Source organism: Guptibacillus hwajinpoensis (assembly GCF_020171785.1).
Classification (GTDB): Bacteria; Bacillota; Bacilli; order Bacillales; family Guptibacillaceae; genus Guptibacillus; species Guptibacillus sedimenti.
On sequence record NZ_JAIVAE010000004.1, the window covers coordinates 1 to 56,607 of the forward strand.

The 56,607-nt window shown below is 42.4% G+C and carries 62 protein-coding genes and 1 pseudogene (1 of these 63 only partly in view); 38 read left to right on the top strand and 25 right to left on the bottom strand.

Annotation, left to right across the window (positions count from 1 at the left end; all coding sequences use genetic code 11):
- The 3 genes from LCL91_RS07155 to LCL91_RS07165 form a co-directional block, all read left to right on the top strand.
- Window positions 1-90 (top strand): IS3 family transposase (locus LCL91_RS07155; protein ID WP_224881734.1); only part of this gene is annotated, 90 nt, incomplete at its 5' end.
- Window positions 91-286: 196 nt separating this feature from the next.
- On the top strand, window positions 287-457 hold the full coding sequence (locus tag LCL91_RS07160) for a hypothetical protein (protein ID WP_224881254.1): 171 nt from the start codon (window positions 287-289) through the stop codon (window positions 455-457).
- Between the two features lie 79 nt (window positions 458-536).
- Window positions 537-1,103: a GNAT family N-acetyltransferase gene (locus LCL91_RS07165; protein ID WP_224881256.1), complete on the top strand. Its 567-nt coding sequence runs from the start codon at window positions 537-539 to the stop codon at window positions 1,101-1,103.
- A 43-nt stretch (window positions 1,104-1,146) separates the two neighbouring features.
- On the opposite strand, the gene LCL91_RS07170 is transcribed toward LCL91_RS07165, so the two are convergent.
- From LCL91_RS07170 to LCL91_RS07180, 3 genes are read right to left on the bottom strand one after another with little or no spacing between them, the layout of a single operon-like run.
- Window positions 1,147-2,526, bottom strand: a complete 1,380-nt coding sequence (locus LCL91_RS07170) for a PTS ascorbate transporter subunit IIC (RefSeq protein ID WP_224881257.1) — start codon at window positions 2,524-2,526, stop codon at window positions 1,147-1,149.
- 3 nt (window positions 2,527-2,529) lie between these two features.
- Complete coding sequence (locus LCL91_RS07175) at window positions 2,530-2,805, bottom strand: PTS sugar transporter subunit IIB (protein WP_224881259.1); 276 nt, start codon at window positions 2,803-2,805, stop codon at window positions 2,530-2,532.
- Window positions 2,806-2,819: 14 nt separating this feature from the next.
- Window positions 2,820-4,925 carry a BglG family transcription antiterminator gene (locus tag LCL91_RS07180; protein WP_224881261.1) on the bottom strand — a complete coding sequence of 702 codons (2,106 nt, stop codon included), beginning with the start codon at window positions 4,923-4,925 and terminating at the stop codon, window positions 2,820-2,822.
- 385 nt (window positions 4,926-5,310) lie between these two features.
- Between LCL91_RS07180 and LCL91_RS07185 the strand changes: the two genes are divergently transcribed.
- Window positions 5,311-6,234: a DUF6612 family protein gene (locus LCL91_RS07185; RefSeq protein ID WP_224881263.1), complete on the top strand. Its 924-nt coding sequence runs from the start codon at window positions 5,311-5,313 to the stop codon at window positions 6,232-6,234.
- A 59-nt stretch (window positions 6,235-6,293) separates the two neighbouring features.
- Window positions 6,294-6,914, top strand: a complete 621-nt coding sequence (locus LCL91_RS07190; RefSeq protein WP_255639953.1) for a class D sortase — start codon at window positions 6,294-6,296, stop codon at window positions 6,912-6,914.
- Between the two features lie 45 nt (window positions 6,915-6,959).
- Here LCL91_RS07190 and LCL91_RS07195 read toward each other — a convergent pair whose 3' ends face one another.
- Window positions 6,960-7,247 (bottom strand): hypothetical protein, encoded by a 288-nt coding sequence (locus LCL91_RS07195; protein ID WP_224881267.1) that lies wholly within the window; start codon window positions 7,245-7,247, stop codon window positions 6,960-6,962.
- Between the two features lie 208 nt (window positions 7,248-7,455).
- Between LCL91_RS07195 and LCL91_RS07200 the strand changes: the two genes are divergently transcribed.
- From LCL91_RS07200 to LCL91_RS07210, 3 genes are all read left to right on the top strand, one after another.
- On the top strand, window positions 7,456-8,688 hold the full coding sequence (locus LCL91_RS07200) for a dicarboxylate/amino acid:cation symporter (protein WP_224881269.1): 1,233 nt from the start codon (window positions 7,456-7,458) through the stop codon (window positions 8,686-8,688).
- A gap of 212 nt (window positions 8,689-8,900) precedes the next feature.
- Window positions 8,901-9,710 carry a DUF3100 domain-containing protein gene (locus LCL91_RS07205; protein ID WP_425589665.1) on the top strand — a complete coding sequence of 270 codons (810 nt, stop codon included), beginning with the start codon at window positions 8,901-8,903 and terminating at the stop codon, window positions 9,708-9,710.
- Between the two features lies 1 nt (window position 9,711).
- Window positions 9,712-10,167, top strand: coding sequence for a hypothetical protein (locus LCL91_RS07210; protein ID WP_224881271.1), 456 nt, complete (start codon window positions 9,712-9,714; stop codon window positions 10,165-10,167).
- 45 nt (window positions 10,168-10,212) lie between these two features.
- On the opposite strand, the gene LCL91_RS07215 is transcribed toward LCL91_RS07210, so the two are convergent.
- A complete protein-coding gene (locus LCL91_RS07215) occupies window positions 10,213-11,310 on the bottom strand; it encodes a DUF2515 family protein (RefSeq protein ID WP_224881273.1) in 1,098 nt (365 codons plus the stop codon).
- A 291-nt stretch (window positions 11,311-11,601) separates the two neighbouring features.
- Here LCL91_RS07215 and LCL91_RS07220 point away from each other — a divergent pair, with 291 nt between their 5' ends.
- Window positions 11,602-12,720: a GAF and HD-GYP domain-containing protein gene (locus LCL91_RS07220; protein WP_224881275.1), complete on the top strand. Its 1,119-nt coding sequence runs from the start codon at window positions 11,602-11,604 to the stop codon at window positions 12,718-12,720.
- 31 nt (window positions 12,721-12,751) lie between these two features.
- On the opposite strand, the gene LCL91_RS07225 is transcribed toward LCL91_RS07220, so the two are convergent.
- Entirely contained in the window at window positions 12,752-13,696 is a 945-nt protein-coding gene (locus LCL91_RS07225; RefSeq protein ID WP_224881278.1) for an ATP-grasp domain-containing protein, read from the bottom strand.
- Window positions 13,697-13,831: 135 nt separating this feature from the next.
- A complete protein-coding gene (locus LCL91_RS07230) occupies window positions 13,832-15,064 on the bottom strand; it encodes an aminopeptidase (protein ID WP_224881280.1) in 1,233 nt (410 codons plus the stop codon).
- Between the two features lie 249 nt (window positions 15,065-15,313).
- Between LCL91_RS07230 and msrB the strand changes: the two genes are divergently transcribed.
- The 3 genes from msrB (at window position 15,314) to LCL91_RS22215 (ending at window position 18,455) form a co-directional block, all read left to right on the top strand.
- On the top strand, window positions 15,314-16,270 hold the full coding sequence (gene msrB, locus LCL91_RS07235) for a peptide-methionine (R)-S-oxide reductase MsrB (RefSeq protein ID WP_224881282.1): 957 nt from the start codon (window positions 15,314-15,316) through the stop codon (window positions 16,268-16,270).
- Complete coding sequence (locus LCL91_RS07240; protein WP_224881284.1) at window positions 16,267-17,262, top strand: NAD(P)/FAD-dependent oxidoreductase; 996 nt, start codon at window positions 16,267-16,269, stop codon at window positions 17,260-17,262. Before msrB ends, LCL91_RS07240 begins: the two co-directional genes overlap by 4 nt.
- 137 nt (window positions 17,263-17,399) lie before the next feature.
- A complete protein-coding gene (locus tag LCL91_RS22215; protein ID WP_224881286.1) occupies window positions 17,400-18,455 on the top strand; it encodes a GGDEF domain-containing protein in 1,056 nt (351 codons plus the stop codon).
- A 21-nt stretch (window positions 18,456-18,476) separates the two neighbouring features.
- On the opposite strand, the gene LCL91_RS07250 is transcribed toward LCL91_RS22215, so the two are convergent.
- Window positions 18,477-19,292, bottom strand: a complete 816-nt coding sequence (locus LCL91_RS07250; RefSeq protein ID WP_224881288.1) for an MBL fold metallo-hydrolase — start codon at window positions 19,290-19,292, stop codon at window positions 18,477-18,479.
- A 315-nt stretch (window positions 19,293-19,607) separates the two neighbouring features.
- On the opposite strand from LCL91_RS07250, the gene LCL91_RS07255 reads away from it, so the two are divergent.
- Both LCL91_RS07255 and LCL91_RS07260 read left to right on the top strand, forming a co-directional pair.
- A complete protein-coding gene (locus LCL91_RS07255) occupies window positions 19,608-20,231 on the top strand; it encodes a hypothetical protein (RefSeq protein ID WP_224881290.1) in 624 nt (207 codons plus the stop codon).
- Window positions 20,232-20,347: 116 nt separating this feature from the next.
- Window positions 20,348-20,977 carry a hypothetical protein gene (locus LCL91_RS07260; protein WP_224881291.1) on the top strand — a complete coding sequence of 210 codons (630 nt, stop codon included), beginning with the start codon at window positions 20,348-20,350 and terminating at the stop codon, window positions 20,975-20,977.
- 446 nt (window positions 20,978-21,423) lie between these two features.
- Here the strand turns inward: LCL91_RS07260 and LCL91_RS07265 are convergent, their stop codons facing one another.
- Complete coding sequence (locus LCL91_RS07265; RefSeq protein ID WP_224881292.1) at window positions 21,424-21,846, bottom strand: organic hydroperoxide resistance protein; 423 nt, start codon at window positions 21,844-21,846, stop codon at window positions 21,424-21,426.
- Window positions 21,847-22,039: 193 nt separating this feature from the next.
- Here LCL91_RS07265 and LCL91_RS07270 point away from each other — a divergent pair, with 193 nt between their 5' ends.
- The 3 genes from LCL91_RS07270 (at window position 22,040) to wrbA (ending at window position 23,778) form a co-directional block, all read left to right on the top strand.
- On the top strand, window positions 22,040-22,486 hold the full coding sequence (locus LCL91_RS07270) for a MarR family winged helix-turn-helix transcriptional regulator (protein WP_224881293.1): 447 nt from the start codon (window positions 22,040-22,042) through the stop codon (window positions 22,484-22,486).
- Window positions 22,487-22,567: 81 nt separating this feature from the next.
- Window positions 22,568-23,017 (top strand): MarR family winged helix-turn-helix transcriptional regulator, encoded by a 450-nt coding sequence (locus LCL91_RS07275; RefSeq protein ID WP_278250258.1) that lies wholly within the window; start codon window positions 22,568-22,570, stop codon window positions 23,015-23,017.
- A 131-nt stretch (window positions 23,018-23,148) separates the two neighbouring features.
- Entirely contained in the window at window positions 23,149-23,778 is a 630-nt protein-coding gene (wrbA, locus tag LCL91_RS07280; protein WP_224881294.1) for an NAD(P)H:quinone oxidoreductase, read from the top strand.
- A 16-nt stretch (window positions 23,779-23,794) separates the two neighbouring features.
- Here wrbA and LCL91_RS07285 read toward each other — a convergent pair whose 3' ends face one another.
- The gene (locus LCL91_RS07285) at window positions 23,795-24,751 is read right to left on the bottom strand and encodes a YndJ family protein (protein ID WP_224881295.1); all 957 of its coding nucleotides are present in this window, start codon (window positions 24,749-24,751) and stop codon (window positions 23,795-23,797) included.
- Window positions 24,752-24,829: 78 nt separating this feature from the next.
- Between LCL91_RS07285 and LCL91_RS07290 the strand changes: the two genes are divergently transcribed.
- Window positions 24,830-25,708, top strand: coding sequence for an NAD(P)-dependent oxidoreductase (locus LCL91_RS07290; RefSeq protein WP_224881296.1), 879 nt, complete (start codon window positions 24,830-24,832; stop codon window positions 25,706-25,708).
- 88 nt (window positions 25,709-25,796) lie between these two features.
- On the opposite strand, the gene LCL91_RS07295 is transcribed toward LCL91_RS07290, so the two are convergent.
- Window positions 25,797-26,105, bottom strand: a complete 309-nt coding sequence (locus LCL91_RS07295) for a hypothetical protein (RefSeq protein WP_224881298.1) — start codon at window positions 26,103-26,105, stop codon at window positions 25,797-25,799.
- 162 nt (window positions 26,106-26,267) lie between these two features.
- On the opposite strand from LCL91_RS07295, the gene LCL91_RS07300 reads away from it, so the two are divergent.
- Entirely contained in the window at window positions 26,268-27,554 is a 1,287-nt protein-coding gene (locus tag LCL91_RS07300; protein WP_224881300.1) for an MFS transporter, read from the top strand.
- Window positions 27,555-27,754: 200 nt separating this feature from the next.
- Here the strand turns inward: LCL91_RS07300 and LCL91_RS07305 are convergent, their stop codons facing one another.
- Window positions 27,755-28,672, bottom strand: coding sequence for a zinc dependent phospholipase C family protein (locus tag LCL91_RS07305; protein ID WP_224881303.1), 918 nt, complete (start codon window positions 28,670-28,672; stop codon window positions 27,755-27,757).
- Window positions 28,673-28,833: 161 nt separating this feature from the next.
- Window positions 28,834-29,790 carry an ABC transporter substrate-binding protein gene (locus LCL91_RS07310; protein ID WP_224881305.1) on the bottom strand — a complete coding sequence of 319 codons (957 nt, stop codon included), beginning with the start codon at window positions 29,788-29,790 and terminating at the stop codon, window positions 28,834-28,836.
- A gap of 166 nt (window positions 29,791-29,956) precedes the next feature.
- Between LCL91_RS07310 and LCL91_RS07315 the strand changes: the two genes are divergently transcribed.
- From LCL91_RS07315 to fhuF, 4 genes are read left to right on the top strand one after another with little or no spacing between them, the layout of a single operon-like run.
- Entirely contained in the window at window positions 29,957-30,967 is a 1,011-nt protein-coding gene (locus LCL91_RS07315; protein WP_224881307.1) for a FecCD family ABC transporter permease, read from the top strand.
- On the top strand, window positions 30,964-32,013 hold the full coding sequence (locus tag LCL91_RS07320) for a FecCD family ABC transporter permease (RefSeq protein WP_207393217.1): 1,050 nt from the start codon (window positions 30,964-30,966) through the stop codon (window positions 32,011-32,013). The genes LCL91_RS07315 and LCL91_RS07320 overlap by 4 nt, the downstream gene beginning before the upstream one ends.
- Window positions 32,014-32,025: 12 nt before the next feature.
- The gene (locus tag LCL91_RS07325) at window positions 32,026-32,841 is read left to right on the top strand and encodes an ABC transporter ATP-binding protein (RefSeq protein WP_207393216.1); all 816 of its coding nucleotides are present in this window, start codon (window positions 32,026-32,028) and stop codon (window positions 32,839-32,841) included.
- Window positions 32,819-33,553 (top strand): siderophore-iron reductase FhuF, encoded by a 735-nt coding sequence (gene fhuF, locus LCL91_RS07330; protein WP_224881310.1) that lies wholly within the window; start codon window positions 32,819-32,821, stop codon window positions 33,551-33,553. Before LCL91_RS07325 ends, fhuF begins: the two co-directional genes overlap by 23 nt.
- A 68-nt stretch (window positions 33,554-33,621) precedes the next feature.
- Here the strand turns inward: fhuF and LCL91_RS07335 are convergent, their stop codons facing one another.
- The 3 genes from LCL91_RS07335 to LCL91_RS07345 all read right to left on the bottom strand — a co-directional run bounded on the left by LCL91_RS07335 (window position 33,622) and on the right by LCL91_RS07345 (window position 37,875).
- Window positions 33,622-34,515, bottom strand: a complete 894-nt coding sequence (locus tag LCL91_RS07335; protein WP_224881312.1) for a DMT family transporter — start codon at window positions 34,513-34,515, stop codon at window positions 33,622-33,624.
- Window positions 34,516-34,539: 24 nt separating this feature from the next.
- Window positions 34,540-35,991: an amidase gene (locus LCL91_RS07340; protein WP_224881314.1), complete on the bottom strand. Its 1,452-nt coding sequence runs from the start codon at window positions 35,989-35,991 to the stop codon at window positions 34,540-34,542.
- Window positions 35,992-36,129: 138 nt separating this feature from the next.
- A complete protein-coding gene (locus LCL91_RS07345; protein WP_224881316.1) occupies window positions 36,130-37,875 on the bottom strand; it encodes a B12-binding domain-containing radical SAM protein in 1,746 nt (581 codons plus the stop codon).
- Between the two features lie 147 nt (window positions 37,876-38,022).
- Between LCL91_RS07345 and LCL91_RS07350 the strand changes: the two genes are divergently transcribed.
- From LCL91_RS07350 to LCL91_RS07360, 3 genes are all read left to right on the top strand, one after another.
- Window positions 38,023-39,069, top strand: coding sequence for a class I SAM-dependent methyltransferase (locus tag LCL91_RS07350; protein WP_224881318.1), 1,047 nt, complete (start codon window positions 38,023-38,025; stop codon window positions 39,067-39,069).
- Between the two features lie 63 nt (window positions 39,070-39,132).
- Complete coding sequence (locus LCL91_RS07355; protein ID WP_224881320.1) at window positions 39,133-39,606, top strand: glutathione peroxidase; 474 nt, start codon at window positions 39,133-39,135, stop codon at window positions 39,604-39,606.
- A 55-nt stretch (window positions 39,607-39,661) separates the two neighbouring features.
- A complete protein-coding gene (locus LCL91_RS07360) occupies window positions 39,662-39,856 on the top strand; it encodes a hypothetical protein (RefSeq protein WP_098445509.1) in 195 nt (64 codons plus the stop codon).
- A 38-nt stretch (window positions 39,857-39,894) separates the two neighbouring features.
- Here LCL91_RS07360 and LCL91_RS07365 read toward each other — a convergent pair whose 3' ends face one another.
- A complete protein-coding gene (locus tag LCL91_RS07365) occupies window positions 39,895-40,518 on the bottom strand; it encodes a DUF429 domain-containing protein (RefSeq protein WP_224881322.1) in 624 nt (207 codons plus the stop codon).
- A gap of 105 nt (window positions 40,519-40,623) precedes the next feature.
- Here LCL91_RS07365 and LCL91_RS07370 point away from each other — a divergent pair, with 105 nt between their 5' ends.
- From LCL91_RS07370 to fumC, 6 genes are all read left to right on the top strand, one after another.
- Complete coding sequence (locus LCL91_RS07370; protein ID WP_224881324.1) at window positions 40,624-41,685, top strand: FUSC family protein; 1,062 nt, start codon at window positions 40,624-40,626, stop codon at window positions 41,683-41,685.
- Window positions 41,669-42,031, top strand: a complete 363-nt coding sequence (locus LCL91_RS07375) for an SLAP domain-containing protein (protein ID WP_224881326.1) — start codon at window positions 41,669-41,671, stop codon at window positions 42,029-42,031. Before LCL91_RS07370 ends, LCL91_RS07375 begins: the two co-directional genes overlap by 17 nt.
- 234 nt (window positions 42,032-42,265) lie before the next feature.
- Entirely contained in the window at window positions 42,266-43,240 is a 975-nt protein-coding gene (locus tag LCL91_RS07380; RefSeq protein WP_098445505.1) for a TAXI family TRAP transporter solute-binding subunit, read from the top strand.
- A gap of 35 nt (window positions 43,241-43,275) precedes the next feature.
- Complete coding sequence (locus tag LCL91_RS07385) at window positions 43,276-43,830, top strand: DUF1850 domain-containing protein (RefSeq protein WP_224881328.1); 555 nt, start codon at window positions 43,276-43,278, stop codon at window positions 43,828-43,830.
- 40 nt (window positions 43,831-43,870) lie between these two features.
- Window positions 43,871-45,820: a TRAP transporter permease gene (locus tag LCL91_RS07390; protein ID WP_224881738.1), complete on the top strand. Its 1,950-nt coding sequence runs from the start codon at window positions 43,871-43,873 to the stop codon at window positions 45,818-45,820.
- Between the two features lie 184 nt (window positions 45,821-46,004).
- Entirely contained in the window at window positions 46,005-47,393 is a 1,389-nt protein-coding gene (gene fumC, locus LCL91_RS07395; RefSeq protein ID WP_224881330.1) for a class II fumarate hydratase, read from the top strand.
- A gap of 58 nt (window positions 47,394-47,451) precedes the next feature.
- Here fumC and LCL91_RS07400 read toward each other — a convergent pair whose 3' ends face one another.
- Window positions 47,452-47,643, bottom strand: coding sequence for a hypothetical protein (locus LCL91_RS07400; protein WP_098445502.1), 192 nt, complete (start codon window positions 47,641-47,643; stop codon window positions 47,452-47,454).
- 231 nt (window positions 47,644-47,874) lie between these two features.
- Between LCL91_RS07400 and LCL91_RS07405 the strand changes: the two genes are divergently transcribed.
- Both LCL91_RS07405 and LCL91_RS07410 read left to right on the top strand, forming a co-directional pair.
- Complete coding sequence (locus LCL91_RS07405; protein WP_224881332.1) at window positions 47,875-48,870, top strand: sigma-70 family RNA polymerase sigma factor; 996 nt, start codon at window positions 47,875-47,877, stop codon at window positions 48,868-48,870.
- A gap of 39 nt (window positions 48,871-48,909) precedes the next feature.
- A pseudogene (locus LCL91_RS07410) lies at window positions 48,910-49,320 on the top strand (carcinine hydrolase/isopenicillin-N N-acyltransferase family protein); the annotation flags it as partial.
- Window positions 49,321-49,418: 98 nt separating this feature from the next.
- On the opposite strand, the gene LCL91_RS07415 reads toward LCL91_RS07410, so the two are convergent.
- Window positions 49,419-49,766: a general stress protein gene (locus LCL91_RS07415; RefSeq protein ID WP_224881334.1), complete on the bottom strand. Its 348-nt coding sequence runs from the start codon at window positions 49,764-49,766 to the stop codon at window positions 49,419-49,421.
- 194 nt (window positions 49,767-49,960) lie between these two features.
- Here LCL91_RS07415 and LCL91_RS07420 point away from each other — a divergent pair, with 194 nt between their 5' ends.
- Window positions 49,961-50,341 carry a DUF1499 domain-containing protein gene (locus tag LCL91_RS07420; RefSeq protein WP_098445499.1) on the top strand — a complete coding sequence of 127 codons (381 nt, stop codon included), beginning with the start codon at window positions 49,961-49,963 and terminating at the stop codon, window positions 50,339-50,341.
- A 39-nt stretch (window positions 50,342-50,380) separates the two neighbouring features.
- On the opposite strand, the gene LCL91_RS07425 is transcribed toward LCL91_RS07420, so the two are convergent.
- Entirely contained in the window at window positions 50,381-51,202 is an 822-nt protein-coding gene (locus LCL91_RS07425) for a TerC family protein (protein WP_224881336.1), read from the bottom strand.
- A 175-nt stretch (window positions 51,203-51,377) separates the two neighbouring features.
- Between LCL91_RS07425 and LCL91_RS07430 the strand changes: the two genes are divergently transcribed.
- Window positions 51,378-51,899, top strand: coding sequence for a type 1 glutamine amidotransferase domain-containing protein (locus tag LCL91_RS07430; RefSeq protein ID WP_224881338.1), 522 nt, complete (start codon window positions 51,378-51,380; stop codon window positions 51,897-51,899).
- A 38-nt stretch (window positions 51,900-51,937) separates the two neighbouring features.
- On the opposite strand, the gene LCL91_RS07435 is transcribed toward LCL91_RS07430, so the two are convergent.
- Window positions 51,938-52,486, bottom strand: coding sequence for a beta-class carbonic anhydrase (locus tag LCL91_RS07435; protein WP_224881340.1), 549 nt, complete (start codon window positions 52,484-52,486; stop codon window positions 51,938-51,940).
- A gap of 91 nt (window positions 52,487-52,577) precedes the next feature.
- On the opposite strand from LCL91_RS07435, the gene LCL91_RS07440 reads away from it, so the two are divergent.
- Complete coding sequence (locus LCL91_RS07440) at window positions 52,578-52,868, top strand: DUF5327 family protein (RefSeq protein WP_224881342.1); 291 nt, start codon at window positions 52,578-52,580, stop codon at window positions 52,866-52,868.
- 37 nt (window positions 52,869-52,905) lie between these two features.
- Here LCL91_RS07440 and LCL91_RS07445 read toward each other — a convergent pair whose 3' ends face one another.
- Together LCL91_RS07445 and LCL91_RS07450 are read right to left on the bottom strand one after the other, a co-directional pair.
- Complete coding sequence (locus tag LCL91_RS07445) at window positions 52,906-53,418, bottom strand: GNAT family N-acetyltransferase (RefSeq protein ID WP_224881344.1); 513 nt, start codon at window positions 53,416-53,418, stop codon at window positions 52,906-52,908.
- A 156-nt stretch (window positions 53,419-53,574) separates the two neighbouring features.
- The gene (locus LCL91_RS07450; RefSeq protein WP_224881347.1) at window positions 53,575-55,032 is read right to left on the bottom strand and encodes an aldehyde dehydrogenase family protein; all 1,458 of its coding nucleotides are present in this window, start codon (window positions 55,030-55,032) and stop codon (window positions 53,575-53,577) included.
- A gap of 146 nt (window positions 55,033-55,178) precedes the next feature.
- Between LCL91_RS07450 and LCL91_RS07455 the strand changes: the two genes are divergently transcribed.
- Window positions 55,179-55,448: a hypothetical protein gene (locus LCL91_RS07455; protein WP_224881349.1), complete on the top strand. Its 270-nt coding sequence runs from the start codon at window positions 55,179-55,181 to the stop codon at window positions 55,446-55,448.
- Here LCL91_RS07455 and LCL91_RS07460 read toward each other — a convergent pair.
- Both LCL91_RS07460 and LCL91_RS07465 read right to left on the bottom strand, forming a co-directional pair.
- On the bottom strand, window positions 55,445-56,368 hold the full coding sequence (locus LCL91_RS07460; RefSeq protein ID WP_224881351.1) for a biotin-dependent carboxyltransferase family protein: 924 nt from the start codon (window positions 56,366-56,368) through the stop codon (window positions 55,445-55,447). The genes LCL91_RS07455 and LCL91_RS07460 overlap by 4 nt on opposite strands.
- Window positions 56,365-56,607: the end of a LamB/YcsF family protein gene (locus tag LCL91_RS07465; RefSeq protein WP_224881353.1), read on the bottom strand. The gene runs 525 nt beyond the window's last position; 243 of the gene's 768 nt are visible here — the last part of the coding sequence; its start codon lies beyond the right edge, outside the window; the stop codon is at window positions 56,365-56,367. Before LCL91_RS07465 ends, LCL91_RS07460 begins: the two co-directional genes overlap by 4 nt.

The following is a 56,607-nucleotide window of genomic DNA, read 5'->3' on the forward strand; positions in this document are numbered from 1 at the left end:
CACTGGTACAATCATGAACGGTCAAAAGAAAAATTGGATGGACTAAGTCCAGTTGAATACCGAACTCAGTCCATCCAATTAGCTGCATAACAAAACTCTAACTTTTGGGGTTACCCACCGCAGCTGCTTTTTTTTGTGACTCTATAATATTTGTTGGGGGCTTAAGAAAATTAAGCACAAAAATACACGCAATCTTCTTTATCTTTTAAACTTGAATTGACGAGAAACAAGAAAAAGATTGGAGTTGCGTGTATGTGCATTTTAACATGAATTTAGGAGGTGCGCGATGTTTCTCTTTTTTTTGATCGTAGCGAGCTGCGTGGTTGGACTTTTACTATTACCGCTCCATGAGGTTGGGTTAATTATTGGATTTGGTATTATACTAGGTTGCTTGATTCGAGGGCTTTATTTGCTTCATGAGATTAATCGTAAGCTTGATCACGGTAAGTTCCGCTAGTTTGTAAGCTATTCTTTTTAAATGGAATCGACTATATAGGTGAAAATATTTTATTAATCCAAGAGGTAGAGGTGTTAATTTGAAAGAGTTTAATCTTCAAAAAGAATCAGCAAGGTTAGTAATCAGACCATTAATAATGGAAGACTATCAAAACTGGTTACGACAATTTAATGAAAGGCATCCCTCCCAACACGCCTTTGATCCTGGGAAGTTGGATATGAGTGAGTGTACAGAAGAGTGGTTTAGAGATCTAGTGAATAAGCACCAAGAACTAGCCATAAATGATATAGCCCATGTGTTTGGTGTTTTTCATTTAGAGGATGGCACGCATATTGGAATGGTTGATTTTTCAACGTTAGCGAGAATGAATTTTCAATGGGCCAGGATAGGCTATACGATCCATAATCAGTACTGGCGAAAAGGATATGGAAAAGAAGCGGTGAGCGCAGCGCTTCAGATTGCTTTTCATGATCTTGATTTTCATCGCATCGAAGCACACATTAACCTGGATAATAGTCCATCAACTCAGCTAGCCCAAAGTGTAGGTATGGTGTATGAGGGTGTGAGGAAAGGGTTCATTTATGAGAACGAAAAGTGGACGGATCAGTTGGTTTATGTGGTGACTGCTGAAAATAAGGTCGAATAACAATAAAGACCATCCTGTTTTAACCCAGGATGGTCTTTTTCGCCTAAATCGCATCATGCTTTTCTTTTAAATTATTTTTCGCTAAAGAACGTTTGAACAAGGCAGCTCCGACAAATACAGCAATAAGTAGGGCAGCAACGATGACAAGGAATAGAACGTTAGAAGAGAGCAGTTCCATCAATCCGCCGAGAAGAAGTCCAACTACGCCGAAATCTGAATCTCCGAATGTCGTTCCTTGAAATCCTAGTGAACCAAGCACAGGTAGAAGTAGTGCTGGCAAGAAACTGATGATAACACCATTAGCCATAGAGCCAAATACTGCTCCTTTACGACCGCCAGTGGCGTTACCAAATACGCCAGCTGCCGCACCGGTAAAGAAGTGAGGCACAAGTCCTGGCACAATCACTTTTAGACCTAAGATCGGTAGAAGGAACATGCTGAGTAGTCCTGCTACAAAGCTAAAGAAGAAACCGATGATGACCGCGTTGTTCGCGAATGGAAACACAGAGGGTGCATCGAGTGCTGGGATTGCATTTGGTACGACCTTATCTGCAATTCCTTTAAACGCGGGAACGATTTCAGATAGGAGCATTCTTACCCCAGCCAAAATGATGTAGACGCCAGCTGCGAACGTTAACGCTTGCATAAATGAGAAGACAAGGAAGTTTGTCCCACCGCTTAGCTCGGATTCAATAAAGGTTGGTCCTGTGAAAAGAGCGACGACAAAAAATAGAATCGCCATTGTAAGTGACACAGATACAGATGTGTCACGCAAGAAATTGAATGACTTAGGTACTTTAATTTCTTCAGTCGATTTAGAATTTTTCCCAACTGCTTTTCCGACAGCGGCTGCAATTAAATAGCCGAACGAGCCAAAGTGTCCGATTGCAAAGTCATCACTACCCGTAATTTTTCTTGTGTAAGGTTGCAACAGGGCAGGTAATAGAACCATCAAAGATCCGAGAATAAGGGAACCTGTGATGATCATTGTTGCGCCACTAAAGCCACCGGTTGAAAGAATAACGGCGATCAGACAAGCCATGAACATCGTATGATGACCCGTTAAGAAGATATACTTAAAAGGGGTGAGGCGCGCTAGTAGGATGTTGGCTACCATTCCAAAAAGCATAATCATCGCCGTTTCTGCACCAAATGCATCCTGAGCTAATGCAACGATCGCTTCATTGTTTGGAATGATACCTTGAATTTCAAATGCATGATCAAACATGCTACTAAAGTTATCAAGGGAGGCGACAAGCACACCTGCCCCTGCCCCCAGAATAACAAACCCCATGATCGTTTTTAGCGTACCTGATATGACATTGGCGATATCTTTCTTTTGAAGAAGTAAACCGATAAGGGCAAATAGCCCTACAAGAATCGCTGGTGTTCCTAGAATGTCTTTCATTATGAGATCGACCATGATTTATGCCCCTTTCAAGTTTGCTTCAATCGCCGTCCTTAATTCTTTTTTATCCATTAAATTATTAAGCTTAATGACATTTCGATTGCCGTCTTCTAGATTTTCAACAATCTCGGTTGAGCCTAAGTAGTAATCGGCGTTCTCAGATTTACTAGTTGTAAGATCCGTATGATCAACCTCTGCTTCAATTCCAAGTTCGTTTAGGATAGTTTTTACATTCATTTCTACGATAAAGCTGCTTCCTAGACCATTTCCACATACAACAAGAATTTTTTTCATTTTTATTCTCTCCCTTAATTTGAGTATTTTGATACAAGGTTAATAATTTCTTCTTTTTCCTCTGCTTGATAAATCATATTTAGATTTTCTTCTTCTGATAGAAGCTCCGATAGTTGAGCAAGAGCTTTTAAATGGGTTTCGTTATCTACTGCAGCAAGCACAATGAGCAACTTAACCTGATGCTTTTGTTTAGATGAAAAAGGAACTTCTTGATCTAGTCGAAGCAAGCTCATCCCAACCGTATTCACGCCTTCTTCAGGACGGGCATGAGGAATAGCGATTCCTGGAGCAATCACGACATAGGGTCCCAAATCTTCTACATTTTTGATCATAGCATCGATATAAGAAGAGGTGATTTGCTCTGTTGCAAGAAGCGGCATGGCTGCTGTTTTGATCGCCTCTTTCCAATCTGGTGTATCTGTAGCAAATTGAATTGTTTCTTCATGTAATAAGTCATTTAACATAGGTCGTTCAAACCTTTCTATTGATAAGGTGGTTGGTGATGGCGCGAATAACTGCTGTAATTCATTTCTTAGTTCTTTCTCATTCGTAATCGTGCCGTGTTTTTTCATGATTTCAACGATCACATGAGGGGTAGGGCCACTCTCTTCGTTTGGAGTAGTTTGAACTTCCTCCATCCAATGCAGGATTTTCTCTTTTCCCTGCTGTGTCAAAATCGGGTTAACCGTTAAAATGGGTAGCGTCTTATGCTCCAAAGGTGATGTAGAGAAGACATAATCCACGTCATAGTGATTTTGTAGGAATTGCCTTCTAGAAACTGTCCCGATGATTTCCACATTTGTGAGAAGCTTCTCAAGCTGTCCTCTTAAAATATTTGATGTGCCAATTCCTTTTTCACAAACGATAATCGCTTTCCCAAATGTTACTTCTGGAAGCTCTTCCTTCTGCATCCAAGCTCCAAAGTGCATGGCGAGATAAGCTAATTCATCATCAGGGAGCTTTTGAGACATCATCAATTCAATTGGCCAAACCGCTCGTTTCGTAATTAAAAAAACATCTGGATATTCCTGCTGGACTGACGCTGTTAATTCGTTTGTGATCGGGACATGGTATTTCAGCCGGTAGTACGTTGGTTTAAGATGAAGAAAAAGAGCTTCTTCTAGTTCATCGCGCTGTTCGAATAGGACACAAGCGTATACTTGAAATTCGCTCACGATTTCAGTAACCACTTTTCTAAGTTTATTACTTTCAAGATTACCTACCGTACCTACTTCAGAATAATTAACTCTTGAGCCAAGAAGGTGCATGGTGATAAAGCCTATCTCATCCAGTGATAAGGAAAGTTTAAATTGAACTTCTAATTCTTTTGCCATGCTCTTTGCTGCTTCAAACTCTCTCGTTGAACAAAGAGCGTGTTTTTCATCTGGATCGAGCTGGATCCGATGTTCGCCTTTCAAACGTTGAAGAAGAACGACAAGCTGAATGGCTAGAACATGGATTGTATCGTCTGTTAACTCTACTTTTAGAATGGGTTCCGCATTCATGATAATTTGCTTCATCGGTATGAGGTGCGAATAGGTGTGTTCATCACCATTCTTTAAGAGGGGATAAAGAAAATGCGTCATTTCGGTTAATTGTCCATTGGTGAGGACTTCAGACAGAAAACGACTCAATATTCTCCGCTTGTTTTCCTCTTTCCCTTCCACCCGATAGCCTGTTGATCGTTCAAACTGTAACGTTAATGCTTCATCGGCTAGAACTTTCTTAACAAGTTTTAAATCTTTCGCGACTGTTCCACGACTAACCTGAGTTCGATCCATAAAGTTCTGCATAAAGATCGGCTTATCATTTGTTAAGAGTTCGACACCAATTAAGGTGATGCGTTCTGGTTGCGAATAGTGATACTGCCATTCTTTTAGTTCTTTCATTAATTTAGGAACGGTTTGTTTGGTCTCTTCTGAGAGATAGTAACCTAATCCTTGTTTTGTTTGGATAATGGGTAGTTTGTTCTCATCGAGCCAATCATTAATTTTTTGTAGGTCATAATGAACGGTTCGTTTTGATATCCCGAGCTGGTCGATGACATGATCAACCGTAACTAACTCAGTTGCATTCACGAGTTTCGTTAATAGAAATGTGCTTCTTTCATCAAGTGACATGGAGATCTCCAACTCCCTTACGAGTGCAAAATGATACGGATGAAACAAATCGTGATTTGATAGTGCTAAGTATATAGGCGATAGAACAAAAGTGAAAGGGTTTGCAATGTGTTGTTTTTGTATTTCGTCAATTTGCAAAAGTGAACAGATAAGAATTATGAATACCTAAACCTAGTCATACTCTATTAAAAAAACGATAGATCAATAAAAAAATATTTTAAAGAACGGTAAAAAAGCGTTTTAATTTCACTCTATTGGGAAAATAAGGTTTAGGTGAAAGAAACTGGTGATTGAAAGATGTCCCATCCGGGAGTCTTATACATCATTTACTGTCACATCACATCCCTAGCCTTCTCTTGCCAAAAAAATGAATTGGAGTGTTTTGATGTTAAAGAAGTTAGTCCCTCTATCGGTAGCAGCAGTTGTTTTTGTAGGAGCTCCGTTTCACACATCAGCAAAGGAAATGAGTGCAACGGACATTTTAAAGCAGTCAAGTGAAGCAATGACTGAGGTTGAGAGCTATTCTACAAAAACAAATATGGAACAATCGATGCCTCTTGAAGGAGAAACAATGATGATCTCCAGCCAATCTGAAGCAGACATTACGCTAAAGCCTTTTGCGATGCATCAGGTCGTCACAACAAAATCACCTGAAGAAGGTGAAATTTCGTTAGAATCTTATTGGACTGAAGAAGGTTTTTATCAAGAAGATCCCGAAAAAGGCTGGATCAAGATGCCGGAAGAACTTACACAAGGTTTAGAGGAACTCCAAAGCATGTCTTCGGTTGAAGCACAAATGACTCAAGCTGAAGAACTTGGCAAAGAGATGAGCGTTGAAGAGACAGATGAAGGTTATGTGTTAACGTACGAAGGGGACGGCAAAACATTAATGGAAGCATCCATGAAGATGTTCCAAGAAAGCATGTCAGGTGAAGAAGGTTCCGGATCGATGAAAGGTCTCATGGAACAAATGACGATTAATGACGTTACCTATAAAGTAACAGTTGATAAAGACACGTATTACATGAAGCATTTAACGATGGATCTTGATATGGATATGAAGATTGAAGACGAAAGCATGAACATGAAACAATCGATGGAAATGTCAATCGATAACTTTAATCAAGTGGATACGATTTCCGTTCCGCAAAACGTGATTGATTCAGCTAAACCACTTGAAGGAATGGAGGAAGGTGGCGAAATGCCTGAAACGGCGACTGCCAATCCAATGCTTGCTATGGGAGGAGTAGCGTTGGCGGCAGCTGCAGGTGGTTTGCTTCTTTATAGAAGACGTTCCGTTAGCTGTTAATAGGGCTTAAAAACCGCATAATAAGCGGTTTTTTCGCTTTTCTTAGTGAGGTGAAGAGGTTGAACAAATTATATGTCTTGGTCATGTGTGCAGGCATTGTGATGGCGGGCTATTATGGGTATGAATGGTGGCAGGGTACTCAGGGAGTCGAACAAGTTTCTGCAGAAGAAACAAAAAAGTGGCAGAATACGAAAGAAACCGATGTTACGAAGAAAACCGTTGTGAATACACAAGAAGTTTTCATGAGTGATCAAATAAAGAAGTTTGACTCTGGTCAAGAAGTAGGCAGGTTAGTCATCCCTACGATTGAAAAAGGGTTTACGACCTATTGGGGAACAGATGAAGATACGTTAAGTCAGGGAGTGGGCATGTATGTCAGTCCATTCACCACGACACCAGATCAGCGGCGTCACACCGTTCTAAGCGGCCATCGCGATACGGTTTTTACTGGTCTACAAGACGTTGAAAAAGGGGATGTCGTCTTTCTTGAATACGATGGAAAACGGTATGAATATGCTGTGGTCGACATGAAGATCGTAGATGAAAGCGATCGAACCGTTATTGTTGATAAAGAGGAAGCCACCTTAACATTAACAACATGCTACCCATTTGATTTTATCGGAAGTGCGCCTGAGCGGTATGTGATTCAATCTGAATTAGTGAATGTATCGGATATATAACTACTAGTCTATAAAAGCAAAAGTCCTGCCGTCGAGCAGGACTTTTTACGTGTGAGAAAGTGTGATAGTTGGGCGTAATCGCGGGGTAATGGTTTCTACAAGCTGTTTACCGTTACCTTGCTCATTTAACTGAACGAAATGGAGTGCAGTGCTTTCTTCCACTTCATACGTGAGGCCGGTGTTGTAATCGATGAGAAAATACATTTTTCCATCTTCAGTCGTTCCTGATAAGAGCTCATACTTATCGTGTTCGAAGTGTACCTCAGTTCCATATTGCGTCATTTCAAGATACGTTTCAAAAGGAGTTACTGGAAAACTTACTAAATTGTTCATGATGAACCTCCAACTTTTTAATAGACTTTAGGAAGCAGTTTATCCAAATAAGTCAAGCAGTATACTTGAAAACGAGAATAAAAGATTAAAAGTGTCGTAACTTGGGTTTAGTTGGATGATAAAGCTAACTTTTTGACATGCCACCTATTGTGCTGTATCTTATTTCCTAGTATACGTATGCGAATTTAAATTTGAAGGAGGGACAACGATGAAGAAGATCTTAAGAGGCTATTTAAACGCTTCGTTAATTATAAAAATCACGGTTGCACTTGTGCTCGGTATCGCCGTAGGACTCATATTTGGTGAGAATGCAGCCGTTCTTGCGCCATTTGGAGACTTACTAATTAAATTGCTATCGTTTCTGATCATTCCACTTATTCTATTTACATTAATCGTTGGTGTCAATCAAACGAAACTAAGTAACCTTGGTCGCATGGGCGGAAAGGTGTTTCTTTATTACGTCTTAACCTCTGCATTAGCAATTATTGTTGGATTAACCGTAGCGAACTTGTTTAATCCAGGTACGGGTTTATCCATAGATCCAGATCAATCGTTTGATGTACCGGATAATCCAGGTATCGTCAGCGTGCTATTAAACATTGTGCCATCAAACATGGTGACGGCATTTAACGAAATGAATCTCCTTGGGATTATCTTTACCGCCTTTGCTTTTGGCATTGCGATCGCTGCTTTACGGAACTCGGAAGAACATGGGGCGCTTGGCGACCATCTTTATAAAGTAGTTGAAGGGTTAAATGAAGCCACATTTAAAATCATGAACGTTATTCTACAATATGTTCCAATTGGGATCTTTGCTATAATAGCGAAAACAATTGGGAACCAGGGGTTGGATACGATTCTCTCGCTTGGAAACATGATCGCGGTTCTTTATATTGCGTTGATTGTACAAGTAGGGATCTACCTTCTGTTCTTGCTGTTCTTTAAAGTAAGTCCAAAGAAGTTTTTCAGTCATGCAAACAAACCAATGATTACGGCTTTCGTGACGCAAAGTAGCTCTGGAACCTTGCCGCTTACGATGAATGCGGCTAAAGGATTAGGCATTTCGAAAAGTCTTTATAGCTTTAGCTTGCCACTTGGCGCAACGATTAATATGGACGGAGCGGCCATTCGCATTGCGATTTCTGCGGTCTTTGCAGCGAACGTCGTTGGCTCACCGCTTAGCTTTACAGATATGGTGATGGTCGTGATTGTTGGTACACTTGCATCGATTGGTACAGCTGGTGTTCCAGGTGCTGGAATCGTTATGATTGCAACCGTGTTTGCGCAAGTGGGCTTGCCGATGGAAACCGTTGCGTTATTAACAGCTGTAGACGCTCTAGTTGGAATGGGTGCCACAGGTCTTAATGTAACAGGGGACCTTGTTGGTGCGAGCATTATTAATCGAAAAGAAAGAGCTTTGAAAGAAAAATCTGCATCCTAAAAAGTCAGGCGGTCTGCCTGGCTTTTTAGTTTGCTTAAAATTTTATATAAAAATGAAAAGCGTGTACCTTCAGTCTTTGTATTCGCTTTCTATTAATGAGCCCCTTCATTCTTTCATTTTGTGTAAGAATAATCCATTTACTTTTAACAATCAAAATATTAAGATAACAATAACTTTAGAGCTTTCATGCAGAAAAGGAATGGGGGATTTGGGTGACAGAACTTAAAGGGATTTGGAAAGATTGGCGCTTGCATTTACTTGTATTTGGAATTGTGGCGTTAACAGAGTGGATTGGCGTTTTCCAGTTTACGGTGGGTCCAGGCGTTATTTTACTACTGCCAATGTTGTATGCAATGCTCATTGGACTTGGGTTGTTTTTTACCCCAGTGATTAAAAAAGCACAGGCGCTAAATGCTGAACCGCTTATTGTGTTAGGAGTGACCTTGCTTATTGCGAAAATAGGGGTGATTATTGGCCCTTCTCTACCGAAGTTAATAGAAGCGGGTCCGGCCTTGCTTCTGCAGGAATTCGGAAATTTAGGTACGATTTTCATTGCTCTTCCAATCGCTGTTTTACTTGGATTGAAAAGAGAAAGCATTGGTATGACACATTCTGTAGCACGAGAGCCGAACGTTGGGTTGATTGTTGATAAATATGGTTTCAATTCACCTGAAGGACGAGGCGTAATGGCGATTTATATTTTTGGTACAGTTTTTGGGGCTGTGTTTATGGGCGTTATTTCCGGATTCCTTGCAACGATTACACCCCTACACCCGCTTTCATTTGCGATGGCGTCTGGGATAGGAAGTGGAAGTATGATGGCGGCTGCAAGTGGCTCGCTCGTTGCTGCTTTTCCTGCATTTTCCGATGATATTATCGCATTTGCAGGAGCGAGCAATTTGCTGTCGTTATCAACGGGGCTATACATGAGTATTTTCATTGGTCTTCCACTAACAGAAAAGATGTATCAGCTCATGACTAGAGAAAAACCATCTCAATCAAGAGTAAGGAAAGGAGCTTAATATGTTACTAAAAAACGTACAAGAGTGGACGTTGTTGTTACTCATCTTCGGTTTGATTGCTGCCATTGGGAACTGGATTGGCTACAGCGTGTTCCCTGTTGCTGCTTTACCAGGTATGGCGGTTTTAATTGTGATTTGTTTAGCTGGCCTTATTCTTCAGCACGTTCTTCCTGTGAATATTCCGAGCGTGGCGTACATCGGGATTATTGGAATTCTTGTATCTATGCCCGTCATGCCCGGCTCTGAGTATATCGTAAAGTGGACAGAAAATATTAACATTCTGGCTCTGGCAACGCCGATTCTTGCATATGCAGGTATCGCAATTGGACGCTCATGGACAGATTTTGTGAAGCTTGGGTGGCGTAGTGTTGTCGTAGCGATGTTCGTTATGGTTGGGACTTTTCTTGGTTCAGCGTTAATCGCTGAAGTGGTGTTACGAATGCAAAAGATTATTTAATAAAAACTTCCCTCGCGGAAGTTTTTTTTGTGAAGAAATACAGGTTCATAAGAGACTTTCTAGTAAGTGAAGAGATCGGCAGTAGATCTTTGCTGCATTTCCTGAAAAATCAGGATCGGGCAATTTGAAAAGTGAAAGTGCAGAAGTGTTGACGAACCAATCCTTACGATCAGGCGAATCATGTTGGACATCTTTCCATACAGATAGAAGAGGACTATATAGACGCGATCCTTTTTTGAGCGAGCATTGTTCAAGGACGCGTTTTTCGTCTGGTTGCCCTTCTTTTAGTGAGTGAAAGAGCTTAGGCCAGAAATCTTTTCGTGATCCAGTATGAGAGTGGCGTGTTGACCACTCCAACATCTCATTTAGAGTCGATTCGTTAGAAAAAACAAGCTGATATAGCCGTTTTCCAAGTACAATCCGTTCTTTCACGAAAAGAAAATGATTGGCAGGTTCTCCAATGAGTTGAATCGAGCCGTTTCGAATCAGTGGAAAAAGGAGCACGTTCATATTGAAAACATTTTGGATTTGAAAAGGAAGTGTTTTAAACACGGTTTGGTGAAAGTGCTGATTATTTATGATACGTGAATCAATGTAATGCTGCTCGTTAATGATAAGGGCCACTGAAAGGGTGTCTGAGGCTTTGTCTTTCCAGAAGCGGTTCCAAATGACTTTCATAAAAGAAGAAACGTGAAAGGCTGATAGAAGGTGAAAAAGTGACTTATTCACCTTAAGACTTTCGGCATAAATCAGCAGCTGCGGATACGCATCTTGGAAGATAAGCCAATTCCCTCGTTCTAGAAAAGAAAAGAAAGCATGCTGATCATCTGATGATAAGAAGCGAGGGAGATATTCACCTCTTAAATCAGTCATGGTCCATCCAGCATTCCGCGAAACCATGTGGGCAAGGAAAGCCCAGTGAACTTCAGGATGCTTTAAATAAAAATCAAGATAAGCTTTAGTGCGCGTTACATTATTTCGATTCGCTCTTTCTGTTTGTTCGCGAATGATTCGAGTTAGCTTCACCTCTTCACCCGTTAAAGTAAGGGGGGGAGGTGATAAATGACAGACCGCTTTCAATTCCTTCATAAGAGATATTTCCTTTTTACTCGCTGATTGAAATAAGGGGAACGATAACTTCACACCGATTTCCCTCCTGATGCCTTGTTTTTATATACCTATGTTAGTGAATTTAGGAAAGAAGACTATTCTTATCAAAAATCAAAACCATCTGATGGTTGTAGCAAGTCCAGAAAGTTGATTAATTGCCTTATCATTAAGGTATTAATTGAAGTTGCATTTCATCTTCCTTAATCTACCACCAAATGGTATGTACGTGTATGATAGAAGTATTGAATGGATTAGAACGAGGTAGCTGGGGGATTTCTCTCCAAACACTGTGCAATGATTCTATAAAGGGAGGCCGACGTCTAGATGAATGGCCGCTGGAAGAAAGAACTTGAATCAGAGGAACTTCTCGATATCATCTTTGCTTACGCATCGCGTATTACGATTGAGAACAATCTTAATCGCCTTTTGTTGCTGATGGCAGATATGGGGCGGGATATGACGGTTGCCGATCGCTGTATGTTGTGGTTATATGATGAACCAAAAGATGAGTTATGGGCGAAAGTGGAAGAGAGGACGAAGGAGGTTCGTATACCTGCTTCAAGCGGTTTAGCGGGGTATGTTTTTCAGACGGCAGAACCGCTTGTGATTGAAGATGCCTATCATGACGACCGGTTTCATGCAGACATGGATCTGATGTACAACTATCGAACGAAGTCTGTTATGGTGATTCCACTTAAAAATAAGCAGAACCAGACGCTAGGGGTATATCAAGTAATTAATAAATTAACGAAAGAGGGTGTATTTACGACCCATGACGTTAAAAAATTAAGCCTCGCCGCCTCTTATACTGCCCAGGCACTTGAAGCGGTTCTAATGAATATGGAGATGGAGGAAGCACAAAAAGAAATTATTTTCAAAATGGGAGAAATCGGTGAAGTTCGTTCAAAGGAAACAGGCTCTCACGTCAAGCGTGTAGCAGAGTATGCAAAGCTTCTTGCTATTAAATCTGGTTTAAGCGAAGAAGAAGCAGACCTTATCAAAGTCGCCTCCCCCATGCATGATATCGGCAAAGTTGCGATTGCCGATGCGATACTAAACAAGCCAGGCAAATTGTCGAAACAGGAATTTCTTGAAGTGCAGGCCCATGCGAGCATCGGCTATCACCTTCTTGAAAATTCAAAACGAACGATACTAAAAGCAGCAGCGATCATTGCAAAAGAACATCATGAACGTTGGGATGGAAAAGGTTATCCTGAAGGATTAAGTGGAGAGGAAATTCATATTTATGGCCGAATTGTCGCTGTAGCTGATGTATTTGATGCCCTTGCCACGGATCGCCCTTATAAAAAAGCGTGGGATTTAGAAGATATACTCACTCATTTTCAAAATGAGAAAGGAAAGCAATTTGATCCAGCGTTAATTGACGTCTTTTTAGAAAATCTGCATGGTTTTCTCCAAATAAAAAAACGATACGAAGATTAAAAAGAAAAGTAAAGAGCGCACTCGGCGCTCTTTATTTGTGTAGAGAATGAAGGTTAGAAAGTTCTTGAGCGAGCGTGTTAGCGATCGCTTTCATACCAGAAACCCCAGCTTTTCTTTCTGCTTCTGCATTGTAGTTTGTATTAGTGTTCACATCGTAAGTAAAGAGATCTCCACGTTCATTTTGAATGCATTCAATTCCTGCGTAAGCAATGCCGTTCGCTTTTAAGAATGCTTCGTAATTAGCGAGAACAGGATGATCGAAGTTTTCGATCACTTCGAATTTAGGCTTCGGCTCCTCTGTTGTAGGACAGAAAGTATCGCCAACCTGGCACGCATCTGCAGGGCAAAGTTCAAAGCCTTCTGACGTATCAACGCGAACAGCATATAGAAACTTACCACCTACGAATTCACATCGCGTTATGGATGCGTCAGGTGAAGAAATGTACTGTTGAAGCAATGTAATCCCATCAATTGAATCTTCAAAAGCATCGCTCTTCACATAAGCTTTCAGCGTCTCAGGATTGTTAAATAGCTGAACGCCGAGCCCTTTACCTGCTCGGTTGTGTTTCGTAATAAACGGTTCAGAAAACGCATCCGCTGCTTTCGCAAGATGATCCTTCCCAACGGCAGCAATGGTTTTTGGTGTAACGATTCCATGCTTTCTCAGGGCTGCATATTGTGCCACTTTGCTTACTTCAAGAGCAAGGGCACGGCTATCATTTAATACTCTTCGACCGTGACTCTCCAACCATTCGAGTACAGCTGCCGTGTATTCAGGAGCATAACGATGATCACGCGTATGAGAAGAAGCACTCATGCGATTATAAAAAATACCGTCTGGCGGTACATCACTTAAATCAAGGCTTCCTTCACTAAGAAACCAGTCTTCGTATGGGACATGGAGCGCCTCAAGTTCTTGCTTGAGAGGCTTTGTCCATTCTTCGTTTTCATGGATGATAAATACTTTCGCGCTCATGACATGACCTCCTTCATTTATAACCGTTAAAACCTATCATTTTACTCAAGTATAAAGGAGTTTCGGTTAGAATCCTAGTAAAAACGTTTTGTCAAAGCACCCAAAAAGCAGAGCGCATGCGCTCTGCTTAAAGAGCTAGATTGCCCAGTTTCCTTTACGGAAGACCGGCTCACTAGTACCATCTTCTTTGATTCCATCAATGTCCATTTCAGCGGACCCGATCATAAAGTCAACGTGCGTGACGCTTTCGTTCGCTCCTGCTGCTTCAAGCTCTTCTTTCGACATGGTTTTACCACCTTCTAGGCAGAAAGAATAAGCATTCCCAATCGCAAGGTGATTCGAAGCATTTTCGTCGAAAAGCGTGTTAAAGAAAATGATTCCCGCATTTGAAATAGGTGAATCATGAGGAACGAGCGCAACTTCACCTAGGTAGTGTGCGCCTTCATCTGTTTCGATAAGATGTTGAAGCGTTTCATTGCCTTGCTTCGCTTCAGCTTTAATGATACGACCTTCTTCAAATGTAAGGGTAAAGTCTTCAATCACTGTTCCACCATAGCTTAGCGGCTTTGTTGAAGAAACAACGCCGTTTACACCGTTTTTATGTGGAATGGTGAACACTTCTTCTGTCGGCATGTTTGCGACAAAATGATCGCCTTTCACATTTTCACTAATACCACCTACCCACTGATGAGCCTGTGGAAGGTCAATTGTAAGATCAGTGCCTGGCGCACGATAGTGGAGCTTGCTGTAATGTTTCGCATTTAAATAATCCACTTTTTGCTCAAGGTTTGCGCTATGTTCTTTCCATGCTTGAACCGGATTACCTGTTGATACACGAGTCGCCTGGAAAATGGCTTCCCACAGCTTTGCTTCTTGTTCGTCTTCAGGTGTATCAGGGAATACTTTCTCTGCCCATGCTTTCGAAGGAACCGCAACCACAGACCAGCTGTTGTGATCAGACATAATGTAGTTACGGTAGCCTTCCATTGCCTTTCCTGCTGTTTTGCTCGCATTCGAAATTCGTTCAGGATCGACTCCTTTTAAAAGGTCTGGATTGGAAGATGTAATCGAAAGGAATGCTGCACCGTTTTCAGCCAATTCCTCAAATCCTTTTGCTTTCCATGTTGGAAACTCCTTGAATGCTTCATCTGGTGCCTTGTCATACTTAATACGAGTTAAGGTTTCGTCATTCCACTCAACGTGAACATTTTTTGCACCAGCCTCATAAGCACTATCTGCAATATTGCGCACAAATTCAGCTGATGTGAGAGGAGCGTTTACGACAAGCGTTTGTCCTTTTTGAATATTTACGCCAACTTTAACCGCTAGATCTGCGTATTTCTGAAGATTCTCTTGAAACATAGCCATAGTCAAAGGTCTCCTTTTTCCAAATAGTCATACAACTAAATTGTAGCAGATTTCAATAATTTTAGTAAATTATTCCCTGATTACCTATTGGTAAAGCAAGTTTCTGGCAATAAACCGTCCATTTCGGATATGTTATAGATAGTGAAACTTTGAACTGAGGGAGCTTTTCCCCAGTGGTTAGTTGAGCAGGAACCGACAATCACCCTCACTTAAGGTGAGGATAAATCTTCTATACTGGAGTGATAGAGAATGAGTACGAATTATGAGCTTGCAACATTTGCTGGAGGTTGTTTCTGGTGTATGGTTGAACCATTTGAAGAAATGCCCGGCATTCAAAGCATCGTTTCGGGCTATACAGGTGGAGAAAAACCTTATCCAACATACGAGGAAGTGATTTCAAAATCGACAGGGCACGTAGAGGCTGTCCAAATCACATTTGACCCAAATGTTTTCCCATATAGTAAATTGCTTGATTTGTTTTGGCGTCAAATTGACCCGACAGATGCAGGAGGGCAGTTCTTTGATCGCGGTGATACGTATATTACAGCGATCTACACCCATAATGAAGAGCAAGAGCGGCTTGCTGAACAGTCACGCAAAGATTTAGAAGCGAGTGGTCGTTTTTCAAAACCGATCGTGACAAAAATTCTTCCGGCTAAACCATTTTACCCTGCTGAGGATTATCATCAGGATTACCATAAGAAAAATCCTGCTCACTACAATCGCTACAAAAAAGGATCAGGTCGTGCAGATTTTATAGAAAAAAACTGGGCTTTTGAAAAGAATGATGACGAGCTTCGTAGCCGTCTTACAGACATTCAATACGAAGTCACACAAAAAAACGGTACAGAACGTCCGTTCCAAAACGAGTATTACGATAATGCAAAACCAGGTATCTATGTGGATATCGTATCGGGTGAACCGTTGTTTAGCTCAACCGATCAGTATGACGCAGGATGCGGCTGGCCAAGTTTTACACAGCCAATCAACAACCATTTTGTCAAAGAAAAGAAAGACTTCAGTCACTTTATGATTCGAACAGAAGTGCGAAGTAAGGAAGCTGATTCTCATCTCGGGCACGTCTTTAATGATGGACCCGGAGAAAATGGCCTGCGCTACTGCATCAATTCAGCAGCAATGAAATTCGTTCCGAAAGAAAGTCTAGAAGAAGAAGGATACGGCGAATACCGAGTATTATTTGAATGAAAGAAGTTGATGTTGCCATCATAGGTGGCGGTATTGCTGGTGTTTTGGCGGCTAGGAAGCTAATGAAAGCTGGGTTTGAAGTACTTGTAATTGATAAAAGCAAAAGCGTGGGTGGTCGTCTCGCAACACGAAGGATTGACGGCGGCCGCGCTGATCATGGGGCGCAATTCTTTACCGTTCGAACCGATTCGTTTCAGCAACTAGTCGATGAATGGGAGACAAACGGCTGGGTATCAAAGTGGTTCGGAGAGAAACATGCAAGATATAAAGCAACGAACGGAATGAATCAACTAGTGAAAAATCTTGCAAGTGAAGTCCCCGTTCAGCACACGTTTAAAGTGAACCGCATCATTCAAGATGATGAGAAATATGTGGTCATTTCTGAGGAAGGTGAGCAAGTAACATCTAATGCGATTCTTCTAACGCCACCAGCACCTCAAACGGTACAATTATTGGAAAGAAGTGATGTGCTTTTTTCAGAAGATACAATGAAATCACTTAGGGACATCCATTTCGATCCTGCGCTCGTTTGTCTTATGACGTTAAAGGATGAACTCGCTTTTCTTTCGCCTGACGGTCACAAGGACACCGATTTACCTGCTGGCATTGAACGTATTGTGGATAGTTATGCTAAGGGAATTTCTAAGGAAAAAATCCTAACCATTTATGCCACTTCTGATTTCTCAAAAGCTTATTATGATCATAGTGATGATGAGATCATAGATGAAATAATATCGAGGTTCGATTTTCTCCTTCCAAAAGAATTTATTAATGACCGGCAGTTAAAAAGATGGCGCTACGCTCAGGCAGACCACGTCTATCCCCATCCGTTTCTACAGACCTCTATGAGTGAAGCTGTTTTCGTTGCAGGAGATGCTTTTTTACATGAAGAGGATAAAACAGGAAAAACGCGAATCGAAAGTGCGGTCATATCAGGGCTATCTGTCGCCGAGGCCATGCAGCAGTTTTTGAACGGGAAGGCTTCTACATGAAGCCTTCTTTTTTTGCGTTGGAATGTTTTAGAAAGTTATGAAAACAATCGATTGTCTAGTCAATTTTCGTTATAATAGAATATGTGGAAAAAATTTCATTATTGCAAAAGGTCAATATAAAAAGGGTTGAAAATGAAGTGAATGTGAAAAAACAAAATGATCATTCGATTGAAACGATTTTATCCCTATTTCGATGGGTTTTTCTTGTTATTGCAGGTGGGTATTACTATTTTCTCTTACAAGGAACGAGCCTCTCTTTTTTAGTTTTGTTTTTATTTGGTGTCGTTTATATGACGATTGCTGAATTTGCACTTCACCGTACTCCTTTGAACTCAAAAAGATATCAATATATGACTAAATTAAGCGTGGTTTTTGATTACGTTGCGTTTCTCTGGTTGGTTGCCCTTACTGGTGGGGCAGAAAGTTCTTTGTTTCCCATCGCTTACTTAATTATTTTACACGTTTCCGTCTATTGGAAATTCACCGGCGGTATGGTTGCAGCTCTTCTACTTGGCAGTGGATATACCTGTGTTCTTATCTTTAGTGGTTATTCGTTTACCGGCGAAGGGCTTGTTGTTTATCTTTTAGACTTTATGTTTTTAATTTTTATTGGGTTATTAGGGGGAATCATCGTTTCGAGAGAGCGAATGATGCGCTCGAAAAACACGAAGCTAGAGGACATCGCTCGAAAAGATTTTTTAACAGAACTCTACAATCACAGGTCATTCCAAGAAGATTTACGTTACTGTGCTGAACAGGGGAATCCGGTACTTGTTGTGCTTTCCGATATTGATTATTTTAAAGCGGTAAATGATCAATTCGGACATATGGTTGGCGATAATGTATTACGTAAAATTGGTGATATTTTCAAAAAACAAATCGGAACGAGTGGAAGAGCATATCGATATGGGGGAGAAGAACTTGCGATTCTACTTGATGCAACAAATATTGAAGAAGCGAAAGAGCGTCTTGAAACGATTCAACTCGCTATTCGAAATACGACCTTTACGGCGGACGGTCATCGCTTTAGCATAACAATGAGCTTTGGTACAGCACTTTTCCCATTCGAAAATGGCATGACGCCTTGTTTGAAACTGGCAGATGAACGTTTGTATTTGGCGAAGAAACAGGGGAGAAATATCATTTACTGGTATGACCAATATATAGAAAAAAGCTCACGTCTCAAACTTTAAGGAGGAGAGACGTGAGCTTTACTATTGTAATCCGTTTTTATGTAGGATCGACGTAATAATATGCTTGGATGAATTCTCAAAGAGAGAAAAGTAATTGAGGACATGTCGATCAGGAAAAAGTTCCTTCTGAATCACAGAGGCAGGCTTTCCATCGCTGTGTTTTTGGAGCACCTGGTTCTGTATGGAAAGAAGATAATGGAGCTTTTCCTCCAGTCGCTTCCGTCCATTTTGCAAAACGCCGGCATGAGAACAAAAAACGGTGTCAAAATCATAACGTAAAACTTGATGAAGCGATTGAATGACGTCCGGAATGGATTCAAACGCGAAAATGCTTTTAGGGTGACTCATTACATAAAGATCACCAGTAAACAGCCAGCCCTGATTTTGTTCTAGTAGAGCAAGATGATCAGGAGCATGCCCCGGAGTATGAAGCAATTCAAATGTATGATGCTTCGTTTTAATGCGGTGCTCAATTCCCTTGGGGGCAAAAGGCTTTCTAGATCCCCAAAATACTCTTCGGTACAGTGGAAGATGAGGCTTATCGCGACAAAGAGGAATCCCAGTCGGATGGATGTAGATTGGAATCGACCCAGGTACGATTGAAGCATTTCCAGTATGATCTTCATGGTGATGCGTTAAGATTATTTGGGTAAAGCGTTCATTTGAAAGAAAATCACTGATATCTTTTTGAAGACGACTTGGACCACAGTCGATTAAAAGTTCGTCAACAAGGTACATATAGACGTTCATTCGAACGCCGCCAAGTTGAAAGGTTCCCTTTACCGCTTGAACCCCATCAAATTCTGAAACGGTGAGCAAATTCATCACACCTTCCACTAATCTACTTCTAGTATAGCGATTTTAGCGGAGAAAAAAAGTTTTTGTGTTGAATGGCGTGTTGGTAAAGAGTAGAGAGAGTTAAGTTAGAATTGTAGAGATAATAAGATGTACTGTGTAAATGAGCTATTTTTATTTAGGATTAATTTAAAAAAATTACCCTAAAATAAATTATTAGTGAGGAAATGACACTATTGCTATTGAAAATAGGTAGTCCCAGTTAAGCTTTTGTCCAGTGCAAATGGCAACTCTTTGAATAAATTACTATTAACATTGATTAACAAGTCAATGAAAATAAAAAGGGAAGTGAATATTATGGATTTTATGTGTAACAGTAACAAATCTCATCAACAACACTCTTGTTGTCCTGCTGACAACTCTAGTGTTGAATGTTTGAAAGTGTTGTCCGTCATTTGTAGTAAACGTGTACAGAAGGTAGCGGAAGCTCGTTTAGATTTATTAGATCTAGGTATACCAGTTGGTACAGATCCAGCTCTTCTAACTTTTGATGTAACAGCAGATCCAAACAATATCGTAATGAGAGGTACTTTGTTAGAAGGAAAGGTGGTTAACTCCGGATACGTACCTGTATCTGTCATTATTTCAGTTGCAGGTGTTGCTTTACCTGCAGTTAGCCTAAACCTACCTTTCCAAGCTGAAACAGAATGCCCAGGAGCTTGTCCAGGTGATGACTTACAAGAAACACGTCCGATTATTGAAGGGGTTTTGGAACCAGTATTCACTCCACTTATTAGTATTGGTGATACCCTCTCTTTAGGAACACTTACTTTTAAAGTCATTATTAGAACACAAATTACAGTTTCTAGAGAAAAGCTTGTCGAGGCTTCTGTTAAAGTCATTGGTGATATTAATGAGGATCGTTGTGTAACAGATCAAATTACGACTCCTACTTCGCAGACAAGAACGTTCTTTGGGTAAGTTAAAGTGACCGGGGTTATTTACCCGGTTTTTTTGTTTTCTATTTTTTATACAGAACAGATAAGTAAGGGTCAACATACCCTGTTTTATATAAAAAGATTTTCGGGGGGCTAATGATGTCAATTGAACAAAACGGTCAGTGCAAAGATATTGTGAATGTAAATGAAATGGTCTTAATTCAATCGATTATTTTATCAAAGAAACTGACAATCAGTGCTTATACAAAAAAGGATATTGAAATTCATCCTAAAATCAAAAAATGTAAATTTGTTCCGGACTTGAATAGTATGAATTTGCAGGTGTCTTTGTTAAAGGGATTAGTGATTCTTCAGGGTTTCATTAAAGGAAAGCTTATTTGTGATGGAAGTATAATTGATACGATAACTTTGCCGTTTCAACATGAATTAATATGTGAAGAAGTATGTCCTGGTGATGAGTATAAAACAACTCCACCCATTTTAGAAGGAGTACTGGAGCCTCAATTTATTTACGAGGAGCGGGGATGCGGAATCATTATCCTCAAGGCAATCTTTAGTTTACAACTCACTGTGATACGAGAAAAAATAGGTAAAGTTAGTGTTACTATTTTGGGTGACATAAATGAAGATCGCTGCAATAATGAGCACTTTAAAGTAAATTCACCAGTGTGTGAAAAAAACCATATAGAATATGTTGAACCAGAATGTTGCGATTGTCATGAAAAAAAACCTAAAAGTCTTTTAGGTAAATATATGTCTTATGATTAAGAGATAAAGATTAGTGCAAATACCGTGGTAGTTTCATCTATTCCTTTTTTATTTTTAAACATAATTTAATAGAAAAGGAAGGTGAGATATTATGTGCCATGAATGTCATGCAGAAAAGTATTGGAAAACAAATAAGTCTTGTTGCAAGAAGAAAAAAAGTATACTTCGAATAGAAGAAAAGGAATGCTCGCATTGTTGTTGTGGCTCTACAAGACATACGTGCTATTGTTGTATTTGTAAACCTTGTACTTATCACAGAACATGTCAGCGTTGCTGTTCGTGTTCTTGTGATTTATAGAAGAGATACCCTCAACAAAACCGTTAAAAGATAGTTTTATTGAGAAAGCACATTGGGCAAGTTAAGACCAATGTGCTTTTTGATAATCCAAGAAAAAATGTGCCTTTATACCGTTATAAACTGGATATGAGAAATAGTAACCTTTATATTATTTAGAAATTGCTTCTAGTTCAACTTCCATATTTCCACGCGTTGCTCTTGAGTAAGGGCACGTTTGGTGCGCAGCTTCGACAAGTTCCTCGGCAGTCGCTTGATCAACGCCAGGGATCGTAACATGTAGTTTCGCGCTAAGACCAAATGCGCCGTCCTCTTCTTTTCCGATCGAAATGTGAGCTTCAACTACAGTATCTTTAATTTTAATACGTTTCATGCGAGCAACCATGTTTAATGCGCTATCGAAACAAGCGGCATATCCAGCTGCAAACAGTTGTTCAGGGTTTGTTGCTTCTCCCCCCTGACCACCAAGTTCCTTTGGCATACGAAGATCCATGTTAATTACGCCGTCTGAAGATTCTACTTTACCCTGTCTACCGCCGTGAGCAGATGCTTTTGCTGTGTATAGTGAATTCATAATAAAATTCCTCCTCGTTATTTAAGTTGTGCACAATTTAATTTTACAAGATTAAATATAACGCACCAATTTTCATCTGTCAACAAAGGGGAACTCGTTCTTCTTGTAAAAAGTTAGGAAACGCTCATGTTGACAACACGGCTAAATCGGGATAAGTTGATTGTGCACAACTTATTGTAAAGAAGGGATTACTATGAACCATAAGGAACAATTAAAACTAGAGAATCAGCTCTGTTTTTCTGTATATGCCTGTTCAAGAGAAATTACGAAGATGTATCGTCCTTATTTAGATCAGCTTGGCCTAACGTATCCGCAATATCTTGTCTTGCTTGTTCTTTGGGAGCATCATGAAACAACGGTAAAAGCGCTTGGTGCCGAGCTTTACTTAGATTCCGGTACGTTAACGCCACTGTTAAAACGGATGGAAGAAGCGGGTCTTGTGAAACGAGAACGTTCAAAAGAAGATGAGCGTCGAGTGATGGTTCATTTAACGCAAAAAGGGGAAGAGTTAAGAGATAAAGCCTCCATTATTCCTGACGCGATGGCGGCAAATAGCGGCTTATCGAAAGAAGAATTCAAGAAAGCACTAACAGGATTTCAACAGCTGCTCGATCATATTCACTCTGTTAATGAAAAATAGTACCTTCTTTTTTGAAAGAGTTGACAGAAGGAATTGGAATTAAGTATAATTATCTCGAATTCAAGATATTAGAAGTTAAGGGTGAACGTTATGAATGAAAAAGATCGTGAGCTTTCACTAAAGCTATTCATCGTCCTGGCTAGATCGAATCGTTCGGTTACCGATCATATTAAAACAGATATTCAAAGCTATGGACTGAATCCAACGGAATTTGCTGTTCTCGAATTGCTTTATCACAAAGGTAATCAGCCACTACAGCAAATTGGTGAGAAAATTTTACTCGCAAGTGGAAGCATTACGTATGTGGTCGATAAGCTTGAAGGAAAAGGGTACTTAACACGTAATCCATGCCCGAACGATCGTCGGATTACACATGCTGTTATCACAGATGAAGGTAAAAAGTTAATGGATCGCATTTTCCCTAACCACGAGAAACAAGTACAATCCATTTTTGCCGGATTGGATGAACAAGAGAAAGAAACGGCGATTGCATTATTGAAAAAATTGGGCCATTACGCAGAGGAGCTGTAAAAGCTTCTCTTTTTTTTATCCATTTTTACCCTTTTATATGTTTGAATGAAGAAGAGAAGGGTATATCTTGAAGTAGAGATAAATGAATTCAAAGTAATTGGCAAACGAACCGACTGAAAAGGAGTGGCAAAATGAGTACAAAGATTTTAATTCCGTATTACAGTGCGTATGGTCATATTTACGAAATGGTTCAGTCAGTAGCTGAAGGTGCAAAAGGCGCTGGAGATGTAGAAGTGAAAATCGTGAAGATACCTGAATTTGATGTTGTGAAACAAGCGATGTCAGATCAACCACCTTACGTGGAAGCACAAGAAGCACAAAACAGTATTCCCGAAGCGACGCTTGATGATTTACGCTGGGCTGACGGGATTATCTGGGGAGTGCCAACTCGCTATGGTTCCATGCCTGCTCAGATGAAACAATACCTTGATTCAGCGGGATCACTTTGGATGAATGGTGAATTAGAAGGGAAAGCGACGGCGGTTGTTACAAGTACCGCTTCGATTCATGGGGGACAAGAAACGACAGCACTCACAACGTTTGTTCCGCTTATGCACTTTGGTTTAATCTATGTTGGGCTGCCATATGGCGAGAATCCTGAGCAGCTAACAACAGATGGCATTGGGGGCTCTCCTTATGCCGCTTCAACTCTTGCTGGTGGCGATGGATCAAGAATGCCAGTTGAAGCTGAATTAACGATGGCTTCCCGCCTGGGTGCCCGCGTAGCAAAGGTTGCTGGAGCCTTAAAAAATATAAAATAGGCCAAAAACCAGCTTCTCACATGGAGAAGCTGGTTTTTTTGATAGGCTTCGTCTCCTGCATCGCTGTTACGCCTAGCAGTCCAAAGAGTGAAAAACCGAATGTATTCACAAATCCATGAAAAAAGACCATTAAAGGGATGCCGAGAATCACCGTTTCATTAATATGAGCAAATCCATAGATCATCGCGGAGCTCATTGAAAACAGGAGAGAGGCGAATGAAATTGATAACAGCATTTGTACTGAATACTCAAGTGTTGGCACTAAGTAGACGAGGCAAAGGATTGAAAAGATGATCAGCGGTGTGACAAATTCAACGACTGAAATAAACTCAAGAACAGGTAATGAATCTGAAAGCGTAATTCCTGCCGCTATAAACGGTGGGCCAAATAAGACAAGGATAGCGATCAGTTTAAACCAGGGTTTTAAGTTAGGAGCTTTTGCAAGCAGACGTTTTCCAATGAACGCCATCGTAATCGGTGTAATAAATGCTGCATAGTGAAAATGAATGGATGTAAGCAGTATAATAACATCGCTAAAATGAAGAATTTGCACACCTGAACGATGCAAAATAAGCCAGAGTCCACCGATGCTAATGTACATCAAGCCAAGTTGAATTAACACATCAAAAATCGTGCTTTTTTTCCATGATTGCAGGAGGCGCGTAACTCCATAAAGTGCGATTAAACAAGTTGTCAGTAACCATGGAACGGCTAGCAGAACCGCAAACATTCCTTGTTCAAGAAAGAAAGAGATGCCCGCTAGGACAGCCGAAACTAGTTGTAAACGGGTGGCATAATGATAGAAAACATTCTTTTTTTGCGGTACGAGGTTCAGCGTTAGCGGAACGAGTACCAGGTAGGCGAACATTAATAAAATCATCACATATTGAAGCGTGTCGATTGGGGTTGTAATCAATTTTGTTACAACGAACGCTACCCATATAAATAGACCGGCAAAACTACTTGTTTTCATTAGGAATTCACCTCTTCTTTAGTGTACGATGAAGACAAGTGTTAGGAAAGGAAATTCTGGGAAAAGAGGCGATTTACCATGGAGAAAAAGCCAGTACTCGGGTTTATTGGAATCGGCGTTATGGGAGAAAGCATGGTTCGAAATTTGATCAAAGCAGGATACCGGATGCTTATCTCAACGCGAACAAAACAGAAGGCTGAAGCCCTTATTCAAGAAGGGGCAGAATGGTACGACGAAGTGAAGGATGTGGCGGCGAATGCTGACGTGATCATCACTATGGTCGGTTACCCGAAAGATGTGGAAGAGGTCTACATAGGTGAGAATGGGCTGCTTGAACATGCGCGAGCGCATTCTATATTAATTGATATGACAACCTCAAGCCCAGCGCTAGCCGAAGAAATTTATCAGCATGCTTTGTCCAAGCAGCTCTACGCGCTTGATGCACCTGTATCAGGGGGAGACGTTGGTGCCAAAGAAGGAAAGCTATCGATTATGGTAGGTGGTGAATTAGAAGTTTTCGAAAACGTTCAGCCTATTTTTGAAGTAATAGGTCAAAACATCGTTCTCCAAGGACCAGCTGGAGCAGGCCAACATACGAAAATGTGCAACCAAATCGCGATTGCCAGCAACATGATTGGCGTTTCTGAAGCGATTGTATATGCTGAAAAAGCAGGATTAAATCCGACAACGGTCCTTGAAAGCATTGAATTCGGTGCTGCTGGAAGCTGGTCACTAAGTAATCTGGCTCCAAGAATGATCTCTAATCGGTTCGAGCCTGGCTTTTATGTAAAGCATTTTATAAAAGATATGACGATTGCCCTTGAGTCCGCCAAACAAATGGGAATGTTAACCCCAGGACTTGAACTTTCGAAGAAGTTATATGAAGATCTTGCTGAGCGTGGTGAAGAAGATAGTGGCACGCAGGCGCTTGTGAAGTTATTTCGCGAGGCTAAGTAAACGAAGACCCGGAGCCTAGGCTCCGGGTCTTTCATTGAGATGAAAAAGGGAAGTTTCCCTCTCCTATCGAATAAACTCTATGAAACAACTATTTCTCTGGTTTTGAACGTTTTTCGTTCTCTTCAGATACAACAAATGCAAGATCATCATTACCAAAGAGGGAAAGGACACCCATTACCGTTTGATCAGGGATATGTTCTGATTCTTCTTTCGGCACGACGAGTTCGATACTTTGCTTGAGAGCAGGGTTATTGATTTGATCAGGATAAGCTTTCTCGTAAAGCGTTTCTGGATTCAAGTCATTGTTGACGCACCACTGGGCAAAGACGAGTATCATCATGTTTTCATCACGCTGATAGTTTTCGATCACTTTGTTTTGAATATCATTTTGGTCCATAGGACGACCTCCGTTTCATCACTCTACCGTTAGTGTACTCGCACCAAGAATGTGTGGCAAGTCTGCTCGTTGTAAAAGGTTTATGAAGAATATTCCAGCGCGAAGAATGAGACGTTGAGACCTGATATGCTGAAAGAAAATGAACATCATGGGGGCAAAGAGATGAGGAAAAAAGAGATTCGTAGCTGGATGATGTATGACTTTGCTAATTCTGCTTTTGCAACAACAATGATGGCAGCCGTTTTACCTGTTTTCTATTATGATGTTGCTGCCAACAATATTGATCAAAGTCTTGCTACTTCTTACTGGGGCTATTCGCAATCGATCGCTGTTTTAATTGTTGCGATTCTGGCACCCGTACTCGGTGCCATTGCCGATTACTCTAATTCTAAAAAAGTATTTTTGCGCTTTTTTGCCTACATGGGAATGATCGCAAGCATCTTAATGGCGTTCGTTGGTGAGGGAGGCTACCTGTTTGCTTCCATTCTATTAATCTTTGGTACGATCGGTTTTTCGGGAAGCAACGTCTTTTACGATGCGTTTTTACCGGAAATCGCAAAAGGAGAAGAGATTGATCGCATTTCAGCAAGAGGTTATGCGTTTGGGTATATTGGCGGTGGTCTGCTCCTTCTCGTGAATCTGATGATGATCCTAAATCCATCCTGGTTTTTTCTTCCGAATACGCTTGTCGCAACGCAACTTTCATTCGCTAGCGTTGGCGTATGGTGGTTTATCTTTTCCATCCCCATGTTCAAAAACGTGAAAGAAGTGGAACATACTCAGCCCAAGTTAAGCGGCTCCTACGCGACGATCGGGTTTAAAAGGCTTCGCACGACGTTCAAGGAGTTAAACCACTACAAACAGCTCCTTCTTTTCCTCATCGCATTCTGGTTATTTAACGATGGAATATCGACCATTATAAAAATGGCGACGATTTATGGCAGAGATATCGGCATTGACGCGAATGATTTAATCGCTGCGCTCCTCATCACGCAGTTTGTAGGAATTCCCTTCGCTTTTTTATTCGGCTACTTGGCCAAAAAAATTCGCCCTAAGCGAGCGCTTATGCTCGCCCTGTGGATTTACGTGGGGATTGTCTTTCTCGGTTATTTCATGACTACCGCCACGCATTTCTATCTGCTTGCCATCATGGTTGGCTTCGTTCAGGGAGGTGCTCAGGCATTAAGTCGATCGATTTTTGGAAGTATGGTTCCCGATCACAGACATGCAGAGTTTTACGGATTTTACGGCATTTCCGCTAAATTTTCAGCGATTTTCGGTCCTTTTCTCTTTGCCTTCGTTGGGCAAGTAACTGGATCAAGCCGTCTTGGTATCGTTTCACTCGTCGTCTTTTTCTTAGCAGGCATCTATTTACTTAACAAAGTAAACATCGATCAAGGGAAAGAGCAGGCGAAGGTTGTTATGGCAAATGAAGGGCTCGATGTATAGGGGTTAATGGAATCGCGGAAAAAAGCTTAAATTCGCGGAATTAATCGTACTTTTCGCGGAATTAAATGAAATATCGCGGAATTATCCAGAAAATCACGGAATTCCGCAATCATTGAAAGTAAAAGTCAGTTCCCAGGTCACAAATGAGGCTCAGAGCAGCACATCCACCTGCTCTGAGCCTTTTTTTATCTTGAAACCCCTTACAAAATAGGGTCGAAGTGTTTTAATTCAAGTGGAAGGGTGCTATCTTTTCCTGTGTCATACGAGCGGTTGCCAATTTGTGTCTTCAGTTCCGTCATACAATTTTCTTCATTGTGCCAGTAGTCATGGATGAGAGGGAGGATGTTCGTTGCTTCTTCTTTCGCTTGCTCAAGCAGCTCTTCAAACGTTGCAGTTGATTCCTCGTCTTTCACTGCGGGGTGAATCCATGGTGTTCCTTCTCGATTTAAATAATCTTCATCACCGATTTGTTTTCGATAGGAAAAAGAGGAGACTTGTTTCTTTAAAAGCTGATTTTTCCAGCCGTGCGGGTCAAATAATAGTTTAAGCGCAAGGACCATATCGCGATAAGATTGGTTAATGTAATCCTCTGGCATGCGTTCAGCTGTCTCAGGATAAAAGGATTGAATACATTCATAAAGCATCAGTTCAATGGGAGGATAGAGCGATTTTCCAATTTGGATTTCTTGATAGACGGGGGTTTTCCAAGTTTCCACATCTTTATATTCTTTCATCAAAATGGTATCAATAATAATTTCCAGCTGCTGATGTCTGTTGCCTTCAAGACCAGAACGGTAGTGGATATAGGGGTGAGTGTTTCGATCCAGAATATGATGCGTCACAAAGCCAAGAATATAAGCTCGCAGCATCGGATCATCTTGTTTTCCATATTCAATCATTTCCATGAGGAATGGGCCGCAATGATCTTGATGAAGAGCAGAACCAACTTCCTGCACCGGCTTATTTTTTTTCCACGGCCAGAAATTATGGTAAAAGAAAGGGTCGGGTCCCTGAGCACCAAGTCGAAAGAAAGGCAGGTCACCTTTGATCGTGTTCCATATGCCGGCTTCCATCGCAGCTTCTTCACCGAATAAAATATGTGTCCAGACATTTGGCATCGATTTATCCCCTCCTTATATGTCTTTCTATTAGTATACCTGATGAGAACCTGTCTTCTTGCCACTTTCTTACGAAAAGAAAACCTTCTCCTGAACCAATTCCCTTATTTGTGAAAGGATAATCAAAAAAAGCCCGGCATTAGCCGAGCTTTCGTTACATGCTATTCACCTAAAAAGACGTCTTTGATATCATCAAGCATCAAGTTAGCGGAAAGTACGCCCCCGGACGTATTCCAAATCGCATCACTTACTTCATGAACATTTCCGTCTTTTACAACTTGAAGATTGTTCCAAAGCGGATCATTCGTCCATTCTTCGGCAGTGGAATTCGCTTCACCGTCTCCAGCTTCATATGTGAAGTAGAAGAGTACGTCGCCATCCATTTCTGGGATGCGTTCTTTTGTTACTTCTTCAGCGAAATCTTCTTTTTGCTGAGATTCTGGACGAGCAAAGCCGAGCTGCTCAAGAATAACCCCTGAGAAAGAATCTTTGTAGTAAATTCTCGTTTGGCCAGCTAGGAAACGTACAACGGAGACCTTTTTGTCTAGCTGATCACCAAGCTCTTCGCTCATTGAATCAATGCGATCACTATAGGCATTCATGACTTCTTCGCCTTTATCTTCTTTGTTTAGTGCTTTGGCATAAAATTCGAAGTTCTCCTGCCAGTCGCCTTTTAACGTTTCGGAATAAACTGTTGGAGCAATTGCGCTAAGCTGATCATAAATGTCTTCCTGACGAAGCTTATTTCCGATAATGAGATCAGGTTTTAATGCGGCAACCGCTTCAAGGTTTACTTCACTTTCCGTTCCGACAACTTCAACGTCTTTCATGTCGTCCGAAATATGATCGTACCAAGGGTCACCGAGCCATGATTGCACTGCACCGACAGGTTTTACATCCATTGCAAGTAAAGCTTCCGTTCCTTCATTTGTTAAAATAACAACTTTTTCAGGATTTTCTGGAACTTCTGATTCACCCATCGCGTGCGTTACTGTACGAGTCGATTCCTCTTCCTGTTTTTCACCCGAGCTACTATTTTCATTATTTCCGCTCGTTCCACAAGCAGCTAAAACCATAAATGCTGCAAGGCAAACGATGAGCCAACTTTTTTTGAACATATGTATTTCCTCCTTGTTAGTGATAATCGTTTTCATTTACGATGTAATCATACTGAATTGTCACACAAGAGTCAATAGTTAAATGAGATTGATTCTCAAATTCATTGACACGTTTTCATTCTTTTTTTACACTTATAAAGGATGATGAAGAAAGGGATTAACCTTTATGACACATAAATTACATTCAGTAAATCGAAAATGGTTCGGGATTGTGATTGGCTTACTTCTTGTCATGATGTTGATGGTGGCAAGCGTTGTTTATGGACTAACGAGTATTACATGGGCAACGGCTTGGCGGGCGTTTACGCAATTCGATGGAAGCAATGCCCATATTATTATTATTGAAAATCGCGTTCCGCGATCATTAATTGGCGCCGCTGTGGGTGCAAGTCTCGCTGTTGCGGGTGCGCTCATGCAGGCAATTACACGTAACCCTCTCGCATCACCATCAATTCTAGGCGTAAATGCAGGGGCGAGTTTTGTCATTGTGATTGCCGTTACGTTCTTTTCCGTTTCCTCACTTACGACGTTTAGCTGGTTAGCGTTTGTTGGAGCGGCATTTGCCTCAATCCTCGTTTATGTACTTGGCTCACTTGGAAGAGAAGGACTTACGCCGATGAAGCTGACGCTTGCTGGTGCAGCGATGGCAGCGATGTTCTCCTCGTTAACGCAGGGTATGCTCGTTTTAAATGAGAAGGCTCTTGAAGACGTTCTCTTTTGGCTTGCTGGGTCGATTGAAGGACGTAGTCTAGCCATGCTATATTCGGTGCTCCCGTATATTGGAATCGGCTTAATTGGTGCACTTCTTATCAGTACAAAAATTAATACGCTCGTCATCGGAGAAGATGTCGCAAAAGGGCTAGGCCAACGTACGCTTCTTGTAAAAGCGGCTGCTGCACTTTTCATTGTCTTTCTTGCAGGCGGTTCTGTAGCCGTAGCAGGGCCTATTGGATTTATCGGCATTGTGGTGCCGCACGTGGCTCGCTTTTTTACTGGCCCGGATTACCGCTGGGTCATTCCCTATAGTGCGATATTAGGCGCAATCCTACTGCTATCTGCAGACATTGCGGCGCGTTATGTTATTTTGCCGCTTGAAGCGCCTGTGGGCGTATTAACAGCTGTAATCGGTACACCGTTCTTTATATATATTGCTCGAAGGGAGTTTAAACAGCTATGATGAAATACACTTCCTTTCGAATGAAAGCTATTTCTTTTTTACTCGATCGCCGTGCGTTATGGGTGATCGCTGGACTCGTTGGTGCGGTTATTGTAACTGCGCTCCTTAGTATCGGTCTTGGTGAGATTTTTATGACACCAGACCAAGTGGTTAAGGCGCTGTTTGGATATGGTGATGAAATGAATAAGCTTGTCGTAAAACAGTTTCGCTTCCCGAGGATTGCCATGGCGATTTTAGCAGGAGCTGCTCTTGCCGTGTCAGGAGCGATCCTACAGGGGATGATTCGAAATCCGCTTGCTTCTCCTGATATTCTCGGTATCACTTGGGGCGGTGCGCTTGCGACAATTGGCTTTTTAACAGTGTTTAGTGATAAGGCGAATGCGCTAACAGTCAGCATTCAGTGGATGCCGCTTGCATCCTTCACTGGAGCAGTTTTAGCAGGGTTTCTCGTATTTATTTTATCTTGGAAAAACGGCATTTCACCGATTCGATTAGTCCTGATTGGAATAGGCTTAACGGCGTTACTGCAAGCACTAACAACGCTATTAATGATCGTTGGACCAATTTATCGAGCATCTGATGCGAATATTTGGATTACGGGGAGCGTTCATGGAACGAATGGACAGGATGTGCTTACGCTCTTACCGTGGGTTGTCATCCTGATGATTTTGCTCATGGTTTACTCTAGAAGAGTGAACTTACAAGAGCTTGGTGACGATGTGGCAAAAGGAGCAGGTGCTATGCTTTTAAAAGACCGCATCGTTCTCCTTTTAATCAGTACGGCGCTTGCGGGAGGGGCTGTCGCATTCGCCGGTGGCGTTGGCTTTGTTGGCTTAATGGCACCACATATTGCAAGAAAGTTAGTGGGCTCTTCTTTTGGTGTGCTTGTTCCTGTTTCAGCCCTTGTCGGCAGCATGCTTGTCATGATTGCAGACTTAATTGGACGCACGCTTTTTTCACCCCTTGAAGTTCCGGCTGGTGTGTTTACGGCAGCGATTGGCGCACCGTATTTTATCTATTTATTGTATCGTTCGAGAAACAAATAAGGAGGTGGCGGCATGTACGCACTGCAAACGAAAGATTTAACGCTTGGATATGGAGAACAAACGGTCATTGATCAGCTGAACTTACTCATCCCAAAAGGAGAGATGAGCGTTTTAATTGGTGGGAATGGCTGCGGAAAATCAACGCTTTTACGAAGTCTTGCCCGTCTTTTAAAGCCGCATTCAGGTGGCATCGTTCTGGATGGAGAGGCGATCTCAAATAAGCCAACGAAAGAAATTGCCCGGAAAATGGCCATTCTTCCCCAATCCCCTGTCGCCCCTGAAGGACTGACGGTTCTGCAGCTCGTGAAACAGGGTCGTTATCCGTATCAATCCTGGTTTAGTCAGTGGTCAGAGGAAGATGAAGCTGCTGTGCAAAAAGCACTTAAGGCGACGCATATGGAAGACTTTGCAGAGCGCGATGTCGATTCACTATCCGGAGGCCAGCGTCAGCGTGCGTGGATTGCCCTTACCCTTGCTCAAGATACAGACATTATTTTGCTAGATGAACCGACAACATATCTCGATCTCGCGCATCAAGTAGAAGTGCTCGATTTACTTTTTGAATTAAATAAAGAAGATAACCGGACAATTTTGATGGTGCTGCACGATTTAAATCTGGCGTGTCGCTACGCGGATCATGTGATTGCAGTAAAAGATAAAGGCATCTATGACCAGGGGAAGCCTGAAGACATTGTGAATGTTGATCTTGTGGAACGTGTATTTGGCCTTCAGTGTGACATTATTGAAGATCCACTATTTGGGACGCCACTTTGTGTGCCGCATGGTAAAGGGAGGAAGGTTCATCGTGCAAGAGCAACTGGTATTTAGCAGAGAGGAGAAAGAGAAGTTAGAGCAATTGCGCCTTACGTTTGGTGGAAAAGGGGAACACACTGCTCAACAACTTTTGGATTCCGAACAGTTAAAAGCGTTACTTGAACGACTTGTGTCAGAAGGCCATTTTCCATCAGTGATTGTCGCAGGGTCACAGTTTATGAAGCGATATGGGTTTATGACATTAGCGCCGATTCTATATGCCTTTACGATGTGGGATAAACCGATTCTTGCCGGACCGGATGAGCTGGAGATTGACATGAATACGCAGGCGGCGGTGATGCAGGTAACAATTCCGAATTCGTTGAAGAGAAGTGAAAAGGAGCGGGCGGATATTAGAGCAAAGCTTGCGAATAAGCTCATCAATGAGAATCTTGCTCCATTCGTAGAAACGATGGTGAAAACAACGAAACTATCCGCAGCGATTCTTTGGGAAAATGCGGCGATTTACCTTTTTTGGGTCTATGAAACACTCATTCCTTCCGAAGGGAATGCGGAGCAGGTAAGGCGAGCGAAAGAAGATTTTCATTACCTGTTGAAAGAGTTTAACTGCACAAGTTTTACATGCGGTGCGAACCCGTTCATGCCGTATTATTCAGAAAAAGTAGAGAGAGATAGCGGACCAATCCGCTTCCGCCGCACGTGCTGCTTGTATGATCAAATCTCAGAAGGTGGCGCATGCTGTAAGACGTGTCCAAAGGCGAGGTGACAGGCACTGCCCGCTTTAGCTCGAATGATGTCGAAATAGCCAGACGCGCCCTTGAGGGGCGCGCCTGGCTATTTTTTCGGTTTTCTTTTAGTTTTATAGCTTCTAATAAAAAGATACAGACCTGTAATGATAATCCCGCCACCGATCCATTGCATCGTGTGCAGTTTCTCTCCCAGGATAAAATACGCGAGAATACTAGCGCCGATCGGTTCAAATAGAATACTCATTGAAATTACATTCACGCTTACCCACTTTACTGCCCAATTCAGTAGTGAATGCCCAAGCAACGTAGGGAAGATGGCGAGTAAAAGGAAGTATCCCCAGTCTGAAGTAGGATACGAAAAGAAAGGGTAGCGTAATAGTATGTTATAGAGGATAAGGGTCAGTGCTGCGATGCCATACACAATGAACGTATAGGGGATAAGGTCCAAACGCTTGCGAATGTTTTGTCCAAATAGAAGGTAGCCGGTAACCATTGCACAGGCAGTAAGGGCAAGAAGATCTCCCCATAGGGCCATTCCACTTATTCGAAAATCACCCCAGCTGATAACAATCGATCCTGCCACAGCGGTCACCCCTCCAGCAATCGCTAGAAGGGTGAGTTTTTCTTTAAAGAACAAATACGTTCCGATAAAGGCAAACAATGGCTGCAGTGTAACAAGAACGACTGAACTTGCGACAGACGTGTAATTTAATGACTCAAACCAGAGGATAAAGTGAAATGCGAGACTGATGCCCGCAAGACTACCAAATCCCCAATCTGATTTTTTAATTTGTCTAAATGAATTCCGATAATTTCGTAGCACAAGTGGCAACATGATCAGAATCGCGAAAACAAGTCGGTACATCGCTATGACTGCAGCTGGTGCTGAAGCGAGCTTTACGATGACAGCGGAAGTGGAAATAAATAAAATAGCGATCATAATGGCAAAATAAGGCTTTGTGTGTTGATTCGTAAACAATTCGTAGTCAATCCTCCCGACAACTTAAACGAGCTCTGCCTCAACCTCTTCTTTTTTAGAATCGTGTTTCTGACAGCGTTGATAACCACCGATGCGCTGCTCAATCTGTTCACCTAGCTGAAAGAGCGCCTCTTCATGACCAACCCGACTTACGAGCTGTACACCAATCGGGAGCCCTTCCTTACTCATTCCAATTGGTATGGTCAGGGAAGGGAGTCCCCATACATTCGCATAAGCAATGTAGGGCATATAGTTTAAAAAGGTTTTCCGAATGGAGAACAGCTCTTGATATAGCTCTCCATGAAGGGGTGCTGGAGAATGATAAACAGGCATAATTAAAATGCGGTCATCCAAGTAATCGTCTAGTAGTTCATCTCCACGTTTTAGTGAAGCATGAATTTGTTTCATTTGTTTTTGATTCGGTTTAAAAAGTTTTGTGCCGATGAGCGCCCAAGAAAGGTAAGAATGGACATCTGAACTTCGGAAGAGCTTTTCTTTCATAAACTCACTGAACGGACTAGCTTTTTCATTGTCTGACATGAGTTTGGCCATATCTGCCCCACCATCAACGGACATCATTTGTTGCCACATATGAGCCGCTTCTTCAAAGAAAGGAGGATTTGCCTGTTCCTCAGCAAGTTCTCCATCAAACGCGTCTCTGATGCTAGCAATCAACTGAAAGGTTTCTCGATTAATTGGATAGCGGTGATGAGGAACAGGATAGACAAGCTTAAAATCATCGAGATTTCGCGCTGATGGCGGTTTGTAAGCAATAATCTCATTAATTAATCTTGCATCCTGGACGGACTTACTCATGGCACCGATACCAAGCATGCGTTCCTGCTCGGGCTTATCGATGTAAGGAAAATTTCCTTCCTGTGATACTTGGCGATTGCCGGATTTAAAGCCGACAATGCCATTAAAGTGAGAGGGGAATCGAATTGAACCGCCAATATCAGCTCCAAGTCCAACTGCGGCACCCCCTGATGCGATTAAAGCACCTTCTCCACCACTTGATCCCCCAGCGGTTCTAGTCACGTCCCACGGATTATTCGTTCGACCGTAGTGCTTGTTATCGGTTTCCTGACAAAAACAAAGGGCAGGTGTATTCGTTTTTCCTAATAGGATGGCGCCTTCTGCCCGAAGTCGTTTCACAACTTCAGCATCTTCCTTTTCTCGTGAGCCTGCTCGATAGCTCAGGCCACCCGTTGTCGCCATGTTTTTGACATGGAAACATTCTTTAACACTAATTGGAACACCGAATAATCGGCCTTTAGCTTCTCCAGTCGTAAGGGTATAATCGGCTTTTTTTGCTTCTTCGATCGCTTCATTAAAGCGATCTTCTACAAGACAATTCAGGATAGGATTAATCGTATTTAAATGATTAATATACGTACGAACAGCATGGTACGACGAAATTTCGCGTCTGGAAATCTTCTTCGACAGGGACAGGGCATCCATTTCTAATAGTCTCATGCTATCCCTCCATTATTTACCGGCCTATCCTCCGGCTTGGTTAGTTATCCTATTCGTCTTGAATCGATAAAATCCTTTATTTGGGACATCTACTCAATGGAAAAGGCATTTCGAAAACATCGAAATGCCTTTGTGAATCTACATCGCAATAGAAGAATCGGCAGGAAGTTTTCCATAATATAAGTTCCGTTCATTCGTCTTTGGATGATAGTGAACAAGTAAAATTGTTTGCTCTGCTTGCCCATTTATAGAACGAGGTAAAAGTTCAATGACAGTATGCTTATGAAGCTCTCGCTCTGATAGACTGACTGATTGGTAGGAAGAGCCAAGGATAGCGGGTTGTTCGCTAACAAGCTTCAATAACGTAGCTTCTGATTCTTTTTCTAACCGGTCGCTCCACCAGACGGTTCGTGGTTTTTGCTTTGAGTTTGATAAATAATCGATTTTCATTAGTGTGGATACATGTTCATGGTGATGAGGCGCATGCATCTTAATAAAATCAGCGAGCCGTCGGAAAAGATCTTCAAGCTGATGGCCGATACGAGACCAGCCTTTTCCTTCCCAATAGCTACCAAATGCCTGGAAGAAATCAAATGGCGATGAAAAAACCTCCGTTACAAGATATTCAATCGTTGCATCCATTCGGTGATCATTCCAGTATTTTTCGAGCACATCTTCAACCTGTTTAATGCGAATAACGTCATCAAAAGAAAGGACGTTATTACCGAGAATTTCATATGGGGCATTGTCCATGTATAGATAGCCGTGTTTCTCAGCACTCAGTCGTACACCAGTGCCACGAAGCATTTTTAGAAAGCCGAGTTGAAGCTCTTCAGGACGAAATGAGAAGACGTCGTTAAATGTTTTACGAAACGAAGCGTAATCTTCTTCGGGAAGGCCAGCGATTAAATCAAGGTGCTGATCAATTTTACCCCCGTCTTTTACCATCGTCACCGTTCTAGCGAGCTTTTCAAAATTTTGTTTCCGCATCACGAGTTCATTTGTTGCGTCATTTGTAGATTGAATTCCGATCTCAAAGCGAAAGAGACCGGGCGGAGCTTCACGGTTGAGAAATTCGAGTACTTCAGGACGCATAATGTCAGCGGTAATTTCAAACTGGAAGACGCAGCCAGGGCGATGTTCATCAATAAGAAATTGGAACATATCGATTGCATAATTTCGTCTAATGTTAAAGGTTCGATCCACAAATTTAATCGTCTTTGCGCCGTTGTCCATTAAGAAGCGCAGCTCTTCCTTCATTCGTTCGACAGGAAAGTATCTAACGCCGACTTCAATTGAAGATAAACAGAACTGGCAGGAGTACGGGCATCCGCGACTCGTTTCCACATAAGTGACGCGACGACCGAGATCAGCAAGATCTTCTTCGAATCGAAACGGAGATGGAATTTCGCTTAGGCTAAGCTTTGGTGCTGGTGGATTAATCTGGTTCTCTCCATCTTTTCGATAAGCGATTCCTTTTACATTTTCAACAGAGCTTCCGGTCTCAATAGAGTGAAGAAGTTCTTTAAACGTCACTTCTCCTTCTCCCATAACAATGTAGTCGGCCTGTGGAATGCGATCAAGCCACTCATACACATCATATGACACTTCTGGTCCGCCAAGTACAATCGTAAGGGAAGGATTCACTTTTTTTAACATTTCAATAACAGGAATGGTCTCCTCAATGTTCCAGATGTAGCAGCTAAAGCCAATCACATCAGGTTTCATGGTGTGAAGATCACTAACGATATTCATAATGGGGTCTTTAATCGTATATTCTGCCATCTGTACATCGTAGTCAGGGGCAGCGGAGGCTTTTAGGTAACGTAACGCGAGGCATGTGTGAATAAACTTCGCATTTAACGTACTTACAACAATCTTCATTATTTTCCAACTCCTGCATTATTAATCTTCTTATTATATCACCAGAATGGGTTCTTTTCTTAAGAAAAATACGTCTAATAATTCGGAAAACATTTGTAATGAAAGCGCTTCCGTGAGAAAATAAACAAAAACTGGGGAGTGACGCAATTGGAACTTGCTTCAATAACGCCCGAACACCCTTTTTCTGAACAGGACTTTGAGTACACAGCGCTCATGCCAAGCTATCGCGTTGATTTAAGAAATCCTCGTAATGAACAGTTGGATCGTTTTGTAAATGCCAATGTTGTTCGTGACTGGTCAGAATTGTCATGGAAACAGGTAGGAAGGCCATTTGAAGTAAAGAAGCTTGCAAAAGAACGGAAAGAGTGGGAAGCGGAGCATGAGCAGGATATGCCGGTCAAAACGTCTTGGGAGTACTTTAACCGCTCGTTCCATAACCTGTTCATGCAGGATGTTCCAGCTGAACAGCAGCGGTTAAAAGCGTCTCTAAAAGATAGTTTCAAAGGGTTTCATCTCCGCGATGTGAAGCATGGGCTAGGGGAGATGGTTCGCCTGTCCCTTTGGAACTATGTACACCGAATAGAAGATGGCATCTGGGATCCGAGAGGAAAGCGGGCTCTTTTTGAAGGGCTTGATGTGAAAAACCCTCGTATTCTCTTTCTTGGCGCTGCGGAGGGATATGAGGCGATGCAGCTTCATGCGATGTATCCAGGTGGAGAAGTTGTTATGGTCGACTATGATGCGTTTTGTAAAACAGATCGTTTTGGTCATTTTCCAAATTCGTATCCTTTTCTCGGTGCAAATCCACAAACTGGTGGTCCGAAAGTTTGGTACAAAGATCAGATGAATATTAGCTATCTTGTAAAAGACATCCGCGACCTCGATTTTCATAAAGAGTTTGATATTGTGTTGAGCGTTGGTCTGCTTGAGCATGTCCCTGATGAGCATAAACCAGCGATACTCGACTGGCATCGAAAGTTTGTGAAGGATAATGGGTATGTGATCATGACAACGCCTCGCAATCAAATGAAGTCGCGTATTTATTATCACGTCATGGCTGATATGATGAATCACACCTATCGTGAGCTTATGGATATCCGTCAGATGGGGCTCTATGCTTATGAGAACGGCATGGATATTGTGAGACACGGCTATATTAAGGTGCATAATGGAATCATTGCACGAGCGCGCTAAATGCTAGCACTCTATTCAGAACTATGATAAAAGTGGGGTGAGGCAATTACTAGGAGGGATAACATGAGTGTCCATTCATTCACTGCAGAAACGCTTCAAGGGAAAGAAATGCCGCTTTCAGAATATAGCGGAAAGGTTCTTCTTATTGTCAATACGGCAAGCAAATGTGGGTTAACGCCACAATATGAAGGGCTTCAGGAGCTGTATACGTCGCTTGAAGACAAGCATTTTGAAATCCTCGGATTTCCTTGTAACCAGTTTGGCGAGCAGGAACCTGGATCGAAGGAAGATATAGAGGAATTCTGTTCAATAAACTATGGCGTCAGTTTTCCAATGTTCGCTAAAGTCGATGTGAACGGCGTAAATGCTCATCCTTTATACAAGTATTTAACGCACGAAGCGCCAGGGATCGAACACGGTAATATTCCATGGAACTTTACGAAGTTTCTCGTAAATCAAAATGGTGAAGTTGTAAAACGCTATGAACCGAAGACTGAGCCGGTTAATCTAAAGGAAGATATCGAGAAAATGCTCTAAAAAAGGTTCGGAAATTGTCGAAACGGGGTATATCATTTCTGAGGTGATCGTCAAAATGAAATGGTGGATTCCGTTTTGCTATATGATTGGCACGTTTTCAGGAGCGATGCTCAGTGGGTGGGGCATGGACCGTGAGTGGGATGTGTTTCCTTCATTTGCGATGGCAATTACAGCATTTTTTATAGGAATATTTTATATTGTCGTTCGCGACGTCGTTCCAAAAGTCTTTGATGAGACCCTACGTAACTAGTACGCAGGGTTTTTTTTGTATGTCAAAAGCTTCTTATGTTAACAACTCATATCAAATGGGTGAAACGGGGGTTCCGCTTGATAGAGAAACTCTGATTTTCTTTCATGCCATTTCCAGGCAGCATACGCAGCCAGGCAGGCATCAAAAGAGTGCGAGGACTGAAGCGCTTTTTCTGGAATTCCGGTCATCCCTTCGCTCTCGAGAAAGTTTCTTAGCTCATAGCGTGAGTCAATGTCTGTTTTGTAGGCGAGAACGGCTTCTAAACGCGCGCGTAATCCAATCGCAGCTCCAGGATGAACCTCAACGATATGTGCATTCGCTTCAAGACCTCTGGAGAGCGATATCCCTCTTAATGTTAAATACACCATCCGCGTCATGGTAGGTGTCATAATTGAGCCGCTTCGCATCCCGGCGTTCACAATCCGCTGTCTTAGGGCACGGTCGGATGGACGATCGCCGCCACCTGGTTGATAGGAAAGTGGCGCATCTATTCCGATCGTGACATTTTTTTTGCCTCTGAATTGCTCGTAGATTTTTTCATCCGTAGCGCCTTCAAATAGCCGCACAAACGAAAGCTGTGCAGCGTTTCCCTCGAAAATCGCTAGTGACGTATCTTTCGTGTTTGATGGTCCTGATAAGTCAATGCCAGCATACTGATTCATAACCGCTCTCCTTCTATCCGAATTAATTAAACAATAAGTGGAAAATGGGTTCATGTAAACCATGAGCGTACGTTATAATGAAGGAATAGAAACGGACTGATACGAATGATAGACATAAAGCATAAAGTATTCAAATTTGTTGGTGGACGTATTTTAAAAACAGGACTGGCGGCATTTCTAACCGCCTGGATTTGTGATGCGCTTGGACTACCTGTTCTTTTTGCGGTCATTACTGCGATAGTAACAGTTGAACCGACGGCATCTGATTCCATTAAAAAAGGACTTGTGCGCTTTCCTGCCGCGGCGATCGGTGCTGGATTTGCGATGCTGTTTGAATCTTTTTTACATCAATCGCCCTTCACGTTTGCGTTAGCCGCAACCTTCACGCTAATCGCCTGTCATAAGCTTGGGCTTGATGACGGGATGCTCGTCGCAACGCTCACAGCTGTGGCGATGATTCCAGATACAACAGGCGATTATATGACCTCTTTTGTGGGTAGACTCAGTACGACGTTAATCGGCATTGTCGTTTCAACGGCTGTTAACTATTTTGTCATGCCCCCTAAATTCCATACGATGATTAATCAGGCTGTGAAGCGTCTGTACAAGAATGCAGGTGATTTATTAGACCAAATTATCATTGATCTGCCCCATGCTAAAAGACAGACACTTGTTTACCAGCGATTAAGTCGCGATCTTGAACGAACGTATAAATTGATTTCATATCAGCGAGAAGAGTGGAAATATCGCAGGCACAGCATTCATGAAGTGCGTAGTTTTTCAGTTGTTCTAAAAAAACTCGAATACTTGCAGAAGATCCTTTACCATCTTGGCAATATGTTGTTTACCGATACGAAAAACACAATTGATCAAGACGATCATCGTATTATTATTGAAGCAGGTCGTTCGATTTCAAAAGCGTTTCACAATCCTTCTGTCCAGAATTCAGAAGCTCATTTGGAAAGCATTGAAAAACTTGATCAGTTGTTTCACGATCTGGATGACACTAGGGATGAAACAACTGATCCGCGACATCATTTTACCGGAAAGATGATTGTAATTTTTGAATTATTATCTTTAAATGATGTGATTGATGATCTGTCAATTTTAGTGGAGAAAGAGAAAAGGTACAAAAGTAGGGGGAATAAACGTGACGCTGATCTTTGAGGAAAAGTGGGATCGTACGATTGCGGACCGCGATCGTAAAATGTATCAGGACATTTATGCAAAGCATCCGATACAAGAGGGCAAGTTACAGTTTATACCCGTTCGGATTGCGCTCAACCACCGAAATGATTTACTCGCATCTGTCTGTATCGTAAATGGCAGAGATGACTGGAAGCTCGAAGACCGTTTGCTGTCATATTTTGAACAGAATACGCTTATAGCGGAGAAGCGTTTTACTCACGAGCTAACGGTGCAAGCGAACACAGCTGTACCATGGACATTTATTTTTACCCCTGAGACGATGGTTCGACAAGCAACACTGCAAAACTGGAAAATATCTGATTAAATTGATAAAAAACTACAAAATGAAATCCATGTTTTTACATGATTTCGTGTTCTTTCGACAGAAATTTAACCAAGATTTCTAGTCGAAAAAAAACGAATGAAGTAGAAACGTGGATTTTTTTGTATTAGTACAGATTTAGTGTGAGGCGTTGTAATTGAACAGCCTGTACCAATTGCAGGAACAATATGGTATAGTAAATTTGAAATTTTCTAATTATTGAAGGGGGAGAATGGCATGGGAAAGAAAAAGTTGATGAGTTTGTTTGTCGTCGTGTTATCGATGGCAATGATACTCGGTGCTTGTGGAGGGTCTGATTCAGAAGGAGAAGCGAACGGATCCCCTTCAGAGCTAAGTTTACTGACTGGTGGTACGGGAGGAACTTATTTTCCTTTAGGTGGAGAGCTTGCGAATATTATTCAAGATGAAACAGATATTGAAAGTGCAAATGCTCAGTCCTCTGGTGCTTCTGTTGAAAACATGCAGATCCTCCAAGATGGTGATGCAGACGTTGCGTTTACGCAAACAGATATCGCAGCTTATGCAACAAACGGTGAACTGATGTTTGAAGATGGAAAAGTAGACAATATCCAGGCAATTGGAACGCTTTATCCTGAAACAATTCAGATCGTAACGCTTGAGGAGAGCGGCATTGCCTCTGTAGATGAATTAAAAGGGAAAAAAGTATCGGTTGGAGCCCCAGGAAGTGGAACATACGCAAATGCGGAGCAAGTGCTCGCAGCTCATGACATCACAATGGACGATATCGATGCGCAGCACCTTGCATTCGATGAGTCAACAGAAGGTATTCAAGACGGTACAATTGACGCGGCCTTTATTACATCAGGGACACCGACAGGCGCAGTCGAAGGACTATCTGCACAAAAGCAGGTAACCATCCTACCAATCGAACAAGATAAAATCGATAAGCTGATTGAAGAGCACCCGTACTATGCAGAAGATACGGTGAAAAGCGGAACATACGGCCTTGAGAGCGATGTGAAAACAGTTGCCGTTCTTGCGATGCTCGTTGCTCGCTCAGATCTTGATGAAGATTACGTGTATCAAGTGACGAAAGCGATCTTTGATAACTCTGATAAAATCACCCATGCAAAAGGGGAGTTCATTACAGCAGATTCCGCACTAGAGGGTGTTGGCATTGATCTTCATCCTGGTGCAAAGAAATATTTTGATGAAAAAGGTGTCGAGTAAGTAAGAATTTATAAAAAAGGATGTGACGGACGCAGGTGAAAAGCCTGCGTCTTCTTACGATGAAACCTTCTGATTCAACAAAACAGTTTATGTATCAAACGTCGATCGCCCTTGTACTCATCTTAATCGTTTTTCTTTATCCGTTTTTTCCTGTAGTGGCTCTTGAAAAGGGAGAGTCCGGGAAAGTAATTGCCTATGTGCCATTTGAAGATGATCCAGCGAACTTTGACATTCGCTACACACACTCCGTTCACAAAACGCCGGTGCAGGAATCGTATTATGTATCGGAATCAGGTGAAATCGTGCAGTATGAACTGGCGTATGAGAATTTCGCGATCGGGATGCCTTCTCACGCAGATGCAGGAGAACGCTTTGTCCAAGATGAAGAGGGATATAAAATCAAAGATATGAACCGGAAGTTTCCGTTTATTGACCTTAGAACAGGACAGGTTGTAGCCAACCACGTCCTTCTTGTACAAGATAAAGAAATTGAATTAAGTCGGATTATCGAACCAGGATCATGGCTTCATCTTGAATCAGAAAACATTAGTTTATGGCAATGGATGAAAGGAGTGAACGTACTTGAGTGAGAAAGATCAGCCTCCGAAAACGAAGGAAGATAAAGAGCAGATGACAGACGAACAAACGCAGGAACTAATGGCGAAATTCGATCCTGAAGCAGGGCATCGAAGGCTGACGGGTATTATTGGATGGATCGCTCTTGCCGGGCTTGTAGGTTTTTCTGTATTTCAGCTTTATACAGCCATATTTGGCGTTTTCACAGCCCAGCTGCAGCGTTCCATTCACTTAGCATTTGCGCTCGGCCTTATTTTTCTTTTATTCCCAGCTTCCAAAAAGAAGCTGCGTAATAAAACAAAAGGAAGATTTCAAGTAGCCTGGTATGATGGGCTTCTTGCAATAATTGGCGTGTACGTGGGAATGTACTGGCCGCTAAACTTCGAAGAACTTGTTTTCAGAGTTGGGCGTTTAACAACGCTCGATTTAATCGTCGGTTTCCTTGCGATCGTACTTGTGCTAGAAGCCACTCGTCGTGTTGTAGGCTTGCCCATCACAATTATTACATCAATTTTTTTGCTTTATGCATACCTTGGCCCATATATGCCTGGATTTCTACAGCATCGCGGGTTAAGCATCGATCGGATTATTCGATCCATGTACTATACGACAGAAGGAATTTTAGGAACGCCGCTCGGGGTGTCTTCAACCTTCATTTTCCTCTTCCTTCTCTTTGGCGCTTTTCTCGTCAAAACGGGGGTTGGGCAGTATTTCAATGATCTCGCTTTAGTCATTGCAGGAAAGCGTGTTGGTGGTCCTGCCAAGGTAGCGATCTTCTCAAGTGCGCTTCAAGGAACGATTAGCGGAAGCTCGGTTGCGAACGTTGTTACGTCCGGATCGTTTACAATCCCAATGATGAAGCGACTCGGATACCGAAAAGAGTTCGCTGGTGGTGTTGAGGCAGCGGCTTCAACTGGTGGGCAGCTCATGCCACCGATTATGGGCGCTGCGGCATTCCTTATGGTGGAATTTATCGGAGGTATTACGTATTGGGAAATTGCGAAAGCCGCCACAATTCCAGCCTTGCTTTATTTTACTGGAATCTGGATTATGACTCATTTTGAAGCAAAGCGAATTGGCTTACGGGGATTAACGGAAGATGAAATGCCAAATCGAAAAGCCGTGCTCGCTCGGATTTATCTTCTTTTTCCGATCGTTGCGGTTATTTTCTTCTTAATGTCAGGGACGTCCGTCACGCGTGCGGCTCTTTATGCAATCTTATCTGCCATAATTGTAGGAGCAATTAATAAAGAAACGCGCATGGGAATTGGTGATTTTATTGATGCTCTTGCGAACGGTGCGCGAACGGCCTTAGGTGTAGCGGCTGCAACGGCTGCAGCGGGTATGATTGTTGGTGTCGTGACGCTTACCGGACTCGGATTAAAGCTCGCGAATAGCCTCGTATCTCTTTCGGGGGAAAATTTGTTGCTCACGCTTTTCTTTACAATGATCGCCTCGCTTATTCTCGGAATGGGATCACCCACGACGGCAAACTATGTGATTACATCGACGATTGCGGCTCCGGCTTTAATCGTATTATCTGTACCTGAGCTCTCAGCGCATATGTTTGTGTTCTATTTCGGAATTGTCGCAGACATTACACCGCCGGTTGCGCTTGCAGCATTTGCGGCAGCAGGGGTGTCGGGGGGAGAGCCTCTTAAAACAGGCGTGCAATCCGCTAAGCTCGCGATTGCCGCGTTTATCATTCCCTACATTTTCGTGCTCTCACCTGAGCTTATGATGATTGATACGACGTGGCAAAGCCTTCTCTGGGTACTATTTACATCGTTAACAGGTATGATCAGCATTGGCGCAGGTATGATTGGTTACTGGTACCGTCGCACACATATTGTTGAGCGAATCGCAGCTGTAGCGGCAGGCGTTATGCTCATCTATCCTGAGGGTTCAACGGATCTATTTGGACTTGGGCTGTTTATCGCGTTACTTACGCTACAGTTTATTATTAAGCAAGACGATCAGAAAAAAGAAGTTGCAAATGCTTAAGAAGTCGCTCAGCGTATGAGCGGCTTTTTCTATGAAAAATGCTCGTATCTCCTGATTCCCGGTATTAGGAGAGTGTGTTATGATGAAAGCGTCGTCATAATGAGAAATTTATTTGAAGAGAAAGGACTTCTCTTTTTTTTATCGAAGTGGAACCTGTTAGCTTATACTCTGAAGGAGGATCACAATGGATTATCGAATTGAACGAGACACAATTGGAGAAATCAAAGTACCAGCAGATAAAATGTGGGGTGCACAGACGCAACGAAGCAAACAGAACTTTAAAATAGGCAATGAGCAAATGCCGCTTGAAGTAGTAAAAGCATTTGCGATGTTGAAAAAGGGCGCAGCGCTCGCAAATCAGCGTCTTGGTAAGCTTGAAGATGTGAAAGCTGAAGCCATTGTGAAGGCAGCGGATGAAGTCATTAATGGCGATCATAATGAACACTTCCCACTCGTTGTATGGCAGACTGGAAGTGGAACGCAGTCCAACATGAATATGAATGAAGTGCTCGCATTTCGTGCGAATGAACTTTTACAAGAACAGGGAAGTGAAGAACGTATTCATCCAAATGATGACGTGAATAAGTCCCAATCTTCCAATGATACGTTCCCAACAGCGCTGCACGTTGCGGCTGTTCTTTCTGTTGAGGATCATCTGTATCCAGCTCTTATTGAGCTGAAAGAAACTCTCTATCAAAAAATGCAGGACAATGAACATATTATTAAAATTGGACGTACGCACCTTCAAGATGCAACGCCACTGACGCTTGGTCAAGAAATTAGCGGCTGGCATCGTATGCTTGTGAAGTGTGAGAATATGCTTCTTGAAAGTGTGAAATATATGAAGGAGCTGGCGATTGGTGGAACAGCGGTAGGAACGGGGCTTAATGCTCATCCGAAGTTCGGCGACATGGTAGCGGAAGAAATTAGCAACATGACGGACAAGACGTTCGCGTCAGCTGAAAATAAATTCCACGCCCTCACGAGCCATGATGAAATTGTTCACGTTCACGGAACGCTAAAAGCACTTGCGGCTGATCTGATGAAAATCGCAAATGATGTACGCTGGCTTGCAAGTGGACCGCGCTGTGGTATTGGTGAACTGACTATTCCAGCAAATGAGCCGGGGAGCTCAATCATGCCAGGTAAAGTTAACCCTACGCAGAGCGAAGCGCTTACGATGGTAGCAGCGCAAGTAATGGGAAATGATGCAACAATTGGTTTTTCAGCGAGTCAGGGTAACTTTGAACTAAATGTCTTTAAGCCAGTTATCATTTATAACTTCCTTCAGTCATCGCGTTTACTCGCAGACGGAATGAAGTCCTTTAACGATAATTGTGCAGTAGGCATTGAGCCAAATGAAGAAGTGATTCAAGATTACTTGAAAAACTCGCTTATGCTTGTTACAGCATTGAACCCGCATATCGGGTATGAAAACGCGGCGAAAATTGCGAAAAAAGCGCATGAAGACGGTACAACGCTACGTGAATCTGCTCTTGAGAGCGGCCTTCTGACAGCCGAGCAGTTCGATGAGATCGTCCGTCCAGAAGATATGATTGCACCAAAAGAATAACGCAAAAAGCGGGATCATAGCGATCCCGCTTTTCGTTTCTTTCAGGAGTGGAAAGCGGTTACACTTTCCGAGGTAAAATGGCCATGATGCCTTTGTAGATCAAGACAAGTGCAAATAGCAGCGCTGCTAGAAAGCCAACAACTTCGAAGACCGGATTAAGACTCTCGAGGAATGAATCTGCTTCAGACAAACGAAGTAATGCAAACCCAGCAATCATAGCGGCTACGAAAAGCAATGTTCGATCCAACATATCAGCACTCCCTTTGAAAGAAATATTTTTATTGCCCTACAAATATATGCGGAGGGAGACGAGCGAAGAACTTATTTTTTGAAGGGGGGTCTGGCTCCTCTCTGACCCCCGATACATACATTTGTCCTCCTATAAAAGACAAAGCCAAAAAGAAAAAAGTTTCGGTTTATTGACGGAATCAATGGATGGGAAACGTCTATATAAGTGAAAGCTCTAGTGAGGTGAAAGAAGTTGACTGAATCAATTGTAGAATGGCAGACAGAAGAAGGGTTTCGGGAGGTGGTAAGTCGCTATGCGAATGCGCTCTATGCGGTTTCTTATAGTGTTCTTGGAGACTACCATCTCGCCCAGGATGTTGCGCAGGAAGCCTTTATAAAAGCCTACTTGAAGCGCCGTTCGCTGGATAACCCAGAGAAAATAGGTAGTTGGTTAACGAGTATTGCTCGAAATCTAAGTCTGGATTTAAAAAGACAACGAAAGCGGATAGTACAGGTGATGGAACAGTCCTTTCAAGAAAAGGCACTTGTTCATTTCCTTGAAAACAAAGAAACAGAAACAAGCGATCTTGTTTGGCTAGTGCTTTATGAGCTAAAGGAAGATGTTCGAACTGCTGTTGTGCTTCATTACATGGGCGGGTACTCGATGGCAGAGATTGCTTCCATGTTAGCTTGCTCCACCTCTGCAATTGAAAGTCGAATCCGAAGAGCTAGAGTGAAGATGAAAAAGGAGATGAATGAGTTGGTAGAAAAGAACTTAAGTGAGCAGAACGTTAGAGATGAATTTGAACGGAAAGTATTTAAAGAATTGCGTCTTCGCAGTGCCTTATTTGATCAAGTGGAGTTAACGGGCGCCAACTTTATGAATTCAAACTTAGCTCAATCGAACTTTTCGGATGCATATATGGTTGAAGCAACATTTAAGAACATCAATATGAGTGGAATTTCATTTCGAGATATTGATCTTAGTGACTTAAAAGTTGAGGATGCGCAAATGGGTGGTGCGGTTTTTCGAAATATCGGCTTACCCCCTGAAGATCATCTTGCAGCGGGAAGAAGAGAAGAGCACATGCCGATTCTTTTTGAAAAATGTGATCTACATGGAAGCACGCTGACTGATTGTAACCTAAAAGGTGTGAAAATCGAGAAGTCTGAGGTTGAAGGTATGACGATTGACGGGATTTCTGTCGAAGAATTATTAAAGGTTTACAAGGAGAAAAAGAGTGAGTGATCTAAAAGTTTCGATCGAGTCTTATCGAGGCCCCATGCTGATGAGTATAATTACTCACTAACGGATGATTCAGGTCAATCAGCGGTTGTTGAAATTGGACCTTCGGGTAGCGATGTGAGACGTAAAGAAACGCTTTATTGCACAAATCATTTTCAAAAGTCTAACTCGCCTCAGGCATCAGAAAGCTCAATTCAACGATTAACCTATCTAGAAAATCAACCGTTTGTTGAAATGGAGGAATGGTTTGATGAATTTAGAAATCCAGCTTCCTCCCTATTTTTTAGAGATTACGACAATCTCTTTGGAACGCTTCATACTGTCATGATGAACCCGAAAGAACGATTATTTAAAACGGTGATAGCGGGAGGGGAAGAAGTGATTACGATTCATTTTCAAGATTGGATTAATGGGGGCACAGTAAATAATAGGAATATAAGTGTAATGCTTTAAAGCGGTAGGGGTCAGGCTCGTGCCTGACCCCTATGCTACTTTCACCAACGCAAAAAAAGCCGCTGATTCAAACCGAATCAGCAGCTTTTGCTTATCCCTTACTTCCACTCTGTTACTTTATCTGTATCCGTTACAAACAAGAAGATCTTACCTTTATCCATTTCTTCTTCATAGCGCTCAGATTCTTCTTTCGAAAATCCGATTTCTTGCATTTTGCTTCGCAGTTCGTCGCCTTTTTTACTAAATACGTTCTTCAGGCTGCTAAGCCCCATTTCTTTTTTGCCAATCGTGTTCGCATCAACGCCGTCTGCAACGCGCTCTGTACGGTCGTCGTCATGGGAAAGCACGTAGATGTCATCTTTTGAGACGCCGATATTGCTTAGCTCCTCGATATCACTTTTTAGTTTCTCATCGTTTTGATATTCACGTACTACTGGTCTACTCACAATATTGCCTCCTTCAAAGATTAAAATCCTGTTTTTTTGATCACACGAGTACTATTCACGCTATACGAGAGTTCTAAACGAGAAAATTGCACATCAATGTGCTGCTTTTTTAAGACATTGTAAGGCATAATAAGTTCAAATGGTGAAGCGATAGGGTATAGATAGAATAGAAAAGATTAATGGAGGCGATCGAAGTGAGTTCAGAACAATTAGGCGTGAAAGAAGGGAAACTTGCTCCCTGTCCAGATAAACCAAACTGCGTATCGAGTCAAAGTACTGATGAGAAGCATGGGATGAAGCCAATTCCGTATAACGGGACGGCAGAAGAAGCATTAACAAAGTTAAAAACAATCCTAACCAATCGAAAGCGTACCGAAATTGTAGAAGCAGATACCCACTACATACGAGCGGAGGAGAAGTCAAAGCTGTTTAAATTCGTTGATGATATCGAATTTTACATTGATACAGCAAGCGAAAATATTCATTTTCGTTCCGCTTCTCGGACCGGATACTCAGATATGGGTGTGAATAAAAAGCGGATGAATGAAATAAGAGAAGCGTTTCAAAACGCATAAAAAGAGCAGGTGCCAAGTCAGGCACCTGTTATTTTGTAGTTAAAAATCATTCGCTTCATTCTTTTCTTCTTCAAGCGTATCTTCATTCTCGTCTTCTCGTTCTGTTTCCTTACGTTCTGAAGATAAAAACCAGCCGCCAAGGGCAATGGCAACTAGGACACCCCAGAACGTGATTTTCCACGCAGTTTCTTTCGGGAAATCTTCTGCGAGGATGCCGAGGTTTGGATGCGCAAGCGTATAGACAGCGAGCTTTACCCCAACCCAGCCGACAATCGCAAACGCAGCGGTTTCTAACCCAGGTTTACGATGCAAAAGCCTCACAAAATAATTTGCAGCGAATCGCATAATAATCAGCCCAACAATTCCTCCTGTTAAGATCACAAGGAATTGACCACCATCCATGCCACCAATTCGCGGTAAATTTGTATTTGGAAGCGTTAATGCTAAGGCGACGGCCGCCAAAATGGAATCAACTGCAAAAGCAATATCAGCAAGCTCTACTTTTAGAACGGTTGTCCAAAAGCCAGCCCCTTGCTGAGAATTCTTTTCTTTTTTGCTTTCTTTTCGATCGTTTAAGAAAAACTTTTTAACAAGATGATTTAAACTAAGAAACAGCAAGTAAATGGCGCCAATGGCCTGTACCTGCCAAATATCGACGAGAAAAGAAATGATGAAGAGAGAGCCAAAGCGAAAGACAAATGCTCCGCCAAGTCCATAAAACAAGGCTTTTTTGCGCTTTTTTGGATCAAGGTGCTTGACCATAATCGCCATGACGAGGGCATTGTCTGCTGCTAGCACCCCTTCAAGACCGATTAAAACGAGTAGCACCCAGGCATATTCCAGTAAAAGACCAACATCCATGGTTATCTCTCCTTTACCTTCTCATTAGTATTCCCAGATGGACAGGGCCATACTAGAGAATACATGCATATAAAGGCAGATCTATCCTGAGCTGGAATCAGTTCTGATAAAGATGAACGTTCATCGTTTTGAAATCCAAGAAAAATGGTATAAGGTAAAGAGTGGAGGTGGAAATATGCGTTTAGAAAATAAAAAAGTCATTAGTCTTGTTCATCATGAATATGAAGATCTCGAGCTAACCTATCCTTATTATCGTCTTATTGAAGAAGGCGCTACGGTTCATTATGTTGGTGAGAAAGCAGGAGAGAAGTACGTTGGAAAATACGGCGTACCGGTCATTTCCGATTATGCTTATGCAGACATTAACCCTGCAGACTACGACGCGATTCTTGTTCCAGGTGGCTGGGCACCAGATAAAATCCGCCGTTTCCCTGAAGTATTAAAAATGGTGCAGCATATGGAGGAAAATAAGAAACCAATCGGCCAGATTTGCCATGCCGGATGGGTCTTAATTTCTGCGAAGGTGTTAGAAGGAAAGAAAGTAACGAGTACGCCAGGAATCCGTGATGACATGGAAAATGCCGGCGCTACGTGGATTGATGAGCCTGTTGTTGTTGATGGTCATCTTGTATCTGCGCGTCGCCCGCCGGATCTTCCACAGTATGGAAAGGCTTTTGCTGACCTTTTAGCGAAATAATAAAAAGCGCGCGTCTCAATTGAGGCGCGCGCTTTTTATTATTCTGTCACTTGATCTAACTTTCCAGTTGCAGGGTCAATCACAAGTCCGTGAACAGGAAGGTCTTTTGGAAGTAGTGGATGATTCTCAAGGATCGACACACTGTTGCGAACGCCGTCTTGAACGGTTGTAAACCCTTCAAGCCATGAGTCAAGATCGATGCCAGCATGCTCCATGGTAGAAACGACTTCTTTCGTTACGCTCTCTTCGATTTTATGTCGCAACGCATCTGGCTTCACTTTCCCCATTCCACAATCATGGTGGCCGATTACCCATACTTCTTCAGCTTGAAGCTCATAAACGGCAACGAGAATACTACGTACGACGCTATCGAACGGATGAGTCACGATTGCCCCTGCGTTTTTAACCATTTTTACGTCACCATTTTTTAAATTCATCGCGCGTGGAAGAAGTTCAACAAGACGCGTGTCCATACAAGAAAGGATGACAACTTTTTTATCTGGCAGACCAGTGGTTTCGTATGGGACATATTCCTTGTTTTTCACAAATTCCTCATTAAATTTCAGAGCTTCTTGAAGAGTATCCATTGTTTAATCTCCCTCTCATTTCATTTTTTATTTCGTTTGTAGTTTGGTACACTAGGGATAAAAGATCCTTCACTAAAAGGAGTTTACCGATATGAAAGATATCCCCATTGATCAGCTGATTCAGCAAATGAATACACGTATGAAACAGCTTACTTATAACGTTGAAGAAAATGATGCGGATGTGAACGGCATTCGTGAAGAGCTCATTGCGATTAAAACATACTGCGACATGCTACTTCAGGCATCGGGAAGCAGTCGTCCAAAGACGCCTTCTGCACCTTCCCCTAAGCCACTCCAACAAGTCGCACCCGTTCAACAACCTCTTGCATCAAAACCGATGAAAGACGATGATGCGAACGAAGATTCAATCTTTGACTTTTAACGAAGAGCCGCCCATGAGCGGCTTTTTGTGTGCCGTCTTAGACGCCGAACGCTTTCGGATACACAACTTCTCCGCTCACGTCTTTTAAAGCACCCTTCTTAAGTTCTTTCACCATAAACGCATCTCCTGCATCAAATGGGCCAGAAAGCTTCTGCTCAGAAGCAGGAAGGAAACCGAATTTTGGGTAGTATTCTTTATGACCAAGTACGACGACGTGTCGGTATCCTAGTGAAGTCGCTCTCATCATGCCATCTTGGATAAGCATACTTCCGATTCCTTCCCGCTGGAACTCAGGCACAACTGCAACAGGAGCAAGTGCAAGAGACGTGAGGTCTTCTTTTTCTGTTGAAATAGTGATTTCACTAAAAAGAATGTAGCCGACTGGATCACGTCGATTATGTAGCGCCACAAGAGAAAGCTCCGGGACAAAGTAGGCAGAATCCCGAATCTCTTTAACCAGCGTGACCTCATCTTCTCCACCGAACGCTTTTTGTAAAATGGTTGAGATTTCCTCATGATCCTGTAACTTCTCTTCACGAACTTCAATCATGCTTCCATCTCCTTTTCTCTATCTATTTTTTCAAAAATGAAAATAAAAAGCAACAATATAGCTGTCCTCCCATTATTTCCCGGGTAACTCATTTTTACTTAGGGAAAGGGAGCGCACGAAAAAAAGCCCTCGAGCGAATCGAGGGCTTTCAACGACTTATTGGAAAAATGGATACTGACGACGTTCTTGCTGAACGGAAATCCATTTCACAGTTGTAAATTTATCAAGAGCCCATTCGCCGCCGAAACGGCCAAGGCCTGATTCTTTTTCGCCACCGAAGGCCATGTGTGCTTCATCGTTTACCGGCTGGTCGTTAATGTGTACCATGCCCGTTTCAATTTGATGCGCAACCTGAACTCCGCGGTTTAAGTCGCGAGAGTGAACGGAACCACTAAGGCCGTACGGAGAGCCGTTTGCGATTTCAATCGCTTCGTCTACCGTGCTAAATTTAATGATTGGCGCAACGGCACCGAAAATTTCATCTTTCGCAATTGGCATGTCATTCGTTACGTTCGTTAAAATAACCGGGTGCATCACATTACCTTCGACTTCGCCACCAAGAATTTTCTCAGCGCCTTGCTCTAGTGACGCGTTAAGCGATTCTTGAATACCCTCAACAGCATCTTTGTTGATCAGTGGACCAACAGCTGTTTTCGCGTCAGACGGATCGCCAACTTGAAGGGAAGCGACTTTTTCTTTAAATGCTTCTACGAATTTGTCGTGAATGCTTTCATGCACAATAATGCGGTTGATTGCCATACATATTTGACCTTGATGCAAGAATTTACCGAATGCCGCTGATTCAGCTGCCTGATCGATATCGGCATCATCAAGTACGATAAATACGTTGTTACCGCCAAGCTCTAATGCTGTTTCCTTAATGTTCTTACCTGCAAGCTCACCGATATGCTGACCGACTTCCGTTGAACCTGTGAAGGAAATCAATTTTGGAATTGGGTGTGTAACGAACGCATCGCCAATTTCAGAACCGCGTCCTGCTACGACGTTTAGCACGCCTTTCGGAAGTCCTGCTTCTTCAAAGAGCTCAGCGATTAGGAACCCTGCTGTAACAGGCGTTTCAGATGCTGGTTTTAGAACAACCGTGTTCCCAGTTGCGATCGCAGGTGCAACCGAACGCATGGAAAGGTGAAGTGGGAAGTTCCACGGTCCGATGACACCGATCACGCCTTTCGCGCTTTTATAAATGCGGTTTTCTTTTCCTGGCGTATCAGAAGGGGCGATTTGTCCCTTCATGCGATATGGGAACGATGCCGACTCTTTCACAACGCGAGTGGCAGCTGCCCATTCGACGTTCGCTTTGATCTTCGTACTGCCTGATTCTTTCACAAGCCAGTCAACGATTTCTTCTTTACGTTCTGTCATAAGCGCCGCTACTTTATCGAGAATTTGCTGACGCTTTCCTGGTGTCGTCTGTGCCCAGGATTTTTGTGCTTCTTTTGCCGTTTTGTAAGCTTTATCAAGATCTTCTTCAGATGCTGAGTTTAATGTAAAAATTTCCTCACCGGAAAATGGATTATAATTTGTTACAGTTTTGTCACTAGAACCCGTAACCCATTCACCGTTAATGTATTGCTTCGTATATGTGTTAGCCATGAGTCATCCTCCTTTAGTGTACGTTAAAGAAGGTTCCCGAATGCTTAAAGGATTAAACATACTAGCGCACATGAATGTTTTTCCAACATAAAAACGGCAGGGAGGGACAAATTGATAGTAATCCCTAAAGAAAGGAGGGAGACAGAATGCCGGAACCATTCCCGTTTTTTAATCAAGGGGAAGAGATGAAAAATGCACATACGTATAACGTTTATGTGAATGACGATTATGTGGGCAATAAAATTTTGTTCTCTCAGTGTGAAAAGATTGAAGACCTGAGCGACTATTTAAATAGTAAAGGTTTCTACAATTTCCAGGCTGAAGCGGAAGGCGATCATTATCACTTGCAAATGACCGAACAAGATCAGGGGGAGGTTGTGAAGGACGAGCTTCACAGCTACCTCCGAATGCATTAGCGATGGATTCGCTCCCAAATGCGGAGCTTCTGTTCAACCTGTTTCGCTGCTTCTTGGGCTTCTTCTACCGTTATTTCTTGAAAGCGAATTTTCCCGCCAGGAGGAAGCTGGGCAATGAGTGGCAAATCAGGACCAATCACTGTTCCAATCCGCGTGTATCCACCTGTCGTTTGCCGATCTGCAAGCAGGATAATCGGCTGACCGTTCCCAGGTAGCTGGATGCCGCCAAGCGGAACTGCATCTGAAACAACGTTTGCTTCATGATTTGTTTTAAGCTCAGATTGAAGGCGGTAGCCCATCCGATTGGATTGCGGCGACACATCATGAGTTATAGCGAAAAAATCCGAAACGACCTTATCCGAAATTTGCTCATGATGAGGTCCTTTCACAACGCGTACGATAACATCACGATCATAATCAGGAATCTCGGTGAAAAACAGCCCGGTTCCTGCTTTTTGTTTTCTAGGCTCACCTACGAGTTCATCACCTTTTTCAAGCTTTCGTCCAAGACCTGCTGGTTCATATACGGAGCGGCTTCCCATGTATTCTTTTGCATGAAAGCCACCTGAAACAGTGAGATAGGCACGAACGCCCTGGCGAGGCTGTCCAAACTCGAGCACCTGCCCTTTTTTAATGACGACCGACTTCCAGAGTGGAATGCGTCTTCCATTGATCATCGGTGACAAATCACCACCGGTAACAGAAATCACAAACGTTTCTTCTGCAATCAGTTCTGGCCCCTGCATCGTAACCTCAAGACCTGCCGCCCCTCGTTCATTTCCAACTAGAATATTACCAACCTGAAGAGCGAAGCGGTCAAGCGCTCCAGATGCCGGAACACCGTACTTTAAATACCCGACACGACCTAAATCTTGATACGTTGTATACAATCCTGGTTTTTCGACTGAAAATAACTTCACCGGTTTCCGATCCTTTCCATCTCAATATTTTCTTCATCAAACCGCCTCCGAAGCGCCTTAATAAACGCAAGCGCTGACGACTCATCTCCGTGCACGCAAACGGTATCCGCTTCAATCGCAATGATTGAACCATCCACGGCTGTTACCGTTCCTTCTTTCACCATTTGAATCACCTGCTCAATCGCCGCCTGCTCATCGCGAATCATCGCATTTTTTTCAACGCGCGGTGTAAGCGAACC

What these genes read in the sequence shown, in the direction of transcription:
- LCL91_RS07160 (WP_224881254.1), top strand. Translation starts at nt 287, where the DNA reads ATGTTTCTCTTTTTTTTGATCGTAGCGAGCTGCGTGGTTGGACTTTTA.
- LCL91_RS07170 (WP_224881257.1), bottom strand. Translation starts at nt 2,526, where the DNA reads ATGGTCGATCTCATAATGAAAGACATTCTAGGAACACCAGCGATTCTT.
- LCL91_RS07175 (WP_224881259.1), bottom strand. Translation starts at nt 2,805, where the DNA reads ATGAAAAAAATTCTTGTTGTATGTGGAAATGGTCTAGGAAGCAGCTTT.
- LCL91_RS07180 (WP_224881261.1), bottom strand. Translation starts at nt 4,925, where the DNA reads ATGTCACTTGATGAAAGAAGCACATTTCTATTAACGAAACTCGTGAAT.
- LCL91_RS07185 (WP_224881263.1), top strand. Translation starts at nt 5,311, where the DNA reads ATGTTAAAGAAGTTAGTCCCTCTATCGGTAGCAGCAGTTGTTTTTGTA.
- LCL91_RS07195 (WP_224881267.1), bottom strand. Translation starts at nt 7,247, where the DNA reads ATGAACAATTTAGTAAGTTTTCCAGTAACTCCTTTTGAAACGTATCTT.
- LCL91_RS07200 (WP_224881269.1), top strand. Translation starts at nt 7,456, where the DNA reads ATGAAGAAGATCTTAAGAGGCTATTTAAACGCTTCGTTAATTATAAAA.
- LCL91_RS07210 (WP_224881271.1), top strand. Translation starts at nt 9,712, where the DNA reads ATGTTACTAAAAAACGTACAAGAGTGGACGTTGTTGTTACTCATCTTC.
- LCL91_RS07220 (WP_224881275.1), top strand. Translation starts at nt 11,602, where the DNA reads ATGAATGGCCGCTGGAAGAAAGAACTTGAATCAGAGGAACTTCTCGAT.
- LCL91_RS07225 (WP_224881278.1), bottom strand. Translation starts at nt 13,696, where the DNA reads ATGAGCGCGAAAGTATTTATCATCCATGAAAACGAAGAATGGACAAAG.
- LCL91_RS07230 (WP_224881280.1), bottom strand. Translation starts at nt 15,064, where the DNA reads ATGGCTATGTTTCAAGAGAATCTTCAGAAATACGCAGATCTAGCGGTT.
- msrB (WP_224881282.1), top strand. Translation starts at nt 15,314, where the DNA reads ATGAGTACGAATTATGAGCTTGCAACATTTGCTGGAGGTTGTTTCTGG.
- LCL91_RS07240 (WP_224881284.1), top strand. Translation starts at nt 16,267, where the DNA reads ATGAAAGAAGTTGATGTTGCCATCATAGGTGGCGGTATTGCTGGTGTT.
- LCL91_RS07255 (WP_224881290.1), top strand. Translation starts at nt 19,608, where the DNA reads ATGGATTTTATGTGTAACAGTAACAAATCTCATCAACAACACTCTTGT.
- LCL91_RS07260 (WP_224881291.1), top strand. Translation starts at nt 20,348, where the DNA reads ATGTCAATTGAACAAAACGGTCAGTGCAAAGATATTGTGAATGTAAAT.
- LCL91_RS07265 (WP_224881292.1), bottom strand. Translation starts at nt 21,846, where the DNA reads ATGAATTCACTATACACAGCAAAAGCATCTGCTCACGGCGGTAGACAG.
- LCL91_RS07270 (WP_224881293.1), top strand. Translation starts at nt 22,040, where the DNA reads ATGAACCATAAGGAACAATTAAAACTAGAGAATCAGCTCTGTTTTTCT.
- wrbA (WP_224881294.1), top strand. Translation starts at nt 23,149, where the DNA reads ATGAGTACAAAGATTTTAATTCCGTATTACAGTGCGTATGGTCATATT.
- LCL91_RS07285 (WP_224881295.1), bottom strand. Translation starts at nt 24,751, where the DNA reads ATGAAAACAAGTAGTTTTGCCGGTCTATTTATATGGGTAGCGTTCGTT.
- LCL91_RS07290 (WP_224881296.1), top strand. Translation starts at nt 24,830, where the DNA reads ATGGAGAAAAAGCCAGTACTCGGGTTTATTGGAATCGGCGTTATGGGA.
- LCL91_RS07295 (WP_224881298.1), bottom strand. Translation starts at nt 26,105, where the DNA reads ATGGACCAAAATGATATTCAAAACAAAGTGATCGAAAACTATCAGCGT.
- LCL91_RS07300 (WP_224881300.1), top strand. Translation starts at nt 26,268, where the DNA reads ATGAGGAAAAAAGAGATTCGTAGCTGGATGATGTATGACTTTGCTAAT.
- LCL91_RS07305 (WP_224881303.1), bottom strand. Translation starts at nt 28,672, where the DNA reads ATGCCAAATGTCTGGACACATATTTTATTCGGTGAAGAAGCTGCGATG.
- LCL91_RS07310 (WP_224881305.1), bottom strand. Translation starts at nt 29,790, where the DNA reads ATGTTCAAAAAAAGTTGGCTCATCGTTTGCCTTGCAGCATTTATGGTT.
- LCL91_RS07315 (WP_224881307.1), top strand. Translation starts at nt 29,957, where the DNA reads ATGACACATAAATTACATTCAGTAAATCGAAAATGGTTCGGGATTGTG.
- LCL91_RS07320 (WP_207393217.1), top strand. Translation starts at nt 30,964, where the DNA reads ATGATGAAATACACTTCCTTTCGAATGAAAGCTATTTCTTTTTTACTC.
- LCL91_RS07325 (WP_207393216.1), top strand. Translation starts at nt 32,026, where the DNA reads ATGTACGCACTGCAAACGAAAGATTTAACGCTTGGATATGGAGAACAA.
- LCL91_RS07340 (WP_224881314.1), bottom strand. Translation starts at nt 35,991, where the DNA reads ATGAGACTATTAGAAATGGATGCCCTGTCCCTGTCGAAGAAGATTTCC.
- LCL91_RS07345 (WP_224881316.1), bottom strand. Translation starts at nt 37,875, where the DNA reads ATGAAGATTGTTGTAAGTACGTTAAATGCGAAGTTTATTCACACATGC.
- LCL91_RS07355 (WP_224881320.1), top strand. Translation starts at nt 39,133, where the DNA reads ATGAGTGTCCATTCATTCACTGCAGAAACGCTTCAAGGGAAAGAAATG.
- LCL91_RS07360 (WP_098445509.1), top strand. Translation starts at nt 39,662, where the DNA reads ATGAAATGGTGGATTCCGTTTTGCTATATGATTGGCACGTTTTCAGGA.
- LCL91_RS07365 (WP_224881322.1), bottom strand. Translation starts at nt 40,518, where the DNA reads ATGAATCAGTATGCTGGCATTGACTTATCAGGACCATCAAACACGAAA.
- LCL91_RS07370 (WP_224881324.1), top strand. Translation starts at nt 40,624, where the DNA reads ATGATAGACATAAAGCATAAAGTATTCAAATTTGTTGGTGGACGTATT.
- LCL91_RS07380 (WP_098445505.1), top strand. Translation starts at nt 42,266, where the DNA reads ATGGGAAAGAAAAAGTTGATGAGTTTGTTTGTCGTCGTGTTATCGATG.
- LCL91_RS07390 (WP_224881738.1), top strand. Translation starts at nt 43,871, where the DNA reads ATGACAGACGAACAAACGCAGGAACTAATGGCGAAATTCGATCCTGAA.
- fumC (WP_224881330.1), top strand. Translation starts at nt 46,005, where the DNA reads ATGGATTATCGAATTGAACGAGACACAATTGGAGAAATCAAAGTACCA.
- LCL91_RS07400 (WP_098445502.1), bottom strand. Translation starts at nt 47,643, where the DNA reads ATGTTGGATCGAACATTGCTTTTCGTAGCCGCTATGATTGCTGGGTTT.
- LCL91_RS07425 (WP_224881336.1), bottom strand. Translation starts at nt 51,202, where the DNA reads ATGGATGTTGGTCTTTTACTGGAATATGCCTGGGTGCTACTCGTTTTA.
- LCL91_RS07430 (WP_224881338.1), top strand. Translation starts at nt 51,378, where the DNA reads ATGCGTTTAGAAAATAAAAAAGTCATTAGTCTTGTTCATCATGAATAT.
- LCL91_RS07435 (WP_224881340.1), bottom strand. Translation starts at nt 52,486, where the DNA reads ATGGATACTCTTCAAGAAGCTCTGAAATTTAATGAGGAATTTGTGAAA.
- LCL91_RS07440 (WP_224881342.1), top strand. Translation starts at nt 52,578, where the DNA reads ATGAAAGATATCCCCATTGATCAGCTGATTCAGCAAATGAATACACGT.
- LCL91_RS07445 (WP_224881344.1), bottom strand. Translation starts at nt 53,418, where the DNA reads ATGATTGAAGTTCGTGAAGAGAAGTTACAGGATCATGAGGAAATCTCA.
- LCL91_RS07450 (WP_224881347.1), bottom strand. Translation starts at nt 55,032, where the DNA reads ATGGCTAACACATATACGAAGCAATACATTAACGGTGAATGGGTTACG.
- LCL91_RS07455 (WP_224881349.1), top strand. Translation starts at nt 55,179, where the DNA reads ATGCCGGAACCATTCCCGTTTTTTAATCAAGGGGAAGAGATGAAAAAT.